Source organism: Ramlibacter sp. (assembly GCF_035548915.1).
Lineage (GTDB): Bacteria > Pseudomonadota > Gammaproteobacteria > Burkholderiales > Burkholderiaceae_C > Ramlibacter.
In genome coordinates this window covers 1-53,978 of sequence record NZ_DASZSE010000032.1, presented here as the reverse complement: position 1 = coordinate 53,978, position 53,978 = coordinate 1, and the positions used below count along the sequence as shown (strand labels likewise).

General features: G+C 67.5%; 60 protein-coding genes (1 of these 60 running past the window's edge). 30 read left to right on the top strand and 30 right to left on the bottom strand.

Features of this window, described 5'->3' with window-relative positions:
- From VHA82_RS12240 to VHA82_RS12225, 4 genes are all read left to right on the top strand, one after another.
- On the top strand, positions 1–736 hold the 3' portion of the coding sequence (locus VHA82_RS12240) for a ribose-phosphate pyrophosphokinase (RefSeq protein WP_325543950.1). Its footprint begins 242 nt before the window's first position; 736 of the gene's 978 nt are visible here — the last part of the coding sequence; the start codon falls outside the window, past its left edge; it ends in the stop codon at positions 734–736.
- A 117-nt stretch (positions 737–853) separates the two neighbouring features.
- Positions 854–1,561, top strand: coding sequence for a 50S ribosomal protein L25/general stress protein Ctc (locus VHA82_RS12235; protein ID WP_325543948.1), 708 nt, complete (start codon positions 854–856; stop codon positions 1,559–1,561).
- Positions 1,562–1,641: 80 nt separating this feature from the next.
- Positions 1,642–2,298 carry an aminoacyl-tRNA hydrolase gene (gene pth, locus VHA82_RS12230; RefSeq protein ID WP_325543946.1) on the top strand — a complete coding sequence of 219 codons (657 nt, stop codon included), beginning with the start codon at positions 1,642–1,644 and terminating at the stop codon, positions 2,296–2,298.
- 38 nt (positions 2,299–2,336) lie between these two features.
- Positions 2,337–2,726 (top strand): hypothetical protein, encoded by a 390-nt coding sequence (locus VHA82_RS12225; RefSeq protein WP_325543944.1) that lies wholly within the window; start codon positions 2,337–2,339, stop codon positions 2,724–2,726.
- Here the strand turns inward: VHA82_RS12225 and VHA82_RS12220 are convergent.
- The gene (locus tag VHA82_RS12220; protein WP_325543942.1) at positions 2,695–2,961 is read right to left on the bottom strand and encodes a YfhL family 4Fe-4S dicluster ferredoxin; all 267 of its coding nucleotides are present in this window, start codon (positions 2,959–2,961) and stop codon (positions 2,695–2,697) included. The two genes, VHA82_RS12225 and VHA82_RS12220, sit on opposite strands and share 32 nt — an antisense overlap.
- Positions 2,962–2,981: 20 nt before the next feature.
- On the opposite strand from VHA82_RS12220, the gene VHA82_RS12215 reads away from it, so the two are divergent.
- From VHA82_RS12215 to VHA82_RS12180, 8 genes are all read left to right on the top strand, one after another.
- Positions 2,982–3,932 (top strand): ABC transporter permease, encoded by a 951-nt coding sequence (locus VHA82_RS12215; protein ID WP_325543940.1) that lies wholly within the window; start codon positions 2,982–2,984, stop codon positions 3,930–3,932.
- Positions 3,933–3,969: 37 nt separating this feature from the next.
- Positions 3,970–4,848: an ABC transporter permease gene (locus VHA82_RS12210; RefSeq protein ID WP_325543938.1), complete on the top strand. Its 879-nt coding sequence runs from the start codon at positions 3,970–3,972 to the stop codon at positions 4,846–4,848.
- Positions 4,848–5,948, top strand: coding sequence for an ABC transporter ATP-binding protein (locus tag VHA82_RS12205; RefSeq protein WP_325543936.1), 1,101 nt, complete (start codon positions 4,848–4,850; stop codon positions 5,946–5,948). The genes VHA82_RS12210 and VHA82_RS12205 overlap by 1 nt, the downstream gene beginning before the upstream one ends.
- 15 nt (positions 5,949–5,963) lie before the next feature.
- Positions 5,964–6,761, top strand: a complete 798-nt coding sequence (locus VHA82_RS12200) for an ATP-binding cassette domain-containing protein (RefSeq protein WP_325543934.1) — start codon at positions 5,964–5,966, stop codon at positions 6,759–6,761.
- A 127-nt stretch (positions 6,762–6,888) separates the two neighbouring features.
- On the top strand, positions 6,889–8,382 hold the full coding sequence (locus tag VHA82_RS12195) for an ABC transporter substrate-binding protein (RefSeq protein WP_325543931.1): 1,494 nt from the start codon (positions 6,889–6,891) through the stop codon (positions 8,380–8,382).
- Positions 8,383–8,396: 14 nt separating this feature from the next.
- Positions 8,397–9,836, top strand: coding sequence for an amidase (locus tag VHA82_RS12190; RefSeq protein WP_325543929.1), 1,440 nt, complete (start codon positions 8,397–8,399; stop codon positions 9,834–9,836).
- Entirely contained in the window at positions 9,826–11,151 is a 1,326-nt protein-coding gene (locus VHA82_RS12185; RefSeq protein ID WP_325543927.1) for a tetratricopeptide repeat protein, read from the top strand. The genes VHA82_RS12190 and VHA82_RS12185 overlap by 11 nt, the downstream gene beginning before the upstream one ends.
- Before the next feature lie 84 nt (positions 11,152–11,235).
- Positions 11,236–11,937 (top strand): alpha/beta hydrolase, encoded by a 702-nt coding sequence (locus tag VHA82_RS12180; protein WP_325543925.1) that lies wholly within the window; start codon positions 11,236–11,238, stop codon positions 11,935–11,937.
- A 6-nt stretch (positions 11,938–11,943) separates the two neighbouring features.
- Here the strand turns inward: VHA82_RS12180 and coaD are convergent, their stop codons facing one another.
- The 4 genes from coaD to VHA82_RS12160 all read right to left on the bottom strand — a co-directional run bounded on the left by coaD (position 11,944) and on the right by VHA82_RS12160 (position 16,040).
- Positions 11,944–12,444: a pantetheine-phosphate adenylyltransferase gene (gene coaD / locus VHA82_RS12175; RefSeq protein ID WP_325543923.1), complete on the bottom strand. Its 501-nt coding sequence runs from the start codon at positions 12,442–12,444 to the stop codon at positions 11,944–11,946.
- A gap of 9 nt (positions 12,445–12,453) precedes the next feature.
- Positions 12,454–13,023, bottom strand: coding sequence for a 16S rRNA (guanine(966)-N(2))-methyltransferase RsmD (gene rsmD / locus VHA82_RS12170; protein WP_325543920.1), 570 nt, complete (start codon positions 13,021–13,023; stop codon positions 12,454–12,456).
- Between the two features lie 234 nt (positions 13,024–13,257).
- On the bottom strand, positions 13,258–14,625 hold the full coding sequence (locus VHA82_RS12165; RefSeq protein WP_414708647.1) for a M16 family metallopeptidase: 1,368 nt from the start codon (positions 14,623–14,625) through the stop codon (positions 13,258–13,260).
- Entirely contained in the window at positions 14,622–16,040 is a 1,419-nt protein-coding gene (locus VHA82_RS12160; protein WP_325543918.1) for a pitrilysin family protein, read from the bottom strand. Before VHA82_RS12160 ends, VHA82_RS12165 begins: the two co-directional genes overlap by 4 nt.
- 28 nt (positions 16,041–16,068) lie before the next feature.
- Here VHA82_RS12160 and ftsY point away from each other — a divergent pair, with 28 nt between their 5' ends.
- Complete coding sequence (gene ftsY, locus VHA82_RS12155; RefSeq protein ID WP_325543916.1) at positions 16,069–17,163, top strand: signal recognition particle-docking protein FtsY; 1,095 nt, start codon at positions 16,069–16,071, stop codon at positions 17,161–17,163.
- 37 nt (positions 17,164–17,200) lie between these two features.
- On the opposite strand, the gene cutA is transcribed toward ftsY, so the two are convergent.
- Both cutA and VHA82_RS12145 read right to left on the bottom strand, forming a co-directional pair.
- A complete protein-coding gene (cutA, locus tag VHA82_RS12150; protein ID WP_325543914.1) occupies positions 17,201–17,539 on the bottom strand; it encodes a divalent-cation tolerance protein CutA in 339 nt (112 codons plus the stop codon).
- Between the two features lie 11 nt (positions 17,540–17,550).
- On the bottom strand, positions 17,551–17,991 hold the full coding sequence (locus tag VHA82_RS12145) for a hypothetical protein (protein WP_325543912.1): 441 nt from the start codon (positions 17,989–17,991) through the stop codon (positions 17,551–17,553).
- Between the two features lie 216 nt (positions 17,992–18,207).
- Between VHA82_RS12145 and rpoH the strand changes: the two genes are divergently transcribed.
- From rpoH to VHA82_RS12130, 3 genes are all read left to right on the top strand, one after another.
- Positions 18,208–19,140: an RNA polymerase sigma factor RpoH gene (rpoH, locus tag VHA82_RS12140; RefSeq protein ID WP_325543910.1), complete on the top strand. Its 933-nt coding sequence runs from the start codon at positions 18,208–18,210 to the stop codon at positions 19,138–19,140.
- 172 nt (positions 19,141–19,312) lie between these two features.
- On the top strand, positions 19,313–20,983 hold the full coding sequence (locus tag VHA82_RS12135; RefSeq protein ID WP_325543908.1) for a sensor domain-containing diguanylate cyclase: 1,671 nt from the start codon (positions 19,313–19,315) through the stop codon (positions 20,981–20,983).
- 29 nt (positions 20,984–21,012) lie between these two features.
- Positions 21,013–22,011, top strand: coding sequence for a Bug family tripartite tricarboxylate transporter substrate binding protein (locus tag VHA82_RS12130; protein WP_325543905.1), 999 nt, complete (start codon positions 21,013–21,015; stop codon positions 22,009–22,011).
- Positions 22,012–22,047: 36 nt separating this feature from the next.
- Here VHA82_RS12130 and VHA82_RS12125 read toward each other — a convergent pair whose 3' ends face one another.
- Genes VHA82_RS12125 through VHA82_RS12100 form a run of 6 tightly spaced genes read right to left on the bottom strand, consistent with a single transcriptional unit; the run spans position 22,048 to position 26,949 of the window.
- Positions 22,048–22,920, bottom strand: coding sequence for a DNA alkylation repair protein (locus tag VHA82_RS12125; RefSeq protein WP_325543903.1), 873 nt, complete (start codon positions 22,918–22,920; stop codon positions 22,048–22,050).
- Position 22,921: 1 nt separating this feature from the next.
- Positions 22,922–23,506: an SCO family protein gene (locus tag VHA82_RS12120; RefSeq protein ID WP_325543901.1), complete on the bottom strand. Its 585-nt coding sequence runs from the start codon at positions 23,504–23,506 to the stop codon at positions 22,922–22,924.
- Positions 23,506–24,387, bottom strand: a complete 882-nt coding sequence (gene cyoE / locus VHA82_RS12115; RefSeq protein ID WP_325543899.1) for a heme o synthase — start codon at positions 24,385–24,387, stop codon at positions 23,506–23,508. The genes VHA82_RS12120 and cyoE overlap by 1 nt, the downstream gene beginning before the upstream one ends.
- On the bottom strand, positions 24,384–25,565 hold the full coding sequence (locus VHA82_RS12110) for a COX15/CtaA family protein (RefSeq protein WP_325543897.1): 1,182 nt from the start codon (positions 25,563–25,565) through the stop codon (positions 24,384–24,386). Before VHA82_RS12110 ends, cyoE begins: the two co-directional genes overlap by 4 nt.
- A gap of 3 nt (positions 25,566–25,568) precedes the next feature.
- The gene (locus tag VHA82_RS12105) at positions 25,569–26,282 is read right to left on the bottom strand and encodes an SCO family protein (protein ID WP_414708646.1); all 714 of its coding nucleotides are present in this window, start codon (positions 26,280–26,282) and stop codon (positions 25,569–25,571) included.
- Complete coding sequence (locus tag VHA82_RS12100; RefSeq protein WP_325543893.1) at positions 26,233–26,949, bottom strand: SURF1 family protein; 717 nt, start codon at positions 26,947–26,949, stop codon at positions 26,233–26,235. Before VHA82_RS12100 ends, VHA82_RS12105 begins: the two co-directional genes overlap by 50 nt.
- A 24-nt stretch (positions 26,950–26,973) precedes the next feature.
- Here VHA82_RS12100 and VHA82_RS12095 point away from each other — a divergent pair, with 24 nt between their 5' ends.
- Positions 26,974–27,201: a twin transmembrane helix small protein gene (locus tag VHA82_RS12095; protein WP_325543891.1), complete on the top strand. Its 228-nt coding sequence runs from the start codon at positions 26,974–26,976 to the stop codon at positions 27,199–27,201.
- Positions 27,202–27,294: 93 nt separating this feature from the next.
- Here VHA82_RS12095 and VHA82_RS12090 read toward each other — a convergent pair whose 3' ends face one another.
- The 8 genes from VHA82_RS12090 to VHA82_RS12055 all read right to left on the bottom strand — a co-directional run bounded on the left by VHA82_RS12090 (position 27,295) and on the right by VHA82_RS12055 (position 33,486).
- Positions 27,295–28,176, bottom strand: a complete 882-nt coding sequence (locus tag VHA82_RS12090; RefSeq protein ID WP_325543889.1) for a cytochrome c oxidase subunit 3 — start codon at positions 28,174–28,176, stop codon at positions 27,295–27,297.
- A gap of 35 nt (positions 28,177–28,211) precedes the next feature.
- Complete coding sequence (locus VHA82_RS12085) at positions 28,212–28,388, bottom strand: DUF2970 domain-containing protein (protein ID WP_325543887.1); 177 nt, start codon at positions 28,386–28,388, stop codon at positions 28,212–28,214.
- Positions 28,385–28,969 (bottom strand): cytochrome c oxidase assembly protein, encoded by a 585-nt coding sequence (locus VHA82_RS12080; RefSeq protein WP_325543885.1) that lies wholly within the window; start codon positions 28,967–28,969, stop codon positions 28,385–28,387. The genes VHA82_RS12085 and VHA82_RS12080 overlap by 4 nt, the downstream gene beginning before the upstream one ends.
- A complete protein-coding gene (locus VHA82_RS12075; RefSeq protein WP_325543883.1) occupies positions 28,966–29,076 on the bottom strand; it encodes a cytochrome oxidase small assembly protein in 111 nt (36 codons plus the stop codon). The genes VHA82_RS12080 and VHA82_RS12075 overlap by 4 nt, the downstream gene beginning before the upstream one ends.
- 30 nt (positions 29,077–29,106) lie before the next feature.
- A complete protein-coding gene (gene ctaD, locus VHA82_RS12070; RefSeq protein ID WP_325543881.1) occupies positions 29,107–30,777 on the bottom strand; it encodes a cytochrome c oxidase subunit I in 1,671 nt (556 codons plus the stop codon).
- Between the two features lie 32 nt (positions 30,778–30,809).
- Entirely contained in the window at positions 30,810–31,979 is a 1,170-nt protein-coding gene (gene coxB, locus VHA82_RS12065) for a cytochrome c oxidase subunit II (RefSeq protein ID WP_325543879.1), read from the bottom strand.
- Between the two features lie 37 nt (positions 31,980–32,016).
- The gene (locus tag VHA82_RS12060) at positions 32,017–32,499 is read right to left on the bottom strand and encodes a DUF2244 domain-containing protein (RefSeq protein ID WP_325543878.1); all 483 of its coding nucleotides are present in this window, start codon (positions 32,497–32,499) and stop codon (positions 32,017–32,019) included.
- Positions 32,500–32,595: 96 nt separating this feature from the next.
- Positions 32,596–33,486: a methyltransferase domain-containing protein gene (locus tag VHA82_RS12055; RefSeq protein WP_325543877.1), complete on the bottom strand. Its 891-nt coding sequence runs from the start codon at positions 33,484–33,486 to the stop codon at positions 32,596–32,598.
- Between the two features lie 24 nt (positions 33,487–33,510).
- Here VHA82_RS12055 and VHA82_RS12050 point away from each other — a divergent pair, with 24 nt between their 5' ends.
- Both VHA82_RS12050 and VHA82_RS12045 read left to right on the top strand, forming a co-directional pair.
- Positions 33,511–34,266 (top strand): ComF family protein, encoded by a 756-nt coding sequence (locus tag VHA82_RS12050; RefSeq protein WP_325543875.1) that lies wholly within the window; start codon positions 33,511–33,513, stop codon positions 34,264–34,266.
- A 7-nt stretch (positions 34,267–34,273) separates the two neighbouring features.
- Positions 34,274–34,741 carry a tRNA (cytidine(34)-2'-O)-methyltransferase gene (locus tag VHA82_RS12045; protein ID WP_325543873.1) on the top strand — a complete coding sequence of 156 codons (468 nt, stop codon included), beginning with the start codon at positions 34,274–34,276 and terminating at the stop codon, positions 34,739–34,741.
- On the opposite strand, the gene VHA82_RS12040 is transcribed toward VHA82_RS12045, so the two are convergent.
- Both VHA82_RS12040 and VHA82_RS12035 read right to left on the bottom strand, forming a co-directional pair.
- Positions 34,732–35,184, bottom strand: coding sequence for a MaoC family dehydratase (locus VHA82_RS12040; protein ID WP_325543871.1), 453 nt, complete (start codon positions 35,182–35,184; stop codon positions 34,732–34,734). The two genes, VHA82_RS12045 and VHA82_RS12040, sit on opposite strands and share 10 nt — an antisense overlap.
- A gap of 46 nt (positions 35,185–35,230) precedes the next feature.
- The gene (locus tag VHA82_RS12035; RefSeq protein WP_325543869.1) at positions 35,231–35,848 is read right to left on the bottom strand and encodes a ParA family protein; all 618 of its coding nucleotides are present in this window, start codon (positions 35,846–35,848) and stop codon (positions 35,231–35,233) included.
- Between the two features lie 36 nt (positions 35,849–35,884).
- Between VHA82_RS12035 and VHA82_RS12030 the strand changes: the two genes are divergently transcribed.
- The 4 genes from VHA82_RS12030 (at position 35,885) to VHA82_RS12015 (ending at position 42,248) form a co-directional block, all read left to right on the top strand.
- Positions 35,885–36,514 carry an NAD(P)H-dependent oxidoreductase gene (locus VHA82_RS12030; RefSeq protein ID WP_325543867.1) on the top strand — a complete coding sequence of 210 codons (630 nt, stop codon included), beginning with the start codon at positions 35,885–35,887 and terminating at the stop codon, positions 36,512–36,514.
- Entirely contained in the window at positions 36,514–38,367 is a 1,854-nt protein-coding gene (kefC, locus tag VHA82_RS12025) for a glutathione-regulated potassium-efflux system protein KefC (RefSeq protein ID WP_325543865.1), read from the top strand. Before VHA82_RS12030 ends, kefC begins: the two co-directional genes overlap by 1 nt.
- Before the next feature lie 82 nt (positions 38,368–38,449).
- Positions 38,450–41,632 carry a PAS domain-containing hybrid sensor histidine kinase/response regulator gene (locus tag VHA82_RS12020; protein WP_325543863.1) on the top strand — a complete coding sequence of 1,061 codons (3,183 nt, stop codon included), beginning with the start codon at positions 38,450–38,452 and terminating at the stop codon, positions 41,630–41,632.
- Positions 41,625–42,248, top strand: a complete 624-nt coding sequence (locus VHA82_RS12015; protein WP_325543862.1) for a hypothetical protein — start codon at positions 41,625–41,627, stop codon at positions 42,246–42,248. Before VHA82_RS12020 ends, VHA82_RS12015 begins: the two co-directional genes overlap by 8 nt.
- A 37-nt stretch (positions 42,249–42,285) precedes the next feature.
- Here VHA82_RS12015 and pcaF read toward each other — a convergent pair whose 3' ends face one another.
- Complete coding sequence (gene pcaF, locus VHA82_RS12010; RefSeq protein ID WP_325543860.1) at positions 42,286–43,491, bottom strand: 3-oxoadipyl-CoA thiolase; 1,206 nt, start codon at positions 43,489–43,491, stop codon at positions 42,286–42,288.
- Between the two features lie 359 nt (positions 43,492–43,850).
- Between pcaF and VHA82_RS12005 the strand changes: the two genes are divergently transcribed.
- Positions 43,851–44,282: a DUF1841 family protein gene (locus VHA82_RS12005; protein ID WP_325543858.1), complete on the top strand. Its 432-nt coding sequence runs from the start codon at positions 43,851–43,853 to the stop codon at positions 44,280–44,282.
- A gap of 89 nt (positions 44,283–44,371) precedes the next feature.
- Here the strand turns inward: VHA82_RS12005 and VHA82_RS12000 are convergent, their stop codons facing one another.
- Positions 44,372–45,082, bottom strand: coding sequence for a c-type cytochrome (locus tag VHA82_RS12000; RefSeq protein WP_325543856.1), 711 nt, complete (start codon positions 45,080–45,082; stop codon positions 44,372–44,374).
- Between the two features lie 100 nt (positions 45,083–45,182).
- Between VHA82_RS12000 and VHA82_RS11995 the strand changes: the two genes are divergently transcribed.
- From VHA82_RS11995 to VHA82_RS11980, 4 genes are read left to right on the top strand one after another with little or no spacing between them, the layout of a single operon-like run.
- Positions 45,183–46,025, top strand: a complete 843-nt coding sequence (locus tag VHA82_RS11995) for a MoxR family ATPase (RefSeq protein WP_325543854.1) — start codon at positions 45,183–45,185, stop codon at positions 46,023–46,025.
- Positions 46,025–46,618 (top strand): GNAT family protein, encoded by a 594-nt coding sequence (locus tag VHA82_RS11990; protein ID WP_325543851.1) that lies wholly within the window; start codon positions 46,025–46,027, stop codon positions 46,616–46,618. The genes VHA82_RS11995 and VHA82_RS11990 overlap by 1 nt, the downstream gene beginning before the upstream one ends.
- Positions 46,619–46,624: 6 nt before the next feature.
- The gene (locus VHA82_RS11985) at positions 46,625–47,548 is read left to right on the top strand and encodes a type II CAAX endopeptidase family protein (RefSeq protein WP_325543849.1); all 924 of its coding nucleotides are present in this window, start codon (positions 46,625–46,627) and stop codon (positions 47,546–47,548) included.
- Positions 47,542–48,732, top strand: coding sequence for a VWA domain-containing protein (locus VHA82_RS11980; RefSeq protein ID WP_325543847.1), 1,191 nt, complete (start codon positions 47,542–47,544; stop codon positions 48,730–48,732). The genes VHA82_RS11985 and VHA82_RS11980 overlap by 7 nt, the downstream gene beginning before the upstream one ends.
- A 112-nt stretch (positions 48,733–48,844) precedes the next feature.
- On the opposite strand, the gene VHA82_RS11975 is transcribed toward VHA82_RS11980, so the two are convergent.
- The 4 genes from VHA82_RS11975 to VHA82_RS11960 are packed head-to-tail and all read right to left on the bottom strand — an operon-like array spanning position 48,845 to position 51,584.
- Entirely contained in the window at positions 48,845–49,957 is a 1,113-nt protein-coding gene (locus VHA82_RS11975) for a DegT/DnrJ/EryC1/StrS family aminotransferase (protein ID WP_325543845.1), read from the bottom strand.
- Positions 49,954–50,373, bottom strand: coding sequence for an FdtA/QdtA family cupin domain-containing protein (locus VHA82_RS11970; protein ID WP_325543843.1), 420 nt, complete (start codon positions 50,371–50,373; stop codon positions 49,954–49,956). Before VHA82_RS11970 ends, VHA82_RS11975 begins: the two co-directional genes overlap by 4 nt.
- A gap of 7 nt (positions 50,374–50,380) precedes the next feature.
- The gene (locus VHA82_RS11965) at positions 50,381–51,274 is read right to left on the bottom strand and encodes a glycosyltransferase family 2 protein (RefSeq protein WP_325543841.1); all 894 of its coding nucleotides are present in this window, start codon (positions 51,272–51,274) and stop codon (positions 50,381–50,383) included.
- A 49-nt stretch (positions 51,275–51,323) separates the two neighbouring features.
- Positions 51,324–51,584: a hypothetical protein gene (locus VHA82_RS11960; protein WP_325543838.1), complete on the bottom strand. Its 261-nt coding sequence runs from the start codon at positions 51,582–51,584 to the stop codon at positions 51,324–51,326.
- Between the two features lie 200 nt (positions 51,585–51,784).
- On the opposite strand from VHA82_RS11960, the gene darT reads away from it, so the two are divergent.
- Together darT and darG are read left to right on the top strand one after the other, a co-directional pair.
- Positions 51,785–52,432: a type II toxin-antitoxin system toxin DNA ADP-ribosyl transferase DarT gene (gene darT, locus VHA82_RS11955; protein WP_325543836.1), complete on the top strand. Its 648-nt coding sequence runs from the start codon at positions 51,785–51,787 to the stop codon at positions 52,430–52,432.
- Positions 52,429–53,520 (top strand): type II toxin-antitoxin system antitoxin DNA ADP-ribosyl glycohydrolase DarG, encoded by a 1,092-nt coding sequence (gene darG / locus VHA82_RS11950; RefSeq protein WP_325543834.1) that lies wholly within the window; start codon positions 52,429–52,431, stop codon positions 53,518–53,520. The genes darT and darG overlap by 4 nt, the downstream gene beginning before the upstream one ends.
- A gap of 233 nt (positions 53,521–53,753) precedes the next feature.
- Here darG and VHA82_RS11945 read toward each other — a convergent pair.
- A partial coding sequence (locus VHA82_RS11945) for a hypothetical protein (protein WP_325543832.1) occupies positions 53,754–53,978 on the bottom strand: 225 nt, incomplete at its 5' end.

Here is a 53,978-nt window from a genome sequence, read left to right as displayed (position 1 = left end):
GCTCAAGCGCGCGTCGGCCGAGCGGATCAGCGCCGTGGTGCCGTACTTCGGCTACGCGCGCCAGGACCGCCGCCCGCGTTCGAGCCGCGTGCCGATCTCGGCCAAGGTCGTCGCGAACCTGCTGGAAACCACCGGTGTGCAGCGCGTGCTGACCATGGACCTGCACGCCGACCAGATCCAGGGCTTCTTCGACATTCCGGTCGACAACATCTACGCGTCGCCCGTGCTGCTCGCGGACCTGCGCGCGAAGCAGTACGAGGACCTGATCGTCGTGTCTCCCGACATCGGCGGCGTGGTGCGGGCCCGGGCGCTCGCCAAGCAGCTCGGCACCGACCTCGCGATCATCGACAAGCGCCGGCCCAAAGCCAACGTGAGCGAGGTGATGCACGTGATCGGCGAGATCGGCGGGCGCAACTGCGTGATCATGGACGACATGATCGACACCGCGGGCACGCTCGTGAAGGCGGCCGAGGTGCTGAAGGAGCGCGGCGCGAAAAACGTGTATGCGTATTGCACGCACCCGATCTTCTCCGGCCCCGCGATCGAGCGCATCTCGCGCGGCACGGCGCTGGACGAGGTCGTGGTGACCAACACCATCCCGCTTTCGGACAACGCGCGCGGATGCACGAAGATTCGCCAGCTGTCGGTGGCGCCGCTGATCGCCGAGACGATCCAGCGCATTGCCCGCGGCGAATCGGTGATGAGCCTCTTCTCGGATCAGGTCAACCTGTTCTGAACCCTGGGACACAGAGCGGGGCGGCAGGGCCGCCCGCTGCGTGAGCGCCTTCGCAAGGGGGCATTTTTGAACCGGAGTCCACACTGGTCGCGGTGGGACTTCCACTTGGAGAACGCAATGAAATTCGTCGCTTTCGAGCGCAGCATGCAAGGTACGGGTGCGAGCCGCCGCCTGCGCAACACCGGCAAGACACCCGGCATCGTCTATGGCGGCGCTGGCGAGCCGCAGCTAGTCGAACTCGACCACAACGCGCTGTGGCATGCCCTGAAAAAGGAAGCCTTCCACTCCACCATCCTGGACATGGAACTGAACGGCCAGTCGGGCAAGGTCCTGCTGCGCGACGTCCAGTACCACCCGTACAAGCCGCAAGTGATCCACGTGGACTTCCAGCGCGTGGACGCCAACACGCGCCTGCACATGAAGGTGCCGCTGCACTACAAGAACGCGGAAGAGTCGGACGCCGTGAAGCTGGATCACTGCCTCGTGAACCCGGTGATGAACGAGCTGGACATCTCGTGCCTGCCGGGCGACCTGCCCGAGTTCATCGAGATCGACCTCTCGGCGCTGAAAAAGGGCATGGTGCTGCACCTGAACGACATCCAGCTGCCCAAGGGCGTGAAGCCGGTGACCCACGGCAAGCCGAACCCGGTGGTCGTGTCCGTGGTGACGCCGGCGGCCGAAGAGTCCGCCGAGGCCGCGACCGCGGCCGAGGGCGCGGCCCCGGCCGCGGCGGCGCCTGCAGCGGATGCCAAGGCCGCGGCCAAGACGCCAGCGGCCAAGGCTCCCGCGGCCAAGGACGCCAAGGCTCCCGCAAAGAAGAAGTAAGAAGTCACAGGGCCCCTGTGCCCTTCGACGCCAGCGGCCCGCATCGTCGGGCCGTTTCTTTTGTCTAATACGTCCTCAGCATGCCGAGCATCAGATTGATCGTTGGATTGGGCAATCCCGGCCCGGAATACGAAGCCACGCGGCACAACGCGGGCTTCTGGTGGGTCGACGCGGCCGCGCGCGAGCTGAAGATGAATCTCGCGCTGGACAAGTCCTACCACGGGCTCGTCGCGCGCGGCAGCGTTCACGGCCGCGCGATCTGGCTGCTCGAGCCGCAGACCTTCATGAATCTCTCGGGCAAGTCGGTCGCGGCGCTCGCGCGGTTCTACAAGATCAAGCCCGAGGAAATTCTCGTCGCGCACGACGAGCTCGACATCGTGCCCGGCCAGGCCAAGCTCAAGTTCGGCGGCAGCCACGCGGGCCACAACGGCCTGCGCGACATCCACGCGCAGCTCGGCACCGACGACTACTGGCGGCTGCGCATCGGCATCGGCCACCCCGGCGTGAAGGCCGAAGTCATCAATTGGGTGTTGAAGAAGCCCGCGCCCGAACAGCGCACCGCGATGGAGGAATGCATCGCGCGCACGCTGGCCGCGCTGCCCGCGCTGCTCGCGGGCGAAATGGAGAAGGCCACCCTCATCGTGCACACGCACAAGCCGCCGCGGCCGAAACCGCCGCGGCCGCCGGAAGGTGGATCGGCTCCGCCCGCCGCACCCCAACCTCAGCAACCGCAGTAGAACAATCGCCCTGTGTCCCAGGGAGGAGGAAAAAGAAGATGAAGAAGGCGACCCTGATCGCCGCGATCGTGCTGTACGCGGCTTTCGACCCCACCGGCTACGCGCAGACGATCTGGCGCTGCGGCAACGAATACAGCCAGAAGCCCTGCGCGGGCGCGAAATCGTTCGATGCGAGCGACCCGCGAACGAGCGATCAGGCGCAAGCCGCGCTCGACAAGGCCGGGCGCGACGCGAAGCTCGCGCGCGAGATGGAGAAGGACCGCATCGCCGAGGAAAAGCGCTCCGGCGGGCCGGTGAAGATGGTGGTGGGCGTTGCGCCGGCCGAACCGCCGCATGCCGCCGCCAGCGCGGCGAAGCACGGCAAGAAGAAGCATCACGGCAAGGAGCCGGAATTCTTCACGGCCGTGGGGCCGAAGAAGGCGAAGTAAGCCGCAGGTATTTCTGCATGAGCGTCTCGCGGTCCTCGGCGAAGCCGGGGTGCTTCGGGATGCACGCGACCGGGCACACCTGCACGCACTGCGGCTCGTCGAAATGACCGACGCATTCGGTGCACTTGTGCGGATCGATCTGGTAGATCTCGGGGCCCAGGAAGATCGCTTCGTTCGGGCACTCGGGCTCGCACACGTCGCAGTTGATGCACTCGTCGGTGATCATCAGGGCCATGTGGCATTATCGCCCGCTCGATGTCTCTCTTCCTCGTCAAGCGCTTCATCACCCTGCTCGCGACGCTGGTGGCCACCTCGGTGGTCGTGTTCCTGGTGCTCGAGATCCTGCCGGGCAACGCCGCGCAAGTGCTGATGGGCCCGGACGCGTCGCCGGATGCGGTGATGGCGCTCGCGCACAAGCTGGGCCTCGACCGTCCCGCGCCGGGCCGCTACGTCGAATGGGTGAGCGGCATGCTCACCGGCGACTTCGGCCTGAGCTACGCCTACAGCACGCCGGTGGTCGACCTCGTGAAGGAGCGGCTCGCACTCACGGTGCCGCTCGCGATGATCGCGATGGCGCTCACCACGCTCATCGCGCTCGCCGCGGGCATCTTCGCCGCGGCGCGCCACAACAAGCTCGGCGACGTCGGCGTGATGGGGCTCACGCAGGTCGGCATCGCGATCCCCAACTTCTGGTTCGCGATCCTCCTGATCCTGCTGTTTTCCGTGCAGCTCGGCTGGTTTTCCGCGGGCGGATTCGAAGGCTGGGGAGAAGGCGTCTGGCAGGGCATCAAGGCGCTGCTGCTGCCCGCGCTTTCGCTCGCCGTCGTGCAGTCGGCGATCCTCGCTCGCATCACGCGTTCCGCGGTGCTGGAGGTGCTGCGCGAGGACTTCGTGCGCACGGCGCGCGCCAAGGGCGTGTCGCAGCGCGGCACGCTCTGGAAGCACGCGCTGCGCAACGCACTCATCCCCGTGATCACGGTGATGGGTCTGCAGTTCGCGGAACTGCTCGCCGGCACGATCGTCGTGGAAAGCGTGTTCTATCTTCCGGGGCTCGGGCGGCTCATCTTCCAGTCCATCTCCAACCGCGACCTGATCGTCGTGCGCGACTGCGTGATGCTGCTCGCGGCGATGGTGGTGGTCGTGAATTTCGCGGTCGACCTGCTCTATGCGGTCATCGATCCGCGGGTGAAGGCATCGGACGTATGAAAGGCTCGAATCCGTCCTCTGCATCCAAAAAACTCCCATGAGCGCCACCCTCCCCATCCCGTCGCCTCCGCTCCTGCACGGCCCCGGCTTCTGGAAGCGCGCGCTCAGGCACCCGAGCTTCGTGATCGGCGCGGTGCTCACGCTCCTCGTCGCGCTCGCGGCCGGCGTGTCGCTCGTGTGGACGCCGCATTCGCCCTACGACGTGGACATGTCGCTGAAGCTCGCGCCGCCCGATGCGCATTTCCTCCTGGGTGCGGATGCGTACGGCCGCGACATCGTGTCCTTGCTGCTCGTCGGTGCGCGCGCCTCGATCGTGGTCGGCGTGGTCGCGGTGGGAATCGGCGTCGTGTTCGGCTGCGCGCTCGGCCTGCTCGCATCTGCGAAGCGCGGCTGGATCGAAGAGGTGCTGATGCGCGTCACCGATTTCGGCCTCGCGTTTCCGGCGATCCTCTCGGCCATCATGCTCACGGCGGTGTTCGGCCCGAGCATGGTGATCGCGATCGTCGCCATCGGCCTCTACAACATCCCGATCTTCGCGCGCGTGACGCGGGCCTCGGCCAACGCGATCTGGTCGCGCGAATTCATCCTGGCCGCGCGCGCCTGCGGCAAGGGCGCGTTCAGCATCACGATGGAGCACGTGCTGCCCAACATCGCCTCGATGCTGATCGTGCAGGCCACGATCCGCTTCGCGATCGCGATCCTCGCGGAAGCGGCGCTTTCCTACCTCGGCCTCGGCACGCAGCCGCCGCAGCCCTCGTGGGGCCGCATGCTGAGCGAGGCGCAGGCGCTGCTCTTCCAGGCGCCGATGCTCGCGGTGTATCCGGGGGTGGCCATCGCGCTCGCGGTGCTGGGCCTGAACCTGCTGGGCGACGGCCTGCGCGATCTCTTCGATCCGAGACTCGCGAGGAAGCGCTGATGGCTCTCCTCGAAGCCCGCGACCTCTCCGTGCTGCTTCGCACGCACCGCGGGCCGGCCTATGCCGTGCGCAACGTGAGCTTCACGCTGGAGGAGGGCGCGACGCTCGGCCTCGTCGGCGAATCCGGCTGCGGCAAGTCGATCACCGCGATGGCGCTCATGGGGCTCTTGCCGGAAAACGCGAAGGTGACGGGCAGCATCCGCTTCGAAGGCCAGGAACTCGTCGGCAAGCCCGAGCGCGAGATGTGCCGCCTGCGCGGCGACCGCATCGGCATGATCTTCCAGGAGCCGATGACCGCGCTCAATCCCGTGCACACGATCGGCCATCAGGTCGCGGAGCCGCTGCGCCTGCATCGCGGTCTCGGCGCCCGGCAGGCGCGAAGCGAAGCCATCGCCCTGCTCGAACGCGTGGGCATACCGAATGCGGCCGGGCGCATCGATGCGTACCCGCACCAGTTCTCCGGCGGACAGCGCCAGCGCATCACGATCGCGATGGCGCTCGCGTGCGGGCCCGACCTGCTCGTCGCCGACGAGCCGACCACCGCGCTCGACGTCACGATCCAGAAGCAGATCCTCGCGCTGATCCGCGACCTGGTCGCCGAGCGGCGCATGGCGCTCGTCCTCATCTCGCACGATCTCGGCGTGATCGCGCAGAACGTGGGGCGCACGCTCGTGATGTACGGCGGCAGCGTGGTGGAGGACGGGCCCACCGCTTCGGTGTTCGCCAACCGCATGCATCCCTACACTCTCGGCCTCTTCGGTGCGCGGCCGGGGCTGCGTTCGACCAGGGGGACGCGCCTCGCGACGATCCCCGGAACCGTGCCGGAACTGGTGGACCTGCCGGCCGGCTGCCCGTTCGCGGGGCGCTGCGGGTTCACGATTCCCAAGTGCCACGTGACGGTGCCGCCGCCGTACGAAGTCGGCGCGGGGCATCACGCGCGCTGCATCCGGCTGGACGCGGTGGCGGCGGCCAAGGCAGGCAGCCCTCACCCCCACCCTCTCCCGCAAGCGGGAGAGGGAGCCCCAATTCCCCAGGTCTCGTCGCTTCTCCCCCAAGCGGGAGAAGGAAAGTCCCCTCTCCCGCTTGCGGGAGAGGGCTAGGGTGAGGGTCCCCGCATGACGACACCCCTCCTCGAAGTCGACAACGTCTTCAAGACCTACGCGCTGCCGCGCGAAAAGCTGCGCGAGCCGCCGCCAAAGGTCCACGCCCTGAACGGCGTGAGCTTCACCATCGAGCCGGGCAGGAGCCTGGGCATCGTCGGAGAGTCCGGCTCCGGCAAATCGACTCTGGCGCGGCTCGCGATGGCACTCGACACACCGGATTCGGGCCGCATCCGCGTGCTCGGTCGCGATCTGCACACGTTGTCGAAGGAAGCACTGCGCCTTGCCCGCCGCGACTTCCAGATGGTGTTCCAGGACCCGTACGGCTCGCTCGATCCCCGCATGCGAATCGAACGCGTCGTGACCGAGCCGCTCGCCGCTCAGGGCGGCGTCACGCGCGACGAGATGCATGCCCGCGCCGCCGAAGTGCTGGAAGCCGTCGGCCTGCGGCGCAACGACCTCGGCAAGTACCCGCACGAATTCTCGGGCGGCCAGCGCCAGCGCGTGGCGATCGCGCGCGCGCTCATCACGCGTCCGCGCCTCATCGTCGCCGACGAGCCGGTGAGCGCGCTCGACGTCTCCGTGCAGGCGCAGGTGCTCAACCTGATGCAGGACCTGCAGGCGAATTTCGGCATCACCTACATGCTGATCAGCCACGACCTCGCCGTGGTCCACCACCTGTGCGAGGACGTGGCGGTGCTCTGGCAGGGCCGCATCGTGGAGCAGGGGCCGCCCGAGCGCCTGTTCCGGGCCGCGGAGCACCCCTACACCCGCACGCTCATCGATGCCGTGCCCGAAATCGCGCCGCCGTGATGCCACCTTGCGCGACTCAGCAAATCCCTATTGCCTTGCCCGAGCGTTGCGACCATGATGACCGGCGCGCCCGCGAGGCGGGCGCCATCGAACTTTCGTTGGAAAAATATCCCTGGAGTCCCAGACCATGATGAAGCGCCGCAGTGTGCTCAAACATTCCGCCTCCCTCGCCACTCTGGCGGCCGTTCCGTTCGGCGCGCTCGCGCAGGGGAAGAAGAACTCCATCGTGATCGGCATGTCGCTCGAGCCGGTCGTGCTCGATCCGACCGTGAACGCCGCATCGGCCATCGGGGAGGTGACGCTCTACAACGTGTACGAGACGCTCACCAAGATCCATGACGACGGCCGCGTGACGCCGCTGCTCGCGGAAAGCTGGGAAGTCTCGCCCGACCTGAAGACCTACACGTTCAAGCTGCGCCGAGGCGTGAAGTTCCAGAACGGCGAGCCCTTCAACGCCCAGGCGGTGAAGTTCTCCTTCGATCGCGCGGGCGCCCTCACCAGCACCAACAAGGACAAGCGCACCTTCGCCAACCTCACGACCAAGGTGATCGACGACGGCACCGTGGTGCTGCTGAACAAGGAAATCGACCCCGACCTGCCGTTTCTCCTCGGACAGGCGACCGCGATCATCGTGGAGCCCAAGAGCGCCGAATCGAATGCGACCAAGCCGGTCGGCACCGGCCCGTACAAGCTCGAGTCCTGGACCAAGGGCTCCTCGGTGGTGCTCACGCGCTGGACGGGCTACGGCGGCGTGCAGAAGCCCACGATCGAGAAGGCCACCTTCCGCATCATCTCCGACCCGGCCGCGCAGGCCGCCGCGCTGCTCTCGGGCGACGTCGACGCGTTCCCGCGCGTGGGCACGCGCATCGTGTCGCAGTTCAAGGGCAACCCGAAGTTCCAGGTGGTCCTGGGCGGCACGCGCGCGAAGACGATCCTCTCCATCAACAACAAGCACAAGCCGCTCGACGACGTGCGCGTGCGGCGCGCGATCCTCGCGGCCATCGACCGCGACGCCGTGATCAAGGGCGCGGCGGACGGGTTCGGCACGCCCATCGGCAGCCACTACGTGCCGGGCGCCGAGGGCTTCGTCGACACGACGAAGGTGAATCCCTACAACGTCGAGAAGGCGAAGAAGCTCCTCGCCGAAGCGGGCGTGAAGACTCCGCTCGAGCTCACGATGACGCTGCCGCCGCCGCCCTACGCGCGCCAGGGCGGCGAGGTGATCGTCTCCGAACTCGCCAAGGTCGGCATCAACGTGAAGGTGCAGAACGTCGAGTGGGCGCAGTGGCTCGCCAATACCTACGGCGGCCCGCACAACTACGACCTCACGATCGTCTCGCACGTCGAGCCGTTCGACCTCGGCAACTACGCCAAGCCCGACTACTACTGGGGCTACGAGTCGCCGAAGTTCAATGCGGTGTACGACAAGATCAAGACGACGGGCAACGCGAAGGAACGCGCGAACCTCCTCGGCGAAGCGCAGAAGATCCTCGCGGACGACGCGGTGAATGGCTTCCTCTACCAGCCGCAGTTCCCGACCATCGCCCGCAAGGAAGTCAAGGGCCTCTGGAAGGACATGCCGATCTCCGCGAACGACCTGTCGGCGATGTCCTGGTCCTGAAGCGGCGGGCCTGAATGAGCGAGCCGTCCACGCCCGCACTGCATGAGCTCTCCGCGCCGGCGCTCGTCGAAGGGTACCGGCGCCGCGACTTCTCGCCGGTGGACGTGGCCCGCGCCGTGCTCGGCCACGTGGAGCGCTGGGAACAGCACCTTCATGCGCTCTTCCTGCTGAAGCCCGACGAGGTGCTGCGCCAGGCCCGCGCGAGCGAGGCACGCTGGATGCGCGGCGCGCCGCTCGGCGCGATCGACGGTGTGCCCGTCACGATCAAGGACAACATCGCGACCGCCGGCGACCCCACGCCGCTTGGCACCGCCGCCACCGAGAACACGCCCGCCCTCGCGGATGCGCCGCCCGCGGCGCGCACGCGCGAGGCGGGCGGCGTGCTGCTTGCGAAGACCACCATGCCCGACTACGGCATGCTCTCGTCGGGGCTGTCGAGCTATCACAATCTCGCGCGCAATCCGTGGGACTTCTCGAAGACGCCCGGCGGCTCGAGCGCGGGCGCGGGCAGCGCCGCCGCGGCGGGGTACGGCCCGCTGCACATCGGCACCGACATCGGCGGGTCGCTGCGCCTGCCGGCCGGCTGGTGCGGCATCTTCACGCTGAAGCCGAGCCTCGGGCGGGTTCCCATCGATCCTCCCTATACCGGTCGCGCCGCCGGTCCCATGACGCGCTCGGTCGCCGATGCGGCGCTTTTCATGTCGGTGCTCGCGAAGCCCGATGCACGCGACAGCATGAGCCTGCCGCCCGAGGACATCGCGTGGCATCGATTCGACGCCGGGGTGGAGCGCCTGAAGGGATTGCGCATCGGGTTGCTGCTCGATGCGGGTTGCGGCCTGCCGGTCGAGCCCGAAGTGCGGCAGGCGGTGGAGGCCGCGGCGCAGATCATGGAACGCGCGGGCGCGGTCGTCGCGCCGATGCGTCCCTTCATGACGCCCGCCATGCTGCGCGGCATGGACCACGCGTGGCGCATGCGCTCCTACGTCGACATGAAGGCGCTGCCCGCACAGGTGAAGGCGCGCGTGCTGCCCTACATCCAGCAGTGGGCCGACAGCGCCGAAGGGATGAGCGGCGAAGAAGTGTTCAAGGCCTTCCACCAGTTCCACGCGACGCGCGTTGCGGCGGTGAATGCTTGCCGCGCGTTCGATTACGTGATCTCGCCGACGTCGCCGGTACCCGCCTTCCAGGCGGAGCTCGCCTCGCCCACGAACGATCCGGTCAATGCGCCGCTCGAGCACATCGGCTTCACGGTGCCCTTCAACATGTCGGAACAACCGGCGGCGTCGATCAATTGCGGCTATACGTCCACCGGCTTGCCGATCGGCCTGCAGATCGCGGGACAGCGGTTCGACGATCTCGGGGTGCTGCAGGTTGCACGCGCTTTGGAGCTGCTGCGCGGTTCGCAGCGTCCGTGGCCTCAGCCGCCTTCGGACGCGCTGCACCATGTCGACTGACTGCCTCGGCAACGTCGTCACCGTCGCGGACAGTGCATCGCTTGCCGCGCTGAACGATTTCGTCGAGGGCTTCATCGCGAGCGAGGCGCGCGCGGTCAACATCCTCGCGGCCGCCGAGACCGACGAAAGCCCCATCGTGCAGGCCTGCGCGGCGGCGGTCCACATGTTCGCGGAATCCCGCGACGCGCCGCTCGCCGCCCGGCCGTTCCTGCAGCGTGCGCAACGCACCGGCGCTTGCTCGACACCACGCGAACAGCGCTTCATCGCGGCCGTGGGCGCGTGGGTCGAAGGCGACACCGAACGCGCCGCCGCGCTGCACGAGGAGCAGGCACGGGAATTTCCGCGCGACCTCGCATCGCTCAAGCTCGGTCAATACCACTTCTTCAACGCCGGCGATTCACCCGGCATGCTGCGCATCGCGCTTGCCGCGCGCGAGTCGGCATCGGACGTGCCGTTTTTCCACGGGATGCTGGCTTTTGCCTGGGAGCAGTGCCATTTCATCGAGGAGGCCGAGGCGTCGGCCCGCCGCGCGATCGCGTTGCGCCGCAAGGAACCCTGGGCGCACCACGCGCTCGCGCACGTCATGCTCACGCAGGGCCGCTTCGAGGAGGGCCACGCATTCATGCAGGACGTCGCGCCGACCTGGACCGCGCTCAACTCGTTCATGGTCACGCACAACTGGTGGCACCAGGCGCTCTTCGCGATCGAGCTCGGCCGCATCGAGGAAGCGCTTTCGCTCTACGACCGCCAGGTGTGGGGCGTCGTCAAGGCGTATTCGCAGGACCAGGTGAATGCCGTGTCGCTGCTCGCTCGCATCGAGCTCGCGGGCGGCGACGTGGGATCGCGGTGGCAGGACGTCGCCGATCACATAGCGCCGCGCGTGGACGAGCACGTGCTGCCCTTTCTCGACTTGCATTACCTCTATGGGCTCGCTCGCGCGGCGCGGCCCGAAGCTTTGCTGCTGCTCGCGGGAATCGAGGCGCATGCGGGCGAAGCGGCGGGCGATGCCTGGCGCCGGGTCTGCGTGCCCGCGGCGCGCGGCCTGCTCGCCCACGCACGCGGCCAATGGCGTGCGGCCATGGACCATCTCGGCGAAGCCCTGCCCCGCATGACGGAAATCGGCGGCAGCCACGCGCAGCGCGATCTCTTCTCGCAGCTCCAGCTCGACGCGATGCTCCACGCGGGAGCCTATACCGGCGCGCAGCAGCTCGTGCAGCAGCAGCTGCGCGCGCAGCCCGAGTCTCTTCGCCTGAGGCGGCTCGCCTCGCGGGTCTACCCCGCCCTGGGGCTCGCTGCGCTCGCGTCGCTCGCGTGAGCGGGCCCGCGCGGGCCGGCACCCTTCGGCAGCTGCGTTGAATGCCAGAATCCGCACTGTCCCATCGACGTCACGCCGCAATCCATGTTCACGCTCGTTCTTCTTCCCGGCCTGGCGGGCAACGCCGTCATGTGGCGCTCGCAGCTCGAAGCCCTGCGATCCTGGCGGCCTACCGTGACGGACGTGCATTCGCAGCACGACAGCATCGAAGCCATGGCGTCGGCGCTGCTTGCGCAGCACGCGGGCGAGCTCGTGCTGTGCGGCGCCTCGATGGGCGGCATGCTCGCGATGCAAGCCGTGCGCGAGGCGCCGCAGCGCATACGCGGCATCGCTCTGCTCGGCACCAATCCGCGGCCCGAGGACGAGCGGATGCGCGCTTTGCGCGAAGCGGCCATCGCGCTCTTCGAGGATGGGCGGCTTGCCGAAGTGATCGAGCCCAACGTCGGCTTCGCCTTCCACCCCGAGCATGCCAGGGATCGCGCGCTCGTCGAGGCGTATCTCGGCTTCGTGTACGAGGCCGGCGCCGCGCAGCTCATTCGCCAGAACCGCGCGGTGATGGCGCGGCCGGACGCGCGCGAGCATCTGCCGAACGTGACCTGCCCCGTGCTCGTGATGTGCGGCGAAGACGACCAGCTCACGCCGCCGGAGTGCTCGCGCGAGATCGCCTCGCTCGTTGCGCATGCCGAACTCGTGACGGTGCCGCGCTGCGGGCACATGCTCACGATGGAGCAGCCGCAGATCGTGAACGCGCAACTGATGCGGTGGCTTGCCGCGCTGGCGGCTTAGGCGGCCTCAATCCCTGCCGAGGCTTCTCACCTTCTCGATCATCCGCTGCTGGATGATGGGCGACACGAACTTGTCGATCTCGCCTCCGAGCACCGCGATCTCGCGCACGAACGTGCTGCTGATGAACTGGTACTTGTCGCTCGGCGTGAGGAACACGGTCTCCACTTCCGGCATGAGGCTGCGGTTCATGCCCGCGAGCTGGAATTCGTAGTCGAAATCGGTCACGGCGCGCAGCCCCCGCACCATCGCCTTGGCTCCGCGCGCCACCACGAAGTCGCGCACGAGGCCGCTGAAGCCCTCGACCTGCACGTGCGGCAGCGACTTCACGGCGTCGCGCGCCATGTCGACGCGCTCCTGCAAGGTGAACATCGCCTTCTTGTGGTGGCCCGACGCGACCGCGACGATCACCGAGTCGAACAGCTGGCAGGCCCGGCGGATCACGTCTTCGTGCCCGAGTGTCATGGGATCGAAGGTGCCGGGGTAGACGGCAATGATTTTCTGCGGCATGGGTGAACTTCAGGCTTGCTGCGGCGCATTATGCAGCCGCAGCAGATGGGCATGGACCTGTCCGGCCTTCAGGTGGCGCAGCCGCTCGAAGCCAAGCGGCTTCAGGCGCTCGTCGCTCCACTCGGCAGGGGACTCGAGGTAGACCAGACCCTCTGGTGCGAGCGCTTGCACACAGGCGGTGAGCGCCTTTTCGATCAGGGGGGCATCGAACGGCGGGTCGAGGAAGACCAGATCGACGCTTGCTCCGGGCAGCGCCGCGAGTTGCGTGAGCGCGTTGCCGCGCACGACGCGCACGCCGTCGGCCTTCAGCCGCGCCTGGACGGCGCGCAGGGCATCGACGAGTTGCGAGTCCTGCTCGACGAGGAGGACTTGCGCGGCGCCGCGAGACGCGGCCTCGAAGCCGAGCGCGCCGGTTCCGGCGAAGGCGTCCACGCAGCGCCAGCCGGCGAGGTCCTGGCCGAGCCAGTTGAAGAGGGTTTCGCGCACGCGGTCGGGCGTCGGCCTCAGACCCGGCTTGTCGGCGACCGCGAGCCGCGTGCGCTTGAAGCGCCCGCCCACGATCCGGATTTCGTTCGGCATGCCGGCAAGGATAAGGGCAAAGAAAATGGCAGGAAGAAAGCAAAAAAAACGGGCACGACTTGCGCCGTGCCCGCAACTCTACGTCTGCCTAGAGCCATGGATGCTCGAATCTCATTGCTCGAATCTCATTGCTCGAATCCGTCTTCTCGGTCCTCTCCCTGCGTGACAGCAAGTAGAACGATTCTGGTGCATCCGAAGTCGAAAGTTTTCCCAACCCCTGTCAGGATTGACAGGTCAGCGGGGCGGAGCGGCTCCCACGATCACCGTCACCATGCGTGCGGGCTGGAGCTTGCGCTGCATTGCGGCCTTCACCTGCTCGGCCGTCACCGCTTCCACGTGCTTCGTCCAGGTGTCGAGATAGTCGAGCGGCAAGTCGTACCAGGCGATGTTGGCGAGGTTGCCCAGCAGCTTGGCGTTGCTGTCCAGAAGCAGCGGGAAGCCGCCGATCAGAAAGTCCTTGGCCGCCTTCAGTTCAGCGGCCGTGGGCCCTTCGGCGACGAAGCGCGCGAGCACGTCGCGTGCGACCTGCACGGCCTGCGGCGCCTGGTCGGGGCGGGTCTGCAGGCCCAGGATGAAGGCTCCCGCATGCATTCCCGGTGAGAAGTAGCTGTAGACGCTGTAGCTCAGGCCGCGCTTTTCCCGCACCTCGGTCGTGAGCCGCGACACGAAGCCGCCCCCGCCCAGGATGTAGTTGCCCACCAGCAGCGGGAAGTGGTCCGGATCGCTGCGCTTGTAGCCGGGCTGGCCGATCAGCACTTGCGCCTGCGCGGCGGCAAAGGCGATGTCGCGTTCCAGCGGCGCGGCAAGCGCCGGCACTTCCGCGACCGCGGGCAGCGGATCGCAGCCGCCGGCGCCGCGGGCGGGCAGACGCGAAAGCAGCTGCGTGGCGATCCGGTCGGCCTGCTCGCGAGTGAGGTCGCCCACGATGCTCACCTTCGCGCGGCAGGCCTGCAGGTAGCGGTCGTGGACCTGGTGCATGTCGGCGGTGGTGATGCGCGCGAGCGACTCCTCCGTCGTCTCGCTGCCGTAAGGATGGCCGCCGTAGACCGCGCGGGAGAACGCCTTGCGAGCGACCGTCGGCGGGCGCGTGTCGGCCTCGCGGATCGCCGAGCTCATGCGCGCGCGTTCGCGCGTCCACACATCGTCGGGATACGAGGGCTCGCCGAGCTGGCGCGCGCCGAGCCGCACCGCTTGGGGCAGCAGTTTCGGGTCGGTGAGCGAGCGCATGGTGAAGCTCATGCGGTCGGCGCTCGCGCTGCCCGCGAAGGCCGCGCCGAGGTCGGCCCACGCTTCGCCAAGCTGGTTCTCGTCCATCGCGGGCTCGCCATCGCGCGCGGCAAGGCCCTTGGAGGCCATGCCCGCGGTCACGTCCGCGAGTCCCGCCTTGTCGGGCGGCGAACGGCGCTCGCCCGCGTCGAAGTCCATCTGCACGTCCACCATCGGCAGCACGTGGCTTTCGATGAGCCATACGCGCGCGCCGCTCGGCTGGGCCCAGTTCTGGATCGGCAGCGCGGCACTCGCGTTGCCGGCGACCAGGAGCGCCGGCAGCAAGGCGGCGAAGGCGGCGCGGATGCCTTGCTTCATCGTCGGGTACCTGTTCATCTCACTTCGCCTTGATGTCGCAGCGGCACCGTCGGCTGCCGCGGCTTGCGATTGGGGTCCACCGGCAGCGGATCGAGCACGCCGATCGTGAGCTCGTCGTCGCCGAAATACTTCGCGGCCACGGCCTGCACCTGCTGCGCCGTCACGCCCTTCAGCCGGTCGATGAGACGCTCGGACGCATCGAGCGGCAGGCCGAGCAGCCATGCGCTCGCCAGTTCGCGCGCCTGGTTCATGATCGAGTCGAGCTTGTAGACTTCGCTCGCAACCCAGCGCGTCTTCACGCGTTCGAGCTCGGATTGCGTGACGCCGTTTTGCGCAACCTTCGCCACTTCGGCGCGCAGCGCATCGATCACCTGCCGCGGTGTCTTGCCCTTGGCGGGCACGCCGTCCAGCACGAAGAGCTGCGGGCCGCGCCCCCACAGGCCGTTGTCCGCGCCGGCGCTGTCGGCCACGCGATCCGGCCCCTGCGTGAGGCCGCGATCGAGGCGCGCGCCCTCGTAGCCGTCGAGGACAGCCGCCAGCACCGTGAGCGCGAGCGCGTCGTCATTGGCGGGGCTGGATTCGAACGAGGTGAGCTGCGGCACCTTGAAGGCGAGAGCCACGTACGCCTGCTCGGCGGGCGCCCTGAAGTCGATGCGGCGCACGCCCGCTTGCCGCGGTTCGTGCTGCGGCCGGCGTGTCGGCACGGGTCGCGAGGGGATGGCGCCGTAATACTTCTCGGCAAGCTGCAGCACGTGCTGCGGCTCGACGTCTCCCACGACCACGATGACGGCATTGGCCGGCACGTACCAGCGGCGATGGAACTCTCGCGCATCGGCCGGCTGCATCGAATCGAGGTCGCTCATCCAGCCGATCACCGGCCGCCGGTAGGGCGACGCGATGAACGTCTCGGCTTCGAGCTGCTCGTAGAGCATCGAGCGCGGGTTGTCCTCGGTGCGCATGCGCCGCTCTTCCTTCACCACTTCGAGCTCGCGCCTGAATTCCGCATCGGGCCACTGGTTGTGCGCGAAGCGGTCGGACTCGAGCTTCATCACGTCTTGCAGCCTCGTGGCCGGAATCTGCTGGTAAAAGCCCGTGTAGTCGCGCGTGGTGAAAGCGTTCTCGCGCCCGCCGAGGGCGGCGACGCGGCGCGAGAAGTCGCCGGGCTTCACCTCGGCGGTGCCGCGGAACATCATATGTTCGAGGATGTGGGCGAGGCCGCTCGTGCCGTCCACCTCGTCCACCGAGCCCACACGCACCCAGACCATGTGCAGCGCGGTCGGCGCACGGTGGTCTTCTTTCACGATGAGGGTCATGCCGTTGGCGAGCTTGAACTGCTCGGCCTTGGGCGCCGCGCTCTGCGCGGCCGCGCCGAACGGAAGCGATGCGAGCAGGAGAAGGGCTGCGGCCAGGAATCGGTGCAGGTTCGGTTTCATAGAATCGTCTGATTCCTCCGGATGTTCGATGTTCAGTTTCTTTCGCAAAAGGCGTGAGCCTGCCACAAACGGCACGCCCGTGGTGGCGCCCTCGGCCGCGCAGCCTTCCGCTCCGGCTCCCGCTCCCCCTCCCGCGGACGCACTGTCGCCGAAGCAAGGCGGCGGGCTGATCGGCAGCGCCCTCGTGGCGCCGCTGGAGGTGCCGCCGCCTGCTGCGGCGCCACAAAGGCAAAGCTGGATGGAGCGCCTGGCCGCGGGCCTTCGCAAGACCGGCTCCGGCCTCTCGCAGGTCTTCACCGGCGCGCAGATCGACGAGGCCTTCTACGAGGAGCTCGAGTCGGCGCTCCTCATGGCCGACACGGGGGTGCAGGCCACGCAGCAGCTCCTGGACGACGTGAGGCGCAAGGTCGCGGCGACGGGTGCCACGCGCCCCGTGCAGGCGAAGAACATCCTCGCCGATGCGCTCGCGCAGTTGCTGAAGCCGCTGCAAAAGCAGCTCGTGATCGGCGAGCACCAGCCCACCGTGATCATGGTGGCGGGGGTGAACGGCGCGGGCAAGACGACTTCCATCGGCAAGCTCACCCGGCACCTCGCGGCCGAGGGCCAGACCGTGCTGCTCGCGGCCGCGGACACGTTTCGCGCGGCGGCGCGCGAGCAGCTCGCGATCTGGGCGGATCGCAACAAGGTGGAGATCGTGAGCCAGGAAGGCGGCGACCCGGCGGCGGTGAGCTTCGATGCGGTCAGCGCGGGCAAGGCACGCGGCAAGGACGTCGTGATCGTGGACACCGCGGGCCGCCTGCCGACGCAGCTTCACCTCATGCAGGAGCTGAAGAAGATTCGGCGCGTGGTGAACAAGGCCGATGCCACGGCGCCTCACGAAGTGCTGCTCGTGATCGACGGCAACACCGGCCAGAACGCGCTCGCGCAGGTGAGGGCCTTCGACGACGCGCTGAAGCTCACGGGTCTTGTCGTCACCAAGCTCGACGGCACCGCGAAGGGCGGCGTGCTCGCCGCCATCGCGAAGGAGCGGCCGGTGCCGGTCTACTTCATCGGTGTGGGCGAGAAGCTCGAGGACCTCGAGACCTTCGATGCGCGGGAGTTCGCCCTGGCGTTGCTGCAGTGAGGCGGTGCCGGCAAGGCCCCCCGGCAAGGCTCTCGGCTCAGGGCGGCCCCACCGCGCTGCGCACCCAGCGGGCGTAGGCCGGACTCGCGCGCATGCGCACCGATAGAAACTGCGGCGTCTCGTAGGGATGGTGTCCCGCGAAGAAGGCGAGCAAGGCGTCCTCGCACGCCGGCAGCGACTTGATGGTGAGCCGCACTTCCGGGTCTTCGCACAGCCGCCCCTGCCACCGGTAGAAGGACTGCAGACCTTCTTCGATCTGCACGCAGGCGGCCAGGCGCTCGTCGATGAGCTCGCGCGCGAGCCGCTGGGCATCCCCGAGCGAACCGAGCGTGGTCGTGACGCTCAGGATATCGAGGTCTTCGCCCGCGGCCGGCATGCGGCGCTCTGTCAGCGGCAGGAGCCGCCCGGCTGCCGCACGAGCTCCGCCGGCATTCCGACGAGAGCACTGGGCGCACCCGGCGTGGTGCTGGTGGCCTGGAACCACACGCCGGAGAAATGGGTCTGCTCGAGGATCACGGACGCCGCCACCATTCTTCGGATGCGCGCATCGATCACGGGCAGGTTCTGAAGCAGCACGGGCGTGAGGACCGGGTCCCAGCGCAGCAGGCGGACGTAGGCGGCGTAGGAAGCGAGGCCCGTCGGGCCGGTGCCCGACCGCCTCACGTCGACCTCGACGGAATCGGCCGTGACGAGCATGCGCTTCAGGCAGTCGCCGATGATCTTCAGGTAGTAGTTCTCGATGTCGCTGCCGATCAGCTCCGACGAGAGCCCGGAATGGCGGGGCTGCGGCTCGGGCCGCGAGAACACGCGGTTGATGATCGACTTCATGCCTCGAAGGTCCCGGCCGGGCAACCCGGCTTCGTTACTGCGTGTTTTTGATGGTACCCGCAGGGGAACCCATTCGCGAAGCCAGGACCCTACAACCAGAGGGCCGGGATTACCCGAATTGCACCCCGGCCGGTCCTATCGTTGCGATTGAACTTGTCGCTTAGCACTCTATCCAAGAGAGTGCTAATATGGTAGCCGAATAAAGGAGAGCCGAGCATGTCCTCAACCGCTGGAGACCCCGTCATGGCCCTGGCCGTCGCCAGTCCCTGGGCGGTCGTTCCGTCGCTGGGCAACCTGGATGCGTATATTTCCGCCGTGAACCGCCTGCCGATGCTCACAGCGGAGGAAGAGCACGAATTCGCGAAGAAGTTCCGGGACGCGAACGACCTCGAAGCCGCCGGAAAGCTGGTGCTGTCGCACCTGCGGCTGGTCGTGTCCGTCTCGCGCAAGTACCTGGGCTATGGGCTGCCGCACGGCGACTTGATCCAGGAAGGCAACATCGGCCTCATGAAGGCCGTGAAGCGCTTCGACCCCGATCAGGGCGTGCGCCTCGTGAGCTACGCGCTGCACTGGATCCGGGCCGAAATCCACGAGTACATCCTGAAGAACTGGCGGATGGTGAAGGTCGCCACGACGAAGGCGCAGCGCAAGCTCTTCTTCAACCTGCGCTCGATGAAGCAGGGCTTCAAGGACGAGGCGGACGCCGAGACGCACCGCGACACGCTCACGGACGCGCAGATCGAGGTGATGGCGCGCGAGCTGAACGTGAAGCGCGAGGAAGTGATCGAGATGGAAACGCGCATGTCCGGCGGCGACGTCGTGCTGGACCCCGCGCCGTCCGATGACGGCGAGGAGGCCTTCGGCCCCATCGCCTACCTGGCCGACGCGAGCGCGGAGCCCACCGCGGTCCTCGAGAACCATCAGCGCGACACGATGGCCACCGAAGGTGTCGCGATGGCGCTCGAACAGCTCGACGCGCGCAGCCGCCGCATCGTGGAAGAACGCTGGCTCAAGGTGAACGACGACGGCTCGGGCGGCATGACGCTGCACGAACTCGCGGCCGAGTATGGCGTGTCGGCCGAACGCATCCGCCAGATCGAGTCCGCGGCGATGAAGAAGATGAGAAAGTCGCTCGCGGCCTACGCCTGACGCGCGACCGCAACACCGCGAGGCCCGGCAATTGCCGGGCCTCTTCTTTGGGTCGGCAGTTCGCCGGTGAATCCTGCAACAATGCCTCGGCTGGCGGAGAAGCATCGTGGCGAGGGCGTTCTGGGCTGGATTGTGTTGGCTGTGCGCCTGCGCGTTCGTTCTCGCGCAGGACGTGCTCACTTCCTCGACGCTCTTCACCGCGCCTTCGCCAGGTGTCATCCGGCTCAGCCCGGATCAGCCGGTGGTGCCGCTCGAGGCGCGCTCGCGCTGGTGGATCGACGAAAGCGCGCGCGCCACGGTCGACGACGTCGAGGCCGCGGGCGAGCATCTGCCTTGGGCGACGCAGGCGCGCGGCAGGCAGTTCAAGCTCGACGGCAAGGCGCTCTGGGAGGCGTTCGACGCCCAGACCGACATGCCCGGCCGGTGGTTCGTCGAGGTTTCATCGTCCGGCGTGGACCGCGTCCAGATGTTCTATCGGGATGCCGCGCAACGCTGGGTCGTGCAGGAAGCCGGCGACACCCGGCCGGTTTCCGCGTGGCCGCTACCCGGGCGCGTTCCCACATTCGACATGTCGCCGCAAACCGGCAAGCCGGTGCGCTACTGGCTGCGCGTGGAGCACGCCCGCGTGGACTTCGCCAGCCCGATTTCGATCTATCACCAGGGCGAACTCTTCGCCGCGCGCGAGCGCGAACAGTTCATGCTGGGCGCCTACTTCGGCCTGTCGGTGCTGATCGCGCTCGTGTCGGCCGGCAACGCCATCGCCTATCGCGACCGGACGTTCGCGACTTACGCCGTCTATGTCGCCGCGCTCGCGCTCGGTCAGGCGGCCTATCTGGGCGTCGGCGCGCAGCATCTCTGGGACCGCGCGCTCAAGTGGAACGAGATTTCGACGTTTCTGCTGCCGGGGCTGTCGGCGTCGGCGGCCTTGTGGTTCGTGCGCACCGTCACCGAGCCCGCGCGATTTTCGCGCGCGCTCGACCTCGCGGTCTGGAGCCTGATTCTCGCGCTGCTTTCCGCGGTGGCCCTGGACACCTGGCTTACGTCGCGCGCCACCTTCGGCCTGCAGATGGCGCTCACGGCGCTCGCGATCGTCGCCGTCATCGGACTCATCCTCTACGTCTGGGTCCAGGGCGACGACCCGCACATCCGGCTCATCGCGCTCGGCTTCGTGCCGGTGCTCGCGATGGCGGTCTTTCCTGTGCTGCGCGGCCTGAACCTGATCCCGGTGTCGCTCCTCACCCGCTACGGCGTGACGATCGGCGCGATGATCGAGATGCCGATCCTCTTTTATGCGCTGATGCTGCGCGCGAACCGCCGCCGCGAAGCCGAGGTGCGCGCGTCGGCTCTGTCGCGCAACGACGCGCTCACCGGCCTCGCGCACACCCGCACGCTGCTGCAGCGCCTGGAAGCGGCGCTCACGCGCGCGCGCAGCCTGAGGCACCCCTGCGCGCTCATGGCCGTGAGGATCGCGAATTTCGACGCGATCGTGGCCGAGTTCGGCCGCGACGCGATCGAGAAGGTGCTCGTCGTGGCCGCATCGCACCTGCGCCGCGCCATCGGCGACATCGACCTTGCCGCGCGTGTGGGCAACCACGATTTCGCCTTGCTGCTGGAAGGCCCGACCAGCACGTCCACGGCGCTGTCGAAGGCGCAGCACGTGATCGCGAGCGGGCTGCGCCAGGCCGATGCGCTGCCGCCCGGCCTCACGATCAAGTTCCACGTCGCGGTCGCCCTTCTTCCCGATCAGGACTACGATGCCGCGGCCAGCCTCAAGTGGGTCCTGGGTGGCGTGACGCACATGCCCAACGACGCGCGCAAGCTGATCCGGCCTTTGAACTTCTGATGAATACCTCGGGCGTTAGCATTGCACAAATGAACACACCCCACCTCCCCTCCCGCCGCGCGCTGCTCGCCCTGGCATCGGCCGCCGTCGTCCCCGGCGCCTTCGCGCAAAAGCGCGCGGCTGCCGAAGCGCCCTGGCCCACGCGGCCCGTGCGCATCCTCGTCGGATTTCCCGGCGGCTCCACGCCCGACCTCATGGCACGCACGTTCGCCGATCCGCTGTCGAAGGCGCTCGGCCAGCCGGTGATCGTGGACAACCGGCCCGGCGCGGGGGGCAACATCGCCGCCGACATGGTCGCCAAGGCCACCGACGGCCACACGATCGGCGTGATGATCAACGGCAACATGACGATCGCGAAGCTGCTGAACCCGAAGACGCCCTTCGATCCGTTGAAGGACCTGGCACCCATCAGCCTGATCGGCACCGCACCTTTGCTGCTCACGGCCGCGGCCGGCACGCCCGGGGCCACCGCGCAGGAATTCTTCGTGGCCGCGCGCAATGCGGGCAACAAATGGAGCTACGGCTCGCCGGGCATCGGCACCGTGGGCCACATCGGGATGGAACTGCTGAAGACGCGCACCAGCATCGACCCGGTGCACGTTCCCTACCCCGGCAATCCGCAGGTGATCCAGGCGATGGTGACCGGACAGATCCAGCTCGCGCTGCTGCCGCCCGCGCTCGCCGCCCAGCAGGTTCGCGCGGGCAAGCTGAAGGCGATCGGCGTCACCTCCTCCGGCCGCAGCCCGCTCGTGCCCGAATATCCGAGCCTCGCGGAAGCGGGCGTGCAGGGCTACCAGCTCGAAGTGTGGAATGCCGCGGCGGCGCCCGTGTCGATGCCCAAGCCGATCATCAACAAGCTGTCGAGGCTGTTCTCGGAGATCGCGAGAACGCCCGACATCCGCCAGAAGCTCTTCGTGCAGGGCTGGCAGGTGGCGGGGACATCCGCCGAGGGCCTCGCGAATCGCATCCGTTCGGACACCGCGCTCCTGGGCGGCGTGATCCAGATGCGCGGGATCAAGGTGGAGTAGCGGCCCTGGGTTCTCGGACGCAGAGTTCGCTGGAGGTCACGCAGAGGACGCGCAGACGTCTTCGGACTTCTCGGCGTCCTCCGCGAAATCTGTGCGTCCTCTGCGCCGAATCGAACGCATCGAGCGGCGCACGATGTAAGCGGTTGCCGCTGCGCTCGACTCCCGCGTCCAGCGCGCGCACACGTCGGCCACCCATTGCGGCTGCGTCTTGCTCGCGTCGTTCAGCCAGTTCGCGACCGAGTTCTGCACGTAGCGGCTGCCGTCGGCCTTCAGCGGCTCGATGACCGGCAGGCCGCGCCACGGCGCGGCCTTCAGCGCCTCGACCTGCGCGCACCAGACGCCGCGCGGACGCGTGAGCTCGCTGGCAAAGCGGCGGATGTTCTCGTCGCGATCGACCGCCCAGCGCTCGAGCAGGCGCACGGCCTCGTCCACCGCGCCGCTCACCTCGTCGCGCACGGCCATCCACGCGACTTCGCGCACGCCGAAATGCGGATCGGCGGCGAAGCGGCGCACGGCGTCGAGCTTCTTTGCGAGCGGCAGCGACGAGAACATCACCCACTGCGCCGCCCAAGAGCGAGCGATGTCGCTCGGATGCGTGGCCATCGCGTGGGCGACGCGGTCGCGATCGGACCGCTCGCCGGTGATGTCGTACAGCGCCCGCGCCACGTGCTCGTGACGCTTCACCGGCCGAAAGGCATCGAGCATGGCGAGCGTGTCGGCGAGCCTTTCGTGGCCCGCGTCGATGCCGACTTGCAGCGCGACGTTGCGCGCGAGCCGCGCAACGTCGAGCGCGAGAAATTCGTTCAGGTTGACGGTGGGCACCAGCCCTTCGTTGAGCGCTTCCAGCACCTCGGGCGGGATGAGCGCGATGCGCGCGGCGCCCCTTCGACCGAGGAGATGCTGGACCACCTCACTTCCCGGCGAGCAGCAGCTTCAGGTCGTCGGCGAGCGCCTGCGCGCCCGAGCCGTAGCGTGTGTAGAGGCGCAGCCGCCCCGCGGGATCGTAGACGTAACTCGCGGCCGAGTGATCCATCGTGTAGCTTCCGGGCGTCTTGCCGTCCACCTTCTTGTAGTACACCTTGAAGTCCTTCGCCACGGCCGCGAGCTGCTCGGGCGAAGGATGCAGCGCGACGAAGTTCGGATCGAAGTTCGACACGTAGGCCTTCAGCACCTGCGGCGTGTCGCGCTCGGGGTCGACCGTGACGAACACACCCTGCACCCGGCTGCCGTCCGCGCCGAGCAGCTGTTTCGCCTGTGCGATCTCGGCCATCGTGGTCGGACAGACGTCGGGGCACTGCGTATAGCCGAAGAAGAGGACCACCGCCTTGCCCGAGAAGTCCTTGAGGCTGCGCATGCGGCCGTCCACATCCGGCAGCTGGAAATCGCGCGCGTAGTCGGCCCCGGTCAGGTCCACTGCCTTGAACTGCGGCTTGCTGTCGACGCATCCGGCCAGCACGGCGGCGGCAGCGGATGCCAGGAAGGATCGGCGGTTCATCAATACCTCGGGATGTAATGATCCACGAGCAGCGCGGCGAAAAGCACGCTCAGGTGGATCAGCGAAAACCGGAACGTGCGGCGCGCGAGCGCATCCGAATAGCGCCGCCACAGCCGAAAGCCGTAGGCGGTGAAGCCCGCACCCAGCGCGACCGCGCAGACGAGATACAGCCAGCCGCTCATGCCGTACGCGAAGGGCATGAGGCAAGCTGCGAACAGCACGAGCGTGTAGAGAAGGATCTGCAGGCGCGTGAACTCGTTGCCGTGGGTCACGGGCAGCATCGGCAGGCCCGACTTGCGGTAGTCCTCGACGCGATAGAGCGCAAGCGCCCAGAAGTGCGGCGGCGTCCAGAGGAAGATGATGAGAAAGAGGATCATCGCCTCCGGCCCCACGTCGCCCGTCATCGCAGCCCATCCGAGCACGGGCGGCATCGCGCCCGAGGCGCCGCCGATCACGATGTTCTGCGGCGTGAGCGGCTTCAGGATCACCGTGTAGACGACGGCATAGCCGATGAATGTCGCGAGCGTGAGCCACATCGTGAGCGGATTCACCCACTCGTAGAGAAGCCAGCTGCCGAGCGCGCAGAGTGTCGCGGAGAAAACGAGCGTCTGCGCATCGCTCAGCTCGCCCTTGGCCGTGGGCCGCCAGGCGGTGCGCCGCATTTTCGCGTCGATGCCCTTTTCCACGAGGCAGTTGAAGGCGGCCGCCGCGCCCGCCACGAGCCAGATGCCGGTGCAGGCGACGAGGCCGATGCGCAAGTCGCCTGGCCCGGGCAGGCCGGGGACGGCGAGCACCATGCCGATCAGCGCACAGAACACGATGAGCTGCACCACCCGCGGCTTGGTGAGCGCGTAGAACTGCGCGAGACGAGACGACGTCATGCCGACACCTCCCGCGCATGCAGCACCGTGCGCGCTTCGCTGCGGCTCGCGCACAGGGCCCAGGTGAGCACCACGACGAGCGCCGCGGCGCCGCCCGTGTGCGCGACGGCGGCCGCAAGCGGCCAGCCGAGCACGACGTTCGACAGGCCGCTTGCGAATTGCCACGCCGCAAGCGCCGCAAGCCAGCGCGCCTGCCGCGCAAGCGGCCCGGTCCACAGCCGCCAGGCACACGCGGCGAGCGCGAGGATCACGGCCAAAGCCGCGAGGCGGTGCACGTAATGAATCGCGGTGAGCGCCGCGAATTCGATGGGCTCGCCGGCCGAGGTCTTGCCCAGCGCGCGCCACAGCTCGAAGCCTTGCTGGAAATTCATATCGGGCCACCACGTGCCGTGGCATCGCGGAAAGTCGGTGCAGGCAAGCACCGCGTAGTTCGTGCTGACCCAGCCGCCGAGCGCGATCTGCAGCCACAAAAATGCGTAGGCGGCCACGAGCAGCGTGCGCAGATGCGGTTCGATCGTGGCGCGTGCCGACGGCACGCCCTTGCTCGGCGAAGAAGTGCGCGGCGGCTCGTGCGATGCGACGCGATAGGCCACGGCCTGCGCACTCAGCAGCGCGAGCAGCACCATGCCGCCCAGCAGGTGCAGCGTCACGATGGCGGGCTGCAGCTTCATGGTCACGGTGAGCGCGCCGAACGCGCCTTGCACGCACACCCATGCGAGCGTGAGCGTGGGCCACCACGGATTCACCGGCATGCGCTCGCGCCCGCGTCCCCACCAGGTCGCCGCGGCGATGGCGATGATCAGCACGCCAACCGCGGTGGCGAGATAGCGGTGGATCATTTCGATCCAGGCCTTCGCATGCGTCACAGGGCCGCTCGGCAGACTCGCCTGCGCGGCCGATATCTGCGCCGCCGCGCCGCTCGGGCTCGCGGCGCCGTAGCAGCCCGGCCAGTCGGGACAGCCGAGCCCGGAATCGGTGAGGCGCGTGAAGGCGCCGAAGAGGACGAGATCGAACGTGAGAAAGAGCACGAGAAGCGTGAGCGCCGCAAGGCGGCCGCGCGCATCCGCCCCGGCGTTGCGCAGCCACACCCAGGCAAGCGGCCCGAGCGCCACGATCGCTCCGAGCAGCATCACGTGCAGGGCGGGTGACAGGTCGTAAAGCGGCTGTGTCGCGTTCATCGATCAGCGCCCCGGCGGGTCCCAGGAAGCGGACGCGCGCATCAGAAGGCCCAGGTCGCGCCGCACCTTCGGCGCGGTGCCGGCGTCCTGCCCCGCGGGAAAGCGCATCATCCAGTTGCCGCGCGGATCGACGACGTAGAGGTGATCTTCCAGCCGATGGCCCGGCGCGGGCGCGAGCCATCCGGCGAGCACGTCCGCATCGACGCGCAACACCGTTGCCTCCTTCAGCGCGGGCACCAATTGCGCTCGGACCGCTCCCCGGTCGGGAATCAGCCAGACCCAGTCGAGCCGATCCTTGTCCGCACCGAGGCCCTCGCGCAGCTGGCGTTGCAGGTAGAGGTGCTTCTCGCACGCGGCGTCGCAGGACGACGACGCCACGCTCACCAGCAGCCACTGCCCCTGCAATGATGCGAGGGCAACGGCGCGGCCGTCGAGCGTCGTGGCGTTCGCCCTCGGCAATGCACGCTGCGGCTCGATGAGTTCGCCATAGTTCTTGCGGCCCTCGGGCCTCAGCACGTAATAGGTGAAGTACGAAGCGACCACCGGCGCGGCGCAGACGAGCAGCACCGCGAGCATCTTCCATCGCCCCGAGCGCGTGCGCTGCTCGTCGGCGAGCGCCGCCTCCTGCGGCTGGGGCAGCGAATGCACCGTGAGCCCGAGCGGCTGATCAAGCGCGCCGGGTTCTGCGATGGGGGGCGATGAGTTGGAACCAGACATAGAGGACAGCGATCAGGCCGCTCATGGCCCACCATTGGACCGCGTAGCCGTAGTTGCGTTCGGCCGTGACCGCGGGCGCGGGCCAATCGCGCAGCAGGCCTTCGGACGCCGCAGCGGTCTGCTGCAGCGACACGTGCTCCATGAGCGGCAGCTTCGTTTCGGCGCGCCAGGCCGCCAGGTCGAGATTCTGCCGGATGGCGCCACGGCCGGCTTCCCCGAGCTCGTATAGCTTGGCAGGCGGCGGGGCCAAGCGGCCTTCGATCGTGACGGCGGCCCCGGGCGTGGCGACCGGGGGCAGTCTCGTCCGGTCTTCGAAGTTGCGCGGCGCCCAGCCTCGCTGCACGGCAATCGCGGCGTCGCGGCCGATCACGAGCGGCGTCACCACGTAGAAGCCGACGCGGCCGTCCATCTGGCGGTTGTCCAGGAACACCGTATGCGCCGCGTCCCATTGCCCGGTGAGCACGACGCGGCGATGCACGAGCGATGCGGGATCGGCCGCACCCAGCAGCTCGCGCGCATCGACGGGGCGTTCGCGGCCGCGCTGCTCGATCGCGGCTTGCAGCGACTCTTTCTGCTTGCCGCGGCTCAGTTGCCAGAAGCCGAGCGAAAGCGTGGCGGCGAATCCGACAACCGAGGCCGCAGCGATGAGCAGGCGACGCTGCTTCATGCGGCTGGCCGGATAATCGGCGGCATGAAATACGTCCTGGTGGGCTTTGCCTTCATCGCGATCATCGGCAGCCTCGCCACGGCGCTCTTTTTCATGCTGAGAGGCGAGAAGGAAGGCAGCGACAAGAAGAAGGGCAACATGGCGACCGCGCTGGCGTTTCGCGTCGGCTTTTCGATCCTGCTGTTCCTGTGCATCCTCGCCGCGTACAAATTGGGATGGATCCAGCCGACGGGGATCCGGGCGGGGCAGTAGCGCACGCAGGCAGAGCGAGCTTCCCTTACGCCACCCTGCGGATTGAACCGGACTCCCTCTCCCTTTCGGGGGAGAGGTTTGGGGTGAGGAATCTCAGAGCCAGTACACGAGGGTATAGAGTCCCAGCCACACCACGTCCACGAAGTGCCAGTACCACGCCGCCCCTTCGAAGCCGAAGTGGCGCTCGGGCGTGAAGTGGCCCTTCATCAGGCGCAGCGTGATGAAGAAGAGCATCAGCATGCCCACGAACACGTGAAAGCCGTGGAAGCCGGTGAGCATGAAAAAGGTAGAGCCGTAAGCGCCCGAGCTGAGCTTCAGGTTCATCTCGTGGTAGGCATGGAAGTACTCGTAGCCTTGCACGCACAGGAAGGTGAAGCCGAGCGCCACGGTGCACCACATCCAGAAGATCGTGGGCACGCGACGGTTCTCGCGCAGCAGATGGTGCGCGATCGTGATCGTGACGCCGGAAGACAGCAGGAGCGCCGTGTTGATGGTCGGCAGCCAGAGCGGCGTCATCACCTGGAACGGCTCGATGATGTCCGCCGGCGAAGCGGTCGCACCCGGCGACACCGACGGCCACACGCCCTTGAAATCGGGCCACAGCACCGCGTTGTCGAGGCCGCCCAGCGCGGGCACGGAGTGCGCGCGCATCCACCAGAGCGCCGTGAAGAACGCGCCGAAGAACATCACCTCGGAAAAGATGAACCAGCTCATGCTCCAGCGGAACGACCGGTCCACCTGCGCGCCGTACTGGTGCCCTTCGCTCTCGCGGATGGCGTCGCGAAACCACTGGAAGAGAATCGCGAAGAGCCACAGGAACCCGAACAGGACCAGGAACTTGAACGGTGACTCGCCGTTGATCCACATCGCGGCGCCGAAGATGATGCATAGCAGCCCGAAGGAAGCCATCGCGGGATGGCGAGAGGGCTGAGGCACGAAATAGTTGGGCGTTGCGCCCGATGCGGTAGAGCTCATTCGAATGACTCCTGGTTTCTCTCGATTTCTTTCTATCAGACGACCCAGTGGACCAGCGCGATCAGGCCCCCCACGAACAGCGCGACGGCCGCGATGGCCACCGCGATGACGGCGAAGGGATTCAGCCGGCCCAGGTCCTCCTCGTATTCGCTGCGTTTGCGGATGCCGACGAACGACCAGCCGACGGCCTTGATCGTCCGCAGGAGGCTCATGTCCCCGCTCCCGTCCGCACCGACTGGGCGGAAACCGCCGGGTTGCTGCCCACCTCGAAGAACGTATAGGAGAGCGTGATCGTCGTCACGTCCTTCGGCAGCTTGGGGTCGATCACGAATACCACCGGCCACTGTTTCTTCTCGCCCGGCGCGAGCGTGTACTGGTTGAAGCAGAAGCACTCGAGCTTGTTGAAGTGCGGCGCCGCGTTGCGAGGCGCGTAGCTGGGGATCGCCTGCGCCGACATCGTGCGGTTCTGCACGTTCTGGAACTCGTACATCACTGTCGCGAGTTCGCCCGGATGGACCTTCAGCGTCGCCACCGCGGGCTTGAAAGCCCACGGGCCATGCGCGTTCGCGTCGAATTCCACCGTGATCGTGCGGCTCGCGTCGACCTGGCTGTTGGCGCCCGCGCTCGGCCCGCCCGGCACCTGCGTCTCGCCGACGGCCAGCACATTGATGCCGGTGATTTCGCAGATGTGCTTGTAAAGCGGCACGAGCACGTAGCCGAACGCGAACATGCCCGCCACCACGACGGCCAGCTTGCCCACCATCCGCAGGTTGTGCTTGCTCGCCGCGCTCATGATCCGAAAAGCCAATGCTTGGCGACGATTCCCACGAAGAAGACGAGCGCCACCGACGCCAGGATCAGCGCCAGACGCACGTTCTTCCTGCGGGTGTCGTCGGTCACGGCTTCGCGCCTGGCTCTTACAGTGGACGGTCAGTGGACGGCGCCGGGATGCTCCGGCTGCACTCGCGCATCGAGCACGCGGGTGGCCGTCGGATCGAGCCTCGGAGGCGTCTCGAAGGTGTGGAAGGGCGCCGGCGAAGGCACTTCCCATTCGAGCCCCTCGGCGCCCTTGCCGTCGGGATCGTTCCACGGACGCTGCGGAGCCGGTTCACCCTTGCCGAGCATCACGGGCAGCACGATCCAGAAGAAGAAGTACACCTGGGCCAGGCCGAACGCGAAGCCGCCGATGGACGCCACCGCGTTGAAGTCGGCGAACTGCATCGGATAGTCGGCGTAGCGGCGCGGCATGCCCGCGAGCCCGAGGAAGTGCATCGGGAAGAAGGTGACGTTGAACGCGATCAGCGACCACCAGAAGTGAATCTTGCCGCGCGTTTCGTTGTACATGCGGCCGGTCCACTTCGGCGACCAGTAGTAAAAGCCCGCGAACATCGCGTAGAGCGACCCCGCCACCAGCACGTAGTGGAAGTGCGCCACCACGTAGTAGGTGTCCTGCAGCAGCAGGTCGATCGGCGCCATGGCGAGGATGAGGCCGGTGAAGCCGCCCATCGTGAACACGAAGATGAAGCCCACCGCGAAGAGCATCGGCGTCTCGAAGGTCATCGAGCCCTGCCACATCGTCGCGATCCAGTTGAAGATCTTCACGGCCGTCGGCACGGCGATCAGCATCGTCGCGTACATGAAGAAGAGCTGGCCCGTCACCGGCATGCCGGTCGTGAACATGTGGTGCGCCCACACGATGAACGACAGGATGGCGATCGAGGACGTCGCGTACACCATCGAGGCGTAGCCGAAGAGGCGCTTCCTCGAGAACGCGGGCACGACCTGGCTGATGATGCCGAAGGCCGGCAGGATCATGATGTAGACCTCGGGGTGGCCGAAGAACCAGAAGATGTGCTGGTACATCACCGGGTCGCCGCCGCCCGCGGGGTTGAAGAAGGTCGTTCCGAAGTGGCGGTCCGTGAGCGTCATCGTGATCGCGCCCGCGAGCACGGGCATCACCGCGATCAGGAGGTACGCCGTGATCAGCCAGGTCCAGCAGAACATCGGCATCTTCATGAGCGACATGCCCGGTGCGCGCATGTTGAGGATCGTCACGATGATGTTGATCGAGCCCATGATCGAGCTCGCGCCCATGATGTGCAGGGCGAAGATCGCCATGTCCATGGTCGGGCCCATCTGCAGCGTGAGCGGCGCGTAGATGGTCCAGCCCGCGGCGGGCGCGCCGCCGGGCATGAAGAACGATCCGGCCAGCATGATCGCAGCAGGGATGAGCAGCCAGAAGCTGAAGTTGTTCATCCGCGCGAACGCCATGTCGGGCGCGCCGATCTGCATCGGGACCATCCAGTTCGCAAAACCGACGAAGCCCGGCATGATCGCCCCGAACACCATGATGAGCCCGTGCATCGTGGTGAGCTGGTTGAAGAGCTCCGGGTTCACGAGCTGCAGCCCGGGCTCGAACAGCTCGGCGCGGATCAGCATGGCGAGGACGCCGCCGATCATGAACATCGTGAACGAGAAGAGCAGGTAGAGCGTCCCGATGTCCTTGTGGTTGGTCGCATAGACCCAGCGCCGCCAGCCGGTGGGCGCGTGGTCGTGGTGCTCGTCGTGGGCGTGGTCGTGATGGTCGAGAACTGCGCTCATGATGATCCTTCGGTGGTTCCTTTGCCCTCGCGCTACTTGCCGCGCTGCGCCAGCACTTCGGCCGGCTGGACGAGCTGGCCCGTCTTGTTCGTCCAGTTGTTCTTCGTGAAGCTCACGACCGCCGCGATGTCGGTGTCCGAGAGCTGCTTCCACGAGGGCATCTGGCCGGTGGGCGTCGTGCGGCCGTTCAGCACGACTTCGATCTGCTTCGTCTTGTCGGCGTCGAGCACGACGGGCGAGCCGTCGAGCGGCTTCACGGGGCCCGCGCCCTTGCCGTTGGCCTGGTGGCAGGCCGCACAGTTGGCGGCGTAGACCTTCTCGCCGCGGGCCATGATGTCGGGCAGCGTCCAGACCTTGTTCGGGTCGTCCAGCTTGGCCGCCATGAGCTTTTGCTGATCGCCCACCCACTTGGTGTAGTCGGGGGCGGAGAGCACCTTCACGTGGATCGGCATGTAGGCGTGTTCCTTGCCGCACAGTTCGTAGCACTGCCCGTAGAAGTCGCCGGTTTTCTCGGCCCGGAACCACGTGTCGCGCACGAAGCCGGGAATCGCGTCCTGCTTCACGCCCAGCGCCGGCACGCCCCACGAGTGGATCACGTCGTTGGCGGTGGTGATGATGCGGACTTTCTTGTTGACCGGCACGACGAGCGGGTTGTCGACCTTCAGGAGATAGTCGTCGGGGATGTCGGCGGCGCTCGCGCCTTCGTTGGACATCTCGCGGTGCGTGGGGTCCAGCGTGGAGAGGAAGCTCACGCCCTGGCCTTCGCCGTTCAGGTAGTCGTAGCCCCACTTCCATTGATAGCCGGTGGCCTTGATCGTGATGTCGGCGTTGCTCGTGTCCTTGGAGGCCACCAGCACCTTCGTCGCGGGCAGCGCCATGCCGATCACGATCAGGAAGGGGATGATCGTCCACACGACCTCGACGGTCACCGATTCGTGGAAGTTCGCGGGCTTGTGGCCCACCGACTTGCGGTGCTTCCAGATCGAATAGAACATCACCGAGAAGACGGCGATGAAGATCACGAGACACGTGATCAGCATGAACCAGTGCAGCCAGCCCTGTTCCGCGGCGATGCGGGTGGCGGCGGTGTGGAGGTTCAGCTGGCGTACGGCCGGACCGCCCGGCAGATCGTTCACCGCGTGCGCCGAGCCGGCAAAGGCCGCGGCGGCGAGCCAGGCCGCGTGCGTGGTCAATCTCTTCATCGTTCTGAGCCTCTAAGCCTCTAATCCAACAAAACTTCTACGCGCTGTCGCCACGGAGCGCCAACCGCAGCTCCCGTGCCAGCACCGGCCGCAGCTCCGGTCTCAGGTAGCGCCCGACGTTCACCCGTCGTCCCTGCCCCGACACCTCGATCAGCGACCGGTTTCCCGCGCTCGGCTCCACACGGACCCAATCGCGGTTGAATTCCGCCCTCTCCAGCCGGCCGGCGTTTTCCAGCTCCACCACCAGCCGCCGCCCCTGCAGCGAGATGTGCTCGCGGTCGGCCGCATGGCGCGCGTACACGAGGAACGCGACACCCACGCAGGCCAGCTCGAGCCCGGCGAAGGGAAGGATCAGCACCGCCCCCCGGAACCAGAAGAAGGTTCCGATCCCGAGCGTCAGCGCGCAAAGCGACGCGTAAAGCCAGCCCAGCTGGGCGGGCGTCACCGAGCAATTGCGCGCCAGGAACCAGTGGATGGCTTGTCCCTGGACAGTGGCGAAACGAAACACCAGGTTCGACACGGACGATGCTTGGGAAATCAACCGGCGATTGTAGCGCGGGTTCTCCCTGACACCCGGCCGACCGTGGCCTGCGCCGCGATGCGCCGCGCCGCTGCGTCATGCGCCGCGCCCGCGGTGCAGCATCGATCGCATGTCCGCGAGCGACACCGAGCTTTGCTCGCTCATCTTCGTGCGCGGCGCGGGCTTGAAGGCGTGGCCGTAGATGATCTCGAAGGTGAGCGCGAGGCGGGCGTCGACCGCGCGCAGGTGTTCATCGATCGCTTGTCGCAGCCGTGCGTGCCAGCCGCGGCCGCGCAGGGCGGCAAAGCGCTCGCGATGCAGGTTGGCGCCGAGCCCGCGCAGTTCCGCGATGAGCCGCTCGGGCGTCTCGAAGGTGAGCGTGATTCGCTCCATGTCCATGACCGGCTCGGCGAAGCCGCCGTGCACGAGCATGTCGCCCCAGTCGTGCATGTCGGTGAACTCGTGCGCCGGGGGCGGCCAGCCGAGACGCGCATAGAGGGCGCGCAATTCGCGCAGCGTGTCCGGCCCGAGGCACGAGAACATCACGAAGCCGTCGACCGCGAGCGCGCGGTGCCACCGCGCGAGCAGCGCTTCGGGGTCGCCCGAAAGGTGCAGGGCCATGTTGGCCCAGAGCATCTGCACCGCGCCGTCGGGGACCGGCCCGACGTCGAACGGCGCACTGCCGAAGCGCCGCCACCAGGGCCGCGCGAGGGCCTCGCGCGCGGCGCGCGCCCGCGCGGGCTGCGGCTCGACCACGTAGCAGTGCGAGCGCGGATAGCGCGCCACGATCTTCGACTGCACGTCGATGCCGCCCCGGACGGCCTCCCAATGGGCCCACGTCATGGGCTCGCGCCTGATCCACTGCAGGCGCTCTTCCATGCGGCGCGCGACTTCGCCGTGCAGCCAGGGCGAATGCGCGGGCGCACGGGCCTCCCAGCGCGCGGCCGCGACGGGGTCGATGGTGGGTGGACGCTCGGCGGCCGGCATGGTGCGCACGAGTATATTGAGCCGATGTCCGCACGCACGCCCTCGCGCCTCTCGTTTGCCTCTCACCCTTCGCGCCTGCACCGCACGTTCGCGCGTCTCGCGGCGGCCGTGCCCAGCCGCTGCGGCATCTGCGCGCGCTGGCCTGCCGAGCCGGTTTGCGAAGCGTGCAGGCTGCGGTTCGCGCAGCCGTTGCACCGCTGCGCGCGGTGCGCGTTGCCCGTCCCCGCGGGCGTGGGCGAATGCGGCGCCTGCGTGAAATCGCCGCCGCCGCTCGACGCCTGCTTCGCGGCCGTGCCTTACGACTATCCGTGGTCGTCGCTCGTCGCGCAGTTCAAGTTCCAGGGGCGCGCGGGCTGGGCCCGTTCGTTCGCGCGGCTCGTGCTCGATACGCCCGGCGTCGCGCAGGCCGTGGAGGATTGCGACCTCGTGCTGCCGATGCCGCTCGCGCGCGAACGGCTCGCCGAACGCGGCTTCAACCAGGCGCTCGCGCTCGCGCGCTGTCTCGCGCCCGCGCGCAAGGTGGAGCCGGCGCTGCTGCTGCGGCTTGCGAACACGCCGCCGCAGGCGGCGCTCGGACGCAAGGAGCGGCTCGCCAACGTGCGGCATGCTTTCGGCGTGGAGCCGCTGCGCCTTCGCGACGTGCGCGGCCGCCACGTGCTCGTCGTGGACGACGTGATGACGAGCGGCGCGTCGCTCTTCGCGGCGGCCGAGGCGCTGCGCCGCGCTGGCGCTGCGAGCGTCGGCGCGGTGGTGTTCGCACGCACCGACGAGGCCGACTGAAGCGAGCATGTTCCGCATCGTCCTGGTCGAGCCGGAGATTCCGCCCAACACCGGCAACGTGATCCGGCTGGCGGCCAACACCGGCTGCGAGCTGCATCTCGTGGAGCCGCTCGGCTTTTCGATGGACGACCGGCACATGCGGCGGGCGGGCCTCGACTATCACGAATATGCCGACGTGAGGCGCCATGCGGACTGGCAAGCCTTCCTGCGCGGCGAACAGCCGCGGCCCGAACGCATGTTCGCGCTCACGACGCGCGGCCAGCGGCTTGTGCACGATGTCGCGTTCGAGCCGGGTGACTGGCTCGTCTTCGGCTGCGAGACGCGCGGTCTCGCGCCCGAACTGCGCGAATCGTTTCCGTCCGGGCAACGCCTGAAGCTGCCCATGCGGCCCGGCCAGCGCAGCCTCAATCTGTCGAACGCGGTGGCCGTGACCGTGTTCGAGGCGTGGCGGCAGAACGGGTTCGCTCAGGCGTAGCGCCGCGAAAGCGTCTCCGCGATGCAGACGGGCTTCTCGACTCCTTCGCGTTCGATCACGATTTCCCACGCCATCTGGTAGCCGTTGTCCGCGATCGGCTCGCAGGCGAGCAGCTTCATCTTCCCGCGCAGGCGGCTGCCCACCGGCACGGGCGACGTGAAGCGCACCTTGTTCAGGCCGTAGTTCACGCCCATGCGCGAACCGCGAAGTTCGATCGCCGACTCGAAGAAGCGCGGGATGAGCGACAGCGTGAGAAACCCGTGCGCGATCGGCGCGCCGAACGGCCCGGCCTTCGCGCGCTCCACATCGACGTGGATCCACTGGTGATCCCCCGTCGCCTCGGCAAAGAGGTTCACCTGCTCCTGCGTGATGTCGATCCACGGGCTCGTTGCCACGTCCTGCCCGACAAGCGCCGGCAGCTCGGAGAATTCGATCGTCTTCATGCGCCCACTGTAGCTGGAGCCGGCAGTTCCATCCGTCGCGCAGGCATCACTCGTCCAGCCAGCGGCAGATGCCCTGCCACTGCTCCAGGTCCCGCTCCACCTTGGACGGCGCGACGTCGAAGAGGGTGAGGCCGCGCGCGGCGAGGTGGATGTAGTTCTGCGTCGGCCGCAGGTAGCCGAGCACGGGCAGCCCGAGCGTCTTCGTGAATTCCTGCAGGTGCTCCGCCGAGATCGTGCGCGGGTCGACCCGCATGCCCACGACGCCCACCTTCGCGTGCGAAGCCTTCCTGTCGCTCGCGACTTCGTCGAGGAAAGCGCGCGTCGCGTAGATGTCGAAGATGCTCGGCTGCAGCGGCACGATCACCTTGTCGGCCACCTTCATCAGCCGCTCGAGGCGCTTGTCGTGCAGGCCCGCCGGCGTGTCGATCACGACGTGGGTCACGCCCTTGGGCGGACGCGCGATGCTTTCCTTGTCCACCTCCCACGCGGCGATGGGTGCGAGCCCCGCCGGCCGCAGACCGAGCCACAGGCGCGAGGACTGCTGGCGATCCGCGTCCCCCAGCATCACCTTGTGCCCCCTGGAGGCGAAGTAGCCGGCGATGTTCGTGGCAAGCGTCGACTTTCCGACACCGCCCTTCGGATTGGCAACGACCACGACCGGCATGTGAGGCCTCCTCGCGTTTGCGCTATGTTAGCGGGGATGGATGAGTCGGCCAAAACCGAAGCGCAAAATCGCATCTACCTGATCGCGGCCCACCCGCGCCTGCGCGAGTCGCGCGTGAACCGGCGGCTGCTCGATGCGGCGCGCGGGGTGCCGGGGGTGCTCGCGCAGGACCTTTACGCGAGCTACCCGGATTACGACATCGACGTCGCCGGTGAACAGGCGCGGGCAGCCGCCGCGAACCTGCTCGTGCTCCTGCAGCCGATCCAGTGGTATTCGGCGACGCCGCTGCTGAAACTCTGGTTCGACGAAGTGCTCGCCTACGGCTGGGCCTACGGAGCCGGGGGCCGGGCGCTTGCCGGCAAGGACGTGTGGCTCGTGGCGAGCACAGGCGGCCCCGAGGCGTCCTACCACCCATCGAGCTACAACCGCTACTTCTTCGACGCCTTCCTGCCGCCGTACGAGCAGACGGCCGCGCTTTGCGGCATGCGCTTCCTGCCGCCGATGCTGCTGCATGGCGCCCATCGCGCGAGCGAGGAGGCACTCGCCGGGCACGTGGGCATCTTCGCCGAGCGGCTCGCGAGCTATCCCGCATGGCCCGAACTCGCCGAACTGGGCGAGAGCCCACCATGCGACGTGCCGGTGATCGACCGGCCCGGAGCGCGCTGATGTCGCACCTGCCGCACTGGCTCGGCCACAGCCTCACCTATCTCGCCGCGGCCGTGTTCGCGGTGCCGCTCGCGCGCGCGCTCGGCCTCGGCTCCATCATCGGCTACCTGGCCGCGGGGATCGTGATCGGCCCCTGGGGGCTCGGGCTCGTGAGCAACGTGGAGGACATCCTCTCCTTCGCGGAATTCGGTGTCGTGCTGATGCTGTTCCTGGTCGGCCTCGAGCTCGAGCCGCGCCGCCTCTGGAGCCTGAGGCGCCCGATCTTCGGCTGGGGCACGGCGCAGGTCGCGTGCTGCGCGGCGGCGATCTTCGCGATCGGGCTGGCGGCGGGCGCCGACTGGCGTGCCGCGCTCGTTGCCGCGCTCGGGCTCGCGCTCTCGTCCACGGCGATCGCGCTGCAGGTGATGGGCGAGCGCAACATCCTGCCCACCACAAGCGGCCAGGCCGGCTTCTCGATCCTTCTCTTCCAGGACGTCGCCGCGATTCCCATTCTGGCGCTGCTGCCGCTCCTGGGCGGCGTCGCCGACTCGCGGCCGGCCGGCGATGGCCTGGCCGTGGAGGCGGCCCGCATCGTCGGCGTGGTGGCCGCGATCGTGCTGGGCGGGCGCCTCGCCCTGCGCCCCGTGCTGCGATGGATCGCACGCAGCCGCACGCCCGAGATCTTCACCGCCGCGTCGCTCCTGCTCGTGGTGGCCATCGCGGCGCTCATGCAGCTCGTCGGCCTTTCGATGGCGCTCGGCGCCTTCCTCGCGGGCGTGCTGCTCGCCGAAAGCGAATACCGCCGCGAACTCGAAACCGACATCGAGCCGTTCAAGGGACTGCTGCTCGGCCTCTTTTTCATCGCGGTGGGCATGAGCATCGACTTCGGCGTGCTCGTGCGCTCGCCCGGCCGCATGGCCGCGATCGTGGCGGCCTTCATGATCGCCAAGGCGGTCGTGATCTGGCTGCTCGCGCGGCCGATCGGGGTGCCGCTTGCGGAGCGGCCGGTGTTCACCCTGCTGCTTTCGCAAGGCGGCGAATTCGCCTTCGTCGTCTTTCAGGCGGCGGCGGGCTCCAACGTGTTCTCCGCCGAGACCGCGTCGCTGCTCGTGGGCGCGGTGGCGGTCTCGATGATGCTCGGACCGCTGCTGCTGGTGGCTGTCGACCGGCTGGTGGTGCCGCGCCTGGCTTTGCCGCAGCGCGAGTTACCGCAGCTGAGCGAGCCCCAGCATGCACCCGTCATCATCGCGGGCTTCGGCCGCTACGGGCAGATCGTCGGCCGGCTGCTGGACGCGCAGGGCATCGCCGCGACGGTGCTCGACCACGACGCGGACATGATCGAGGCGGCGCGTTCGTTCGGCTACAAGGTGCACTACGGAGACGCCACGCGCCTCGACCTGCTGCGAACCGCGGGCGCCCAGACGGCGCGAGTGCTTGTCGTGGCGGTGGACGACGTGGAGCAGTCGCTTTCCATCGTCGATATCGCGCGCGAGCACTTTCCGGCGCTCGAGCTCGTGGCGCGCGCGCGCGACGTCACGCACTGGAACGCCCTGCGCAACCGCGGCGTGATGCGCGTGGAACGCGAAGTGTTCGAATCGAGCCTGCGCACCGGCCGCACGGTGCTCGAACTGCTCGGCCATGCACCCTTTGAAGCGCGCGAGCATGCGCAGCGTTTCCGGCGCCACAATCTCGCCCTCTTCGAGAAGATGTATCCGCATCACCGCGACCGCGCCAAGCTGATCGCGGTCGTGAAGCAGGGGCGGCAGCAGCTGGAAGAGCAGATGGCCCGCGAACGCGCCGAACACGAAGAGCGCCGCCGCGCGGGCCTGCAGGGCGCCCCGGGCTGGAGCGATCCCGCAGGTCCAAATACCTAGCCCGCTTAGGGAATTTGCCTAAGCCGGACCGGCCGGGCAATGGTGTCATTCGTACCGTCGAACAAAGACCTTCATCGAACCCATGGATCGCGCACCGGCCCATCTCCCGTCGCTCGCCGAAGAGCTCGAGTCGGCGCGGCGCGAGCTCGCGGCCCTGCGCCGGTCGCACGAGCTCGCGGTCTCCACGCTCGACGCGGCGAGCGAGGGCATCATCGCGCTGCAATACGGCGAAGGCGGCGCCATCGTCTCTTTCTTCTACAACATCCGCTTCGTGGAGATGTGGAGCCTGCCGGAAGACGAGCTGAGCGAAATCGATGCCGCGCGCCTGCACGAATTCCAGCTGCGGCAGGTGAGGGACCCGGCGGCCTTCAGCGAACACCTCGAGCTGTGCGGCGCCCAGCCGTACGAAGAACACGCAAGCCTGATCGAGATGAAGGACGGCCGCGTGTTCGAACGGCACGTGCTGCCGCAGCTCCTGGGCGGCCGCTGCGTGGGCAGCGTGATCACATTTCGCGACGTGACCGAGCGCCGGCGCTACGAGGAGAAGCTTCTTTTCAACTCGCTCGTCGTCGAAAATTCCGGCCCGATGTTGTGGATCGACCCCGAGAAGGACACGATCCTCTACGCCAACCGCGCCGCGGGCGAGCTGCTGGGTTTCGGCGCGGGCGAAATGGTCGACAGGCACCTGTCGGAATTCATCACCGACTACACGCAAGAGCGCGCTTCGGCCATGCGGGCCGTCCTGCGCGAGGCGTCGGCTCCCGCGACGATGCAGCGTCCGATGCGGCGCAAGGACGGCGGCCCGCTGCAGACCGAGGTCACCGCCTTCGTCGCGAACGACGATGTCCGGCGCGTCCACGTGGCGACCTTCCAGGACATCACCGAGCGCAAGCGCAGCGAGCAGCGCCTCCTCTTCAACCGCACGGTGATCGAAAATTCGGGGCCGATGATGTGGGTCGACCGCGCGAGCCGCCGCGTCACCTTCGCCAACCGGGCGGCGTGCGAGCTGCTGCGCTATGCGCCGTCGGAGCTGATCGGCCTCGGCGTGGCCGACTTCGATGCGCGCCACACGCCCGAGGCGCTCGCGAAGATGGACGAGCAGCTCGCCGGCAGCGCAGGCAAGCCGATCGAATTCGAGTCGCAGTACCGGGACAAGGCGGGCAGCCTCCTCTTCGTGGACGTGACGGCCTCGCTCGCCCACGAGAGCGACCGCGCGGTCTACATCGTGAGCTTCAAGGACATCACGCGGCAAAAGCGCGCCGAGGGCGAATTGCGCGCGGCCAAGGAGATCGCCGAGGAAGCGACGCGCATGAAGTCCAACTTCCTCGCCAACATGAGCCACGAGATCCGCACGCCGATGAACGCGATCATCGGCCTGTCGCACCTCGTGCTGAGGACCGAGCTCGCGCCGCGCCAGCGCGACTACGTGCAGAAGGTGCAGTCCTCCGGCCAGCACCTGCTCGGCATCATCAACGACATCCTCGACTTCTCGAAGGTCGAAGCGGGCAAGCTCGACCTGGAGGAAGCCGAATTCGAGCTCGAAAAGCTCCTGGACAACACGAGCGGCCTCGTGGGCGAGAAGTGCCACGCGAAGGGGCTGGAGCTGGTGATCGACGTGGCACCCGACGTGCCGAGGGTGCTCGCGGGCGATTCGCTGAGACTCGGGCAGGTCCTGCTCAATTACGCCAACAACGCGGTGAAGTTCACCGATCGCGGCGAGGTCGTGATCTCGGTGCGCGCGACGGAGCGCACCGAGCGCGACGCGCTCGTCCTCTTTCGCGTGCAGGACACCGGCATCGGCCTCACGCCGGAGCAGCGCTCGCGCCTCTTCCAGAGCTTTTCGCAGGCCGATACGTCCACCACGCGCAAGTTCGGCGGCACCGGCCTCGGCCTCGCGATCTGCAAGAAGCTCGCCGAACTGATGGGCGGCGAAGTCGGCGTCGAAAGCGAGCCCGGCCGCGGCAGCACGTTCTGGTTCAGCGCGCGGCTGCGGATCGGCCGCACGCGCGAGCGCGGGCTCGTCGCGGGCCAGCAGCTTCGCGGGCGCCGCGCTCTCGTCGTCGACGACAACGATCATGCGCGTGCCGTCGTGATGGACGCGCTGCGCGGCATGTCGCTCGAGGCCGCGGGCGCCTGCGACGGCGCCGCCGCGGTCGAGGCCGTGCGGCGCGCGGCGCTCGAAGGACGGCCGTACGACGTCGTGTATCTCGACTGGCGGATGCCGGGCATGGACGGCCTCGAGGCCGCGCGGCGCATCCGCGGGCTTCCTGCGCCTCCCATGCTGGTGCTCATGGCGACCGCCTACGGCCGCGAGGAATCGGCGAAGGAAGCCACGCACGCGGGCATCGAGGACGTGCTCGTGAAGCCTGTGAGCGCCTCGCAGCTGCTGGACACGACCATGAACGTCCTTGCGGGCCGTCGCGGCGCGGCCGGGCCGGGCAGCCAGCCACCGGCGTCCGACCCGAGGCTGCAGGCGATCCGCGGCAAGCGCGTGCTGCTGGTGGAGGACAACGAGATCAACCGGCAGGTCGCGCTCGAGCTGCTGCAGGAAACGGGCGTGGCGGTGGACACCGCCGACAACGGCGAGACCGCGCTTGCGAAGCTTGCGCAAGGGGCCTACGAGCTCGTCTTCATGGACATGCAGATGCCGGTGATGGACGGGCTTGCCGCGACGCGCGAGATGCGTCGCGACCCGCGCCTCGCGCACCTGCCGGTGGTCGCCATGACGGCCAATGCCATGGAAGCCGACCGGCGCCGCTGCGCCGAAGCGGGCATGAACGACTACGTCGTGAAGCCGATCGATCCGAACGACTTGCAGGCGGCTTTGCTGCGCTGGCTCGGGCCACGAGCGCCAACGCAGCCCGATGAGCGCCCCCGGGCCGTGGACGGCGTGCCTCAGGGGATCGACGGGCTCGACGTGGTGCTCGGCCTCTCGCGCATGGCAGGCAAGAGGACGCTTTATGCCGCGATGCTCAGGCGCTACGCCGCGGGGCAGGCCCGGGTCGGCCAGCAGGTGCGCGAAGCGCTCGCGGCGGGCGACCGCCTCGCCGCGCAGCGACTCGCGCATACGCTCAAAGGGGTCTCCGGCAGCGTGGGCGCCACGCTCGTGCAGCAGCGCGCCCAGGCGCTGGAAGATGCGCTGCAGGAAGACGACGTGGCCGACGACGTGCCCTCGCGCATCGCGGAGCTCGAACTGCCGCTCACCGCGCTCGTCGCGCAATTGAATGAACAGCTGGGCGACCCCAGGGAGATGACACATGGCTGAGACGAAGACCAAACGGGCAGCCGTCCGCGAGCCGGCCGCCACCGAGCCGGGCTTGCTCGTGAATCAGCTCACGCAGCATCTGGCCCAGATGCAGCGCACGCTTGCGTCGTCGCAGCAGAAGGCGGCCTCGACGCGGCGCAGCCTCGACACGCGCACGCAGGAACTGCTGGAGGCCCGCACGGCCGTCGCGCTGCTGCTCGCCACGCTCGACTCGACGAGCGACGGGCTGCTCGCGGTCGGCTATTTCGGGCGGGCGATGCACTACAACTCGCGCTTCACGGAGATCTGGCGCATCGGCGAGGACAAGCTCGAATCGCTGAACGAGTCGGCCGTGCTCGCGATCCAGCTTGCCCAGGTGCGCGATCCCGAGCGCTTCCTGGCGCAGGCCGAAGCGCGCAAGGCCGAGCCGGAGCGCGAGCATTTCAGCCGCATCGAGCTCACCGACGGGCGCGTGCTCGAATGCCACATGATCCCGCAGCGTGTGCGGGGCAAGCGCGTGGGGCACATCACGCGCTACCGCGACGTGACGGACAGCGAAAGACTCGCCCGCATGCTGGCCACGCTCGAGCAGCGCGTGCCGCAGGAAGTCGAGGCGGTGCGCGCGGAGATCGAGTAGCGCCTTCGAGCGCGGCTCGCCCCCGTTCAGTGCGGACTCACACCCGCTCCAGCAGCACCGCGATCCCCTGCCCCACGCCGATGCACATGGTGCAGATGGCGTAGCGGCCGCCCGTGCGGTGCAACTGGTTCACCGCCGTGGTCGCGAGCCGCGCTCCCGAGGCACCGAGCGGATGGCCGAGCGCGATCGCGCCGCCGTTCGGATTGACGCGCGGATCGTCGTCCTTCAGGCCGAGCGTCCTCAGCACGGCGAGCCCCTGCGCGGCGAACGCCTCGTTCAGCTCGATCACGTCGACCTGATCGAGCGAAATGCCCGTGAGCGCGAGAAGCCTTTGCGTCGCGGGAGCGGGGCCGATCCCCATGATGCGCGGCGCCACGCCCGCCGTCGCCATGCCGGCCACGCGCGCGCGCGGCGTAAGACCCTCTTTCGCGGCAGTGGCCTCGTCCGCGACGATCAGGGCGCACGCGCCGTCGTTCACGCCACTCGCATTGCCCGCCGTCACGGTGCCGTCCGGCTTCACCACGCCCTTCAGCTTCGCCAGCGCCTCGAGCGAGGTTTCGCGCGGGTGCTCGTCGCGGTCCACGACGATCGCCTCGCCCTTTTTCTGCGGGATCGTCACGGGCACGATTTCCGAGGCGAAGAAGCCGCTGCGCTGCGCGGCCACCGCCTTCAGCTGCGAAGCGAGCGCCATGCGGTCCTGCGCTTCGCGTTCGATGCGGTAGTCGGCCGCGACGTTCTCCGCGGTCTCGGGCATCGAATCGACGCCGTACCGCTCCTTCATCAGCCGGTTCACGAACCGCCAGCCGATCGTCGTGTCGTAGACGGCGTTCGTTCGCGAGAAGGCGCTCTCGGCCTTGGGCATCACGAACGGCGCGCGGCTCATGCTCTCCACGCCGCCCGCGATGACGAGGCTCGCCTCGCCCGCCTTGATCGCGCGCGCGGCGGTGCCGAGCGCGTCGAGGCCGGAGCCGCACAGGCGGTTGATCGTGGCGCCGGGGACCTCGGCGGGCAGGCCCGCGAGCAGCGACGCCATGTGAGCCACGTTGCGGTTGTCCTCGCCGGCCTGGTTGGCGCAGCCGTAGAGCACGTCGCTCACGGCCTGCCAGTCGACTCGCGGGTTGCGCTCGATGAGCGCGCGGATCGGAATCGCGCCGAGATCGTCGGCGCGCACGGAAGAAAGCGCTCCGCCGTAGCGGCCGAAGGGTGTGCGGATGGCGTCGCAGATGAAGGCTTGGCGGGTCATGGTCTCTCCGGTGTGTCCAGTCGGGTCGGTCGGCGATCGGCGGGCCGACGAGTCGTTTCCAGCTCCTCGATCATGGAGGCGTTCTTTGCGGGGAAAGCGGGCGGGCTGGGTCCGAAAGCGCGCTGTCGAAACGTGGAAAGCAAGCGCTGGGGTCCCGGCGTTGGGTCCAGGCGCTGCGTTCCGCGCGCCACATTCTTCTCCCATGCGCTGCGTTGCAATGACGAACAGCGGTTCGCGTAAAGAATTCTACGCGCAACCCGCCCCACGGTCTCGACGTAGCCGAGCGCCTGCGGGGTCAGCAGGATTCACCGCGCACCCGCTCTCTGATGCCCGCGAGCGGGCGGTGCTACTCTCGGGCGATGTTCGATCCCTCCCAGCAGGACGTGCGCCGCTTTTTCTGCGCGGTGCGGGCGAAGTCGCGCGCGGGGCAGCCGATGGATGCGCTCGAGACGCTCGCGGGCCAGTGGCTCGAGAAACATCCGGAGTACGAGCCCGACTTCGCGGACGTCGATGCTGCGCTCGAGCGGATTTACGACGGCAGCGACGGCCGCACCAATCCGTTCCTGCATCTGTCGATGCACCTGTCGATCAGCGAGCAGTGCTCGATCGACCAGCCGAGCGGCATCCGGCAGGCGGTGGAACTGCTTGCCGCCAGGCGCAATTCATTGCATGAGGCGCATCACGAGGCGATGGAATGCCTCGGGCGGATGCTGTGGGAAAGCCAGCGTTCGGCCCGGCCGCCAGACGGGCAGGCCTACGTGGATTGCGTGCGGCGCCGGGCGACTTCGTGAGGCGTCGTGAGGCGTCGTGAGGCGTCGTCAAGACACGTGGCGAGACGGCCGGCCCCCCGGTCGAGCCCCGCGTGCCCGGCTTGCCTCGATCAGCGGAAGCGCGACTCCGGATGCACCGTGAGCTGGCCGTCGAGCGAGCCGACGTAGTTCGCGAGTTCCTTCAGCTCCGCGTTGGAGAACTGCTTGGCGATCGCGCCCATCACGCCGTTGTTGCGGCCGACGTTGGGGTTGTTTTCCGTCTTGTATTCCTTCAGCGCGACGAAGATGTAGTCCGGCTGCTGGCCGGCGATCTTCGGGTAGCTGGGGTCGATCGGCTTGGAAAGGTTCGGGCCGTGGCAGGAGACGCAGTTGCCCTTGGAGAAGAGCTGCGCGACGTGGCCTTCGGGTTCATGGCTCAGCTTGTCCGGCCCCGGCACGGCCTGGTTCGAATAGAAATTCGCGATGTCCTTGATGTCCTGCTCGGACAGGCTCGCGGCGATGCCGCGCATGGTGGGGTGCTTGCGGTCGCCGTTCTTGTACTGGGTGAGCGCGCTCACGATGTAGCCGGCGCTCTGGCCGGAGATCATGGGCACCCGATAGACCTCGGGGAAGCTCGAATGGTAGCCCTTGATGCCGTGGCAGCCGAGGCACATCGCGATCTTGGCTTCCAGCGACTTGGGGCTTGCGGGGGTCGCGGTCTTGGCGACCTTGGCGGCGGCCGGGGGAGCCGAGGGAGCGGCCGCGCCGGAAGCCTGCGCATGGACCAGACCCGTCACGGAAGCGACAGCCAGGGCGAAAAGCGTGGTGAACAACTTATTCATTTTGCGCGCACAATGGACGAGCGTCCCGTTTTGGTGTTTCTTCGATCAACCCGCGATTCTATCAGCCGTTCCAAAGCGGCCACCGTCCAATCCGTTCTCCATGAAGTTCCAAGGCTCCCAGAATTACGTCGCCACTCAGGACCTGATGCTGGCCGTCAATGCATCCATCACCTTGCGGCGCCCGCTGCTCGTGAAGGGCGAGCCGGGCACCGGCAAGACGATGCTCGCCGAGGAAGTGGCGCAGGCGCTCGGCTTGCCGCTTCTTCAGTGGCACGTGAAGTCGACCACCAAGGCGCAGCAAGGCCTCTACGAATACGACGCGGTGTCGCGCCTGCGCGATTCGCAGCTCGGCGACGAGCGCGTGAAGGACATCCACAACTACATCGTGAAGGGCGTGCTCTGGCAGGCTTTCGCCTCGGAGGAGCCGGTGGCGCTCCTCATCGACGAGATCGACAAGGCCGACATCGAATTCCCGAACGACCTCTTGCGCGAACTCGACCGCATGGAGTTCTACGTCTACGAGACGCACGAGCTCGTGAAGGCGCGCCACCGCCCGCTCGTCTTCATCACCTCCAACAACGAGAAGGAGCTGCCCGACGCGTTCCTGCGCCGCTGCTTCTTTCACTACATCCGCTTCCCCGACGCCGAGACCATGCGGCGCATCGTGGACGTGCACTTCCCCGGCCTCAAGAAGGAACTGCTCACGGCCGCGATGAAGACCTTCTACGACGTGCGCAACCTCCCGGGCCTGAAGAAGAAGCCGAGCACCTCCGAACTGCTCGACTGGCTGAAGCTCCTCATGGCCGAGGACATCCCGCCCGAGGCGCTGCACAGCAAGGACGAAAAGGTGTCGGTGCCGCCGCTCGTGGGGGCGCTCCTGAAAAACGAGCAGGACGTGACGCTCTTCGAAAAGCTCGTCTTCATGCAGCGGCACAACCGGTGATGAAGACGCCCGAACCCGTCACGCTGCAATCGGGGACGGTGCGCCTCGAGCCGATGGCGGCCTCGCACGTCGCGGGCCTCGAGGCCGCCGCGCGCGACGGGGAACTGTGGAAGCTGCGCGTGACTTCCGTGCCCGCGCCGGGCGAGGCCGAGGCCTACGTCGCCTTTGCGCTTCGGGGCCGGGACGAAGGCCACATGCTGCCCTTCGTCGTCGTGGACGTTCCGAGCGGACGCGTGGTCGGCAGCACCCGCTACCACGACATCGTGCCGGCCATCGACCGCCTGGAGATCGGCTACACGTGGTACGCGAGGAGCTGGCAGCGCACGCACGTCAACACCACCTGCAAGCTGCTGCTCATGACGCACGCCTTCGACACGCTCGGCGCGCTTCTGGTGGGCTGGCGCACGGACAACTACAACTTCGCGAGCCAGAAGGCGATCGAACGCCTCGGCGCGAAGAAAGACGGCGTGCTGCGCCACCACGCGCCGCGCCGCGACGGGACGGTGCGCGACACCGTGATGTACAGCGTGAGCGCGGGCGAATGGCCCGAGGTGCGCGCCCACCTGGAGTACCAGCTCGCCAAGCCGAGGTGACCCGAAGTGAAGACCGACGCCATCCCGATGCCGAAGATCACGCCGCGCTGGCAGCGCCGGTTCGTGTATTCCCGGTTCGGCCGGGTGCTGGTGTTCGTGGCGATGTTTCTCTCGATCGCCGCCGTCGTGGCCCTCCTGGCCGTGATGGCGGGCTGGACCCGCCGCGACCATCCCGGGCTGCGCGAGATGACCGAGGTGCTGCTGCGCATCCTGCCTGCGATCGGCGCGTACCTCCTGCTGGTCCTGGGCATCGAGAAGCGCCGTCCCGAAGAACTGGACCCCGTCACGGCCTTGCCGCACGCCGCGATCGGCTTCGTCTTCGGCGGCTTGTTCGTCGGCTGCGTGATCGGGGTGCTCTGGATCGCCGGCAGCTACCACGTGGCGGGCTTCGGCTCGGACGTGCATTGGGCGATGGGCTTCGTCGCTTCGGGCGTCGCGCCGGCGGTGTCGGAGGAAATCGTGTTTCGCGGCGTGATGTTTCGCATCGCCGAGGAGCGCTGGGGCCTGTGGCGCGCGCTCGCGCTTTCCGCCGCGTTCTTCGGCATCGTTCACATCGGCAACGAGGGCGCCACGCTCTGGAGCTCGGCGGCCATCGCGATCGAAGCAGGCGTGCTGCTCGGGCTCGTCTACCACGTGACGCGGTCGCTGCCGGTCTGCATGGGCCTGCATTGCGGCTGGAATTTCTTCGAGGGCACGGTGTTCGGCAGCAGCGTGTCGGGCCTAGCCGACGGCGACTACAGCTGGCTGCGCGCTCAGTTCACCGGACCCGACTGGCTCACGGGCGGCCGTTTCGGCATCGAGGCATCGGCGGTCATGGTGGCGGTGAGCCTCGTCTGTTCCGCGGCGCTGGTGGCCGCGATGCGCCGCCGCTCGGCGGCTGCGGCCGTCGCCGACCTGGACGAAGCCGAAACGGGGATCGCGCCATGCTGATCGATTTTTTCTACACGCTGCGCGGCGCGAAGCTGCCCGTCTCGGTGAAGGAATACCTCACGCTCGTCGAGGCGCTCAAGCAAGGCGTGGTGGGGCCCGTGAGCGAAGGCGCGTACAGCATCGACGACTTCTACTACCTCGCGCGCACGGCGCTCGTGAAGGACGAGAAGCACTACGACAAGTTCGATCGCGCGTTTGCCGCGTATTTCAAGGGCGTGGAGCTGATCGCCGACTTCAGCCGCGACGTGCCGCTCGAGTGGCTGCGCAAGACGCTCGAGCTCGAACTCTCGCCCGAGGAGAAGGCGAAGATCGAGAAGATGGGATGGGACGAGCTCATGGAGACGCTCAAGAAGCGCTTCGAGGAGCAGAAGGACCGCCACGAAGGCGGCAGCAAGATGATCGGCACGGGCGGGACGTCCCCCTTCGGCGCCTACGGCTTCAACCCGCAGGGCATCCGCATCGGCCAGGAGAAGGGCCGCAACCGCAGCGCCGTGAAGGTGTGGGACCAGCGCGCGTACAAGGATTACGACGACAGCCAGGAACTGGGCACGCGCAACATCAAGGTGGCGCTGCGCCGCCTGCGCAAGTTCGCGCGCGAGGGCGCCGAGGAGGAACTGGACCTCGACGACACGATCCGCTCCACCGCCGCGAACGCGGGCTGGCTGGACATCAGGATGGTGCCCGAGCGGCACAACAACGTGAAGGCGCTCTTGCTCATGGACGTGGGCGGCACGATGGACGAGCACATCCACCGCGTGGAGGAAATGTTCTCCGCGGCGAAGGCGGAGTTCAAGCACCTCGAGTTCTACTACTTCCACAACTGCGTCTACGACTTCATGTGGAAGAACAACCGCCGCCGCTTCTCGGAGAAGTTCGCGACGTGGGACATCATCCGCAAGTACAACAAGGACTACAAGCTCGTCTTCGTGGGCGACGCGACGATGAGCCCCTACGAAATCCTCCAGCCGGGCGGCAGCGTCGAATACAACAACGAGGAAGCGGGAGCCGAATGGCTGCAGCGCCTCACGAACGCGTTTCCGAAGTTCGCGTGGATCAACCCCGAGCCGCAGGGCGTGTGGCAGTACCGGCAGTCGATCAGCGTCATCCAGCAACTGATGAACCAGCGGATGTATCCGCTCACCATCAAGGGCCTGGAAGAAGCGATGCGGCTGCTTTCGAAGTAGCCGCTGCAGAGCTCCGATAGGTGTTTGCGCAAGCCTGGACGACGTTCTCGTTCCAGCCAGGCCGAATGGCGAGCGGGCCCGCGGCGCCGTGACGGCGCCGTGAGCGGCGGCTTCAATCCTCCTCGTGCGGCGCCGCAAACTCCGCGATCGCATCGACGACGGCGGCGGCCGCTTGTGTGTCCAGGTGCGGCCCCATCGGCAGGCTCAGGACTTCATCGGCCCACCGCTCGGCCAGCGGGAACGTGCCTCTGTCGAATCCCAGGTCGCGATACGCGGGCTGCAGGTGCGGCGGCACCGGGTAGTGGATCAGCGTCGCGATGCCGCGAGCTGCCAGATGCCGCCGCAACGCGTCGCGACGCGCATGACGCACGACGAAGAGGTGCCACACCGCATCGGCATACGCGGGAACCGGCGGCAGGCCGAGCCCGGTCCCGCGCAACGAGTCGAGGTACTGCGCGGCCACTCGCGCACGCCGCGCGTTCCAGTCGTCGAGGACGGTGAGCTTCACACGAAGGGCCGCGGCCTGGATCGGATCCAGCCGGCTGTTGGCGCCGCGCGCTTCGTTGCGGTATTTCTCGCGCGAGCCGTAGTTGCGCAGTACGCGCACACGATCGGCGATCTCGGCGTCGTTCGTCGTCACGGCGCCGCCGTCGCCGAACGCGCCGAGATTCTTGCCCGGATAGAAGCTCCACGCCACCGCGTCGCCGTGCGCGCCGATGCGTCGCCCTTTGTAGCGCGCGCCGTGGGCCTGCGCCGCGTCCTCCAGCACGCGCAGCCCGTGCGCGCGAGCGACTTCCAGGAGGGGGTCGAGATCGACCGGCAGGCCGTACAGGTGCACGGGCAGGATCGCTCGTGTGCGCGGCGTGATCGCCGCCTCGACACGCGCCGGGTCCAGGCTGCCGGTCTCGGGGGATGGCTCGACGGGCACCGGCACCGCGCCGCAATCGCTCGCCGCGAGCCAGGTCGCGATGTACGTATGCGCGGGCACGATCACCTCGTCGCCCGGCACGATGGAAAACGCGTGCAGCGCGAGCTTCAGGGCGTCGAGGCCGTTGCCGACGCCCACGGCGAAACGCGCCTCGCAATGCGCCGCCCACTCGTGCTCGAACGCCTCGACTTCCTCCCCGAGCACGTATGTGCCGCTCGCCAGCACGCGCGCGACGGCTTCGTCGATGCGCTCGCGCAGCTCGAGGTACGAGGCGCGCACGTCGAGGAAGGGGATCATCGGGCGCGGCGCGCGGCCAGGAACTCGTCGTAGTCGCGAACGTAGTCGTCCTCGCGATGGTCATCGGAGGCGAGCACGAGGCACACGGCGCCGGCGGAGAAGTCGGTGAGTTCGATCCAGGTCATCGGCACCACGCACAGGCCGCGGTCGGGCCGATCCAGCCGGTAGCGCGCGCGGCCGGCGCCGCTGTCGATCCATACGTCGAAGCTGCCCGCGACCGCCACCAGGAACTGCTGCAACTGCCTGTGCGCATGCGAGCCGCGCCGCGCGCCGGCCGGGACGTCGTAGAGGTAGTAGACGCGGCGCACGGCGAACGGCACGTGCGGGCCGCTGTCGAGGAAGGTCAGGTCGCCGTTGGCGGCCGCGATCCTCGGCAGCTCGATCAGGCGGCACTGCGGCTCGGGTTGCGACTGCATGCGGGCCTCAGAGTTCGGCTTGCGCATTGGCCTTGTTCTGGCGGGCGGCCTGCAGTTCGCGTTCGTACTCCTGCATCACGGGCACAAGGCGCGTCCTGAAGGTGAGGATCGCGAGTTCGGGCTTGCCGATGCGCAGGAAGAAGTTCACGAGCTGCAGGTGCGTGCGCGCGTGCATCTGGGCCTTGCGCGCGGGCGACTTGAACGCCCAGATGCCGCCGGCGTGCTGCGTGTACTTGATGGGGCGGATGTCGCCCTGGAACTTCGCGCCGCCCCAGAAGCCGAGCAGGCGCGCGATGAAGACGTCGTTGTTCGCGGCCAGGCTGTATTCGGGCGGGAACGTCTTCAGCACGTTGCGCCAGGTCATCGTGCTCAGGAGCATGAAGCCCCAGCGCGAAAGCACCATGTCCATCTGCGTGTAGTCGCGGCGGGATTCTTCCGGCAGTGTGAAGTCGAAGAGCGTGTTGCCTTCGGCGTCGACCCGCTCGGCATCGTGGAACGACACGACGAAGGAAGGATTCGCCTCCAGGAAGGCGACCTGTTTCGCGACTTTCAGCGGATCGGTCCATGCGTCGTCGCCGTCGCACCAGGCGATGTAGTTGCCGCGCGCCGCGGCGATGAGGTCGGGCTCCACCACGCCGCCCTGGCTCATCACGTTTTCCTTGCGGAAGATGAAGCGAAAAAGCCCCGGGTAGCGCTTCGCGTAGTCGAGCAGGATGGGCTGCGTGCGATCGGTCGACGCGTCGTCGTGCACGACGATTTCCACCGGGAAATCGACCTCCTGCATGAGAAAGCCCTCGATGCAGGCGGTGACGAATGTCTCGTGGTTGTACGTGACGCACAGCAGGCTCACGAACGGCTTCGCAGCGGCATCGTGGGTACGGTCGGCAATGCGCTGGCTCATTGTCGAGCCGATTGTACGTCCCGCTTCCATCGCGGGCGGGCCCCGCTTTTCAGTTGCCGGCGACGGCGTCGATGGCGTCGCGGCGGATGACGATGCGCGCGTATTCGCGCCCCGTCATCTCGATGGCCTCGGCCGTGATGCGGGTGACGCGTCCGCCGATGGCCTGTCCCTTGACGTAGACCATCACGCCTTTCTTGTCCTTCATGCTCGACTCGAGCAGGTCGTTGAACACGTCGGGCGCGGCGGCGTGGGCGACGCTCGCGAACGCGAGCACGATCGCACCCAGTGCGACGGGGATGTTGTGCCTCATGGCTTGTCTGCTCCTCCAGGAGCGCCGATTGTGCACCCCGGCCGGCCCTTTAGAATGAGCGTCCCGCCGCCGTAGTTCAATGGGAAGTTTCAGAGGCGAACGTCCCGCGTCGACTCACTTTCGACTCACCTGAGCCCGGACTTGCGCCCATGCTGGGCTAAGCTTCGCCCCGGCTGCTCGGGCCAGTACTGAGGATCAGGATGTCAGGTTACGTCGCGGACGATCCGCCAGCGACTGAGTTGTTTCATATCACGGATGTCTCGAACCTATCGAGCATCATCAACGGCGGTTTCCTTCTGTCCGACGCCTTGCTGGCACAGCAGGGCCGGCCAGCGACCGGCATCGGCTACTCCCACATCAAGCAACGGCGCATGACCGTGCTGCAGGTGGCGTGCACCGGGAATCGGTTCGTCGGTGAGTTCGTTCCTTTTTACTTTTGCCCTCGCTCGGTGATGCTGTACACGGTGAATTCAGGAAGCGTGCCGGAACGACCCAGGGGGTGCCAGCGGACGGTGGTGCACCTTGTCACGACCATCCGAGATGTGACCGCCGCAGCCACTGGTTGGGCCTTCAGCGACCAAGGCGCGAACGGAAGTTACCCGCCGAACTTTTGGAACAGCCTGGATCAACTTCAGAACTTGGACTGGAACGCGATCGGCCTTACCTACTGGGGAAACCGAGGCCCACAAAAGTCCGCAGAGTTCCTTGTCGAGGATAGGGTTCCATGGGTTGCCATAATCGAGGTGGCGTGTTTCGATGACGCCGTCCGAAACCAAGTCCTGCAACTGCTGCAAAACACGCCCGACGCACCGACTGTGACCACGAGACGAAACTGGTACTTCCCATGATCAACTTCACTCACGGCAACTTGCTAAAGGCACCGGTTGAGGCTCTGGTCAACACGGTGAACACGGTCGGTGTCATGGGCAAGGGAATTGCCCTTCAGTTCAGCCGTGCCTATCCTGACATGTACCAACAGTACGTGGACGCATGCAGGGCTGGGCGCGTTCGCATGGGTCACATGCACGTCTACGACACTGGCGGACTCGCAGAAGGGCCAAGGTACATCATCAATTTCCCGACGAAGAGCCATTGGCGAGCAAATAGCAAGCTGAGCGACATTCGTGAAGGGCTCGAAGACCTGACAGCACTCGTGAGGCGATTCGGTATCCAGTCCATCGCTGTGCCCCCACTCGGCTGCGGGCACGGGGGACTGGATTGGGCGAAGGTCCGGCCCATGATCGTGCGAGCCTTCGAGCAGCTACCCGGCGTTGACGTACGAATCTACGAACCGCAGGGAGCCCCTCCAGCCGAAGACATGCCCCAGCGGACTTCGAAGCCTTCGCTGACCATTGCTCGTGCGGTGTTGCTCAAGCTTATCGACAGGTACAAAAAGGGGCTCATCGAGCCCTTCGTCACCCTCCTTGAGGTGCAGAAACTCATGTACTTCATGCAGGAGGCCGGGGAACCGCTGAAGCTGAGCTTCGTGGCCGAGCGATACGGCCCGTACGCTGCGAATTTGCGCCATCAGCTCAATCGCATGGAGGGCCACTACATCGTCGGCTACGGCGACGGCACGGACTCTCCGGAGAAGATGCTCGACCTGAAGGAAGGATCGGTTGAGAAGGCGGACGACCGCCTTAAGGGCGCGGATGTCGTGAACAAGCGAATGGATCGCGTGAGTCGCTTGATCGACGGCTTCGAGAATCCCTATGGCATGGAACTGCTCGCTACCGTCCACTGGGTCATGGTGCAGTCGCCAGACGCACGGAAAGACCCGGAGGTCGCCGTTCGGAAGGTGCACGAATGGAATGCGAGGAAGGCACGAACCATGAGTGCTGCGCAGGTCAAGGCTGCTTGGGAACGGTTGTTCAAGGAAGACTGGCAGTTCGATTCCGCAAGCATGTCGTCGGACCACGAAGTCGCGCTTCGCTGAACTGCTGCACCCCTCCCGTATCCCAATTCCAATCGCCGACCTCAGGTGGGGCAGTGGCTGACCTCGCGCTCGCGTGATGGCTCCCTTGGGTCCGAACCCAGGACTGCTTGCGCATCATCACCATGCGGTTTCATGTGTTCACGCGTGCGCAGACCGTTCGCAGATGTCACGCATTCCGTCGCCGTTGACACCCATGCAATCGTGGGTCGTGCCACTGAAATCGGCCAATTCTCTCAATGGCGGCATTCGCTGCATCCACCCACGGTTACGGATAGAGAAATGCCCCGCCAGAGCAGCGTGAAGCTCAAACGCCGTAAGTTGATGTCCCCGGGAGTGGTGTAAGTTTTTAATGTTTTCAAGGCGCGAAGGACGCAGTCCGTAGCGCCTGGAGAGCTGAGGTCGCCCGCGAGCGGGTTGGCCATCGTGATTCCGGATAGGGTTGAGGTGCGAATACCAAC

Coding starts and splice junctions, on each gene's coding strand:
- darT (WP_325543836.1), top strand. CDS start 51,785: ATGTCAGGTTACGTCGCGGACGATCCGCCAGCGACTGAGTTGTTTCAT.
- VHA82_RS11965 (WP_325543841.1), bottom strand. CDS start 51,274: ATGAGCCAGCGCATTGCCGACCGTACCCACGATGCCGCTGCGAAGCCG.
- VHA82_RS11960 (WP_325543838.1), bottom strand. CDS start 51,584: ATGAGGCACAACATCCCCGTCGCACTGGGTGCGATCGTGCTCGCGTTC.
- pth (WP_325543946.1), top strand. CDS start 1,642: ATGCCGAGCATCAGATTGATCGTTGGATTGGGCAATCCCGGCCCGGAA.
- VHA82_RS12120 (WP_325543901.1), bottom strand. CDS start 23,506: ATGAACCGCCGATCCTTCCTGGCATCCGCTGCCGCCGCCGTGCTGGCC.
- darG (WP_325543834.1), top strand. CDS start 52,429: ATGATCAACTTCACTCACGGCAACTTGCTAAAGGCACCGGTTGAGGCT.
- VHA82_RS12090 (WP_325543889.1), bottom strand. CDS start 28,176: ATGAGCTCTACCGCATCGGGCGCAACGCCCAACTATTTCGTGCCTCAG.
- pcaF (WP_325543860.1), bottom strand. CDS start 43,491: ATGACCCGCCAAGCCTTCATCTGCGACGCCATCCGCACACCCTTCGGC.
- VHA82_RS11995 (WP_325543854.1), top strand. CDS start 45,183: ATGAAGTTCCAAGGCTCCCAGAATTACGTCGCCACTCAGGACCTGATG.
- cyoE (WP_325543899.1), bottom strand. CDS start 24,387: ATGACGTCGTCTCGTCTCGCGCAGTTCTACGCGCTCACCAAGCCGCGG.
- VHA82_RS12085 (WP_325543887.1), bottom strand. CDS start 28,388: ATGAGCCTCCTGCGGACGATCAAGGCCGTCGGCTGGTCGTTCGTCGGC.
- cutA (WP_325543914.1), bottom strand. CDS start 17,539: ATGCCGGCCGCGGGCGAAGACCTCGATATCCTGAGCGTCACGACCACG.
- VHA82_RS12050 (WP_325543875.1), top strand. CDS start 33,511: ATGTCCGCACGCACGCCCTCGCGCCTCTCGTTTGCCTCTCACCCTTCG.
- ftsY (WP_325543916.1), top strand. CDS start 16,069: ATGTTCAGTTTCTTTCGCAAAAGGCGTGAGCCTGCCACAAACGGCACG.
- ctaD (WP_325543881.1), bottom strand. CDS start 30,777: ATGAGCGCAGTTCTCGACCATCACGACCACGCCCACGACGAGCACCAC.
- VHA82_RS12160 (WP_325543918.1), bottom strand. CDS start 16,040: ATGAAACCGAACCTGCACCGATTCCTGGCCGCAGCCCTTCTCCTGCTC.
- VHA82_RS12130 (WP_325543905.1), top strand. CDS start 21,013: ATGAACACACCCCACCTCCCCTCCCGCCGCGCGCTGCTCGCCCTGGCA.
- VHA82_RS12200 (WP_325543934.1), top strand. CDS start 5,964: ATGACGACACCCCTCCTCGAAGTCGACAACGTCTTCAAGACCTACGCG.
- coxB (WP_325543879.1), bottom strand. CDS start 31,979: ATGAAGAGATTGACCACGCACGCGGCCTGGCTCGCCGCCGCGGCCTTT.
- VHA82_RS12110 (WP_325543897.1), bottom strand. CDS start 25,565: ATGAACGCGACACAGCCGCTTTACGACCTGTCACCCGCCCTGCACGTG.
- VHA82_RS12205 (WP_325543936.1), top strand. CDS start 4,848: ATGGCTCTCCTCGAAGCCCGCGACCTCTCCGTGCTGCTTCGCACGCAC.
- VHA82_RS12210 (WP_325543938.1), top strand. CDS start 3,970: ATGAGCGCCACCCTCCCCATCCCGTCGCCTCCGCTCCTGCACGGCCCC.
- VHA82_RS12220 (WP_325543942.1), bottom strand. CDS start 2,961: ATGGCCCTGATGATCACCGACGAGTGCATCAACTGCGACGTGTGCGAG.
- VHA82_RS12020 (WP_325543863.1), top strand. CDS start 38,450: ATGGATCGCGCACCGGCCCATCTCCCGTCGCTCGCCGAAGAGCTCGAG.
- VHA82_RS12045 (WP_325543873.1), top strand. CDS start 34,274: ATGTTCCGCATCGTCCTGGTCGAGCCGGAGATTCCGCCCAACACCGGC.
- VHA82_RS11990 (WP_325543851.1), top strand. CDS start 46,025: ATGAAGACGCCCGAACCCGTCACGCTGCAATCGGGGACGGTGCGCCTC.
- VHA82_RS11980 (WP_325543847.1), top strand. CDS start 47,542: ATGCTGATCGATTTTTTCTACACGCTGCGCGGCGCGAAGCTGCCCGTC.
- VHA82_RS12040 (WP_325543871.1), bottom strand. CDS start 35,184: ATGAAGACGATCGAATTCTCCGAGCTGCCGGCGCTTGTCGGGCAGGAC.
- kefC (WP_325543865.1), top strand. CDS start 36,514: ATGTCGCACCTGCCGCACTGGCTCGGCCACAGCCTCACCTATCTCGCC.
- VHA82_RS11975 (WP_325543845.1), bottom strand. CDS start 49,957: ATGATCCCCTTCCTCGACGTGCGCGCCTCGTACCTCGAGCTGCGCGAG.
- VHA82_RS12145 (WP_325543912.1), bottom strand. CDS start 17,991: ATGAAGTCGATCATCAACCGCGTGTTCTCGCGGCCCGAGCCGCAGCCC.
- coaD (WP_325543923.1), bottom strand. CDS start 12,444: ATGCCGCAGAAAATCATTGCCGTCTACCCCGGCACCTTCGATCCCATG.
- VHA82_RS12015 (WP_325543862.1), top strand. CDS start 41,625: ATGGCTGAGACGAAGACCAAACGGGCAGCCGTCCGCGAGCCGGCCGCC.
- VHA82_RS12035 (WP_325543869.1), bottom strand. CDS start 35,848: ATGCCGGTCGTGGTCGTTGCCAATCCGAAGGGCGGTGTCGGAAAGTCG.
- VHA82_RS12030 (WP_325543867.1), top strand. CDS start 35,885: ATGGATGAGTCGGCCAAAACCGAAGCGCAAAATCGCATCTACCTGATC.
- VHA82_RS12165 (WP_414708647.1), bottom strand. CDS start 14,625: ATGAACAGGTACCCGACGATGAAGCAAGGCATCCGCGCCGCCTTCGCC.
- VHA82_RS11970 (WP_325543843.1), bottom strand. CDS start 50,373: ATGCAGTCGCAACCCGAGCCGCAGTGCCGCCTGATCGAGCTGCCGAGG.
- VHA82_RS12215 (WP_325543940.1), top strand. CDS start 2,982: ATGTCTCTCTTCCTCGTCAAGCGCTTCATCACCCTGCTCGCGACGCTG.
- VHA82_RS12180 (WP_325543925.1), top strand. CDS start 11,236: ATGTTCACGCTCGTTCTTCTTCCCGGCCTGGCGGGCAACGCCGTCATG.
- VHA82_RS12235 (WP_325543948.1), top strand. CDS start 854: ATGAAATTCGTCGCTTTCGAGCGCAGCATGCAAGGTACGGGTGCGAGC.
- rsmD (WP_325543920.1), bottom strand. CDS start 13,023: ATGCCGAACGAAATCCGGATCGTGGGCGGGCGCTTCAAGCGCACGCGG.
- VHA82_RS12080 (WP_325543885.1), bottom strand. CDS start 28,969: ATGAGCGCGGCGAGCAAGCACAACCTGCGGATGGTGGGCAAGCTGGCC.
- VHA82_RS12005 (WP_325543858.1), top strand. CDS start 43,851: ATGTTCGATCCCTCCCAGCAGGACGTGCGCCGCTTTTTCTGCGCGGTG.
- VHA82_RS12100 (WP_325543893.1), bottom strand. CDS start 26,949: ATGAAGCAGCGTCGCCTGCTCATCGCTGCGGCCTCGGTTGTCGGATTC.
- VHA82_RS12055 (WP_325543877.1), bottom strand. CDS start 33,486: ATGCCGGCCGCCGAGCGTCCACCCACCATCGACCCCGTCGCGGCCGCG.
- VHA82_RS12185 (WP_325543927.1), top strand. CDS start 9,826: ATGTCGACTGACTGCCTCGGCAACGTCGTCACCGTCGCGGACAGTGCA.
- VHA82_RS12190 (WP_325543929.1), top strand. CDS start 8,397: ATGAGCGAGCCGTCCACGCCCGCACTGCATGAGCTCTCCGCGCCGGCG.
- rpoH (WP_325543910.1), top strand. CDS start 18,208: ATGTCCTCAACCGCTGGAGACCCCGTCATGGCCCTGGCCGTCGCCAGT.
- VHA82_RS12195 (WP_325543931.1), top strand. CDS start 6,889: ATGATGAAGCGCCGCAGTGTGCTCAAACATTCCGCCTCCCTCGCCACT.
- VHA82_RS12225 (WP_325543944.1), top strand. CDS start 2,337: ATGAAGAAGGCGACCCTGATCGCCGCGATCGTGCTGTACGCGGCTTTC.
- VHA82_RS12095 (WP_325543891.1), top strand. CDS start 26,974: ATGAAATACGTCCTGGTGGGCTTTGCCTTCATCGCGATCATCGGCAGC.
- VHA82_RS12105 (WP_414708646.1), bottom strand. CDS start 26,282: ATGTCTGGTTCCAACTCATCGCCCCCCATCGCAGAACCCGGCGCGCTT.
- VHA82_RS12000 (WP_325543856.1), bottom strand. CDS start 45,082: ATGAATAAGTTGTTCACCACGCTTTTCGCCCTGGCTGTCGCTTCCGTG.